This is a genomic window from Burkholderia sp. Ac-20392 (assembly GCF_017104585.1).
GTDB classification, from domain to species: domain Bacteria; phylum Pseudomonadota; class Gammaproteobacteria; order Burkholderiales; family Burkholderiaceae; genus Burkholderia; species Burkholderia lata.
On the sequence record NZ_JAAGPB010000007.1, the window covers coordinates 1 to 56593 of the forward strand.

The 56593-nt window shown below is 64.0% G+C and carries 53 protein-coding genes and 1 pseudogene (1 of these 54 cut by a window edge); 22 read left to right on the forward strand and 32 right to left on the reverse strand.

What is annotated here, in order from left to right:
• The coding region (locus G3N99_RS01775; protein ID WP_206121478.1) for an FAD-binding oxidoreductase at positions 1 to 860 on the forward strand (860 nt) is incomplete at its 5' end.
• Positions 861 to 892: 32 nt separating this feature from the next.
• Complete coding sequence (locus tag G3N99_RS01780) at positions 893 to 1135, forward strand: hypothetical protein (protein ID WP_206121479.1); 243 nt, start codon at positions 893 to 895, stop codon at positions 1133 to 1135.
• Positions 1136 to 1233: 98 nt separating this feature from the next.
• Here the strand turns inward: G3N99_RS01780 and G3N99_RS01785 are convergent, their stop codons facing one another.
• From G3N99_RS01785 to G3N99_RS01795, 3 genes are read right to left on the reverse strand one after another with little or no spacing between them, the layout of a single operon-like run.
• A complete protein-coding gene (locus G3N99_RS01785) occupies positions 1234 to 2586 on the reverse strand; it encodes a TRAP transporter large permease (protein ID WP_206121480.1) in 1353 nt (450 codons plus the stop codon).
• 4 nt (positions 2587 to 2590) lie between these two features.
• Complete coding sequence (locus G3N99_RS01790) at positions 2591 to 3163, reverse strand: TRAP transporter small permease (RefSeq protein WP_174939286.1); 573 nt, start codon at positions 3161 to 3163, stop codon at positions 2591 to 2593.
• Positions 3160 to 4146 carry a TRAP transporter substrate-binding protein gene (locus G3N99_RS01795; RefSeq protein WP_011350123.1) on the reverse strand — a complete coding sequence of 329 codons (987 nt, stop codon included), beginning with the start codon at positions 4144 to 4146 and terminating at the stop codon, positions 3160 to 3162. The genes G3N99_RS01790 and G3N99_RS01795 overlap by 4 nt, the downstream gene beginning before the upstream one ends.
• Positions 4147 to 5211: 1065 nt before the next feature.
• On the opposite strand from G3N99_RS01795, the gene G3N99_RS01800 reads away from it, so the two are divergent.
• Together G3N99_RS01800 and G3N99_RS01805 are read left to right on the forward strand one after the other, a co-directional pair.
• The gene (locus tag G3N99_RS01800; protein ID WP_346778455.1) at positions 5212 to 5799 is read left to right on the forward strand and encodes an ATP phosphoribosyltransferase regulatory subunit; all 588 of its coding nucleotides are present in this window, start codon (positions 5212 to 5214) and stop codon (positions 5797 to 5799) included.
• A 229-nt stretch (positions 5800 to 6028) separates the two neighbouring features.
• Positions 6029 to 6415, forward strand: a complete 387-nt coding sequence (locus tag G3N99_RS01805; RefSeq protein ID WP_174933478.1) for a hypothetical protein — start codon at positions 6029 to 6031, stop codon at positions 6413 to 6415.
• A gap of 207 nt (positions 6416 to 6622) precedes the next feature.
• Here G3N99_RS01805 and G3N99_RS01810 read toward each other — a convergent pair whose 3' ends face one another.
• Both G3N99_RS01810 and G3N99_RS01815 read right to left on the reverse strand, forming a co-directional pair.
• Entirely contained in the window at positions 6623 to 6970 is a 348-nt protein-coding gene (locus G3N99_RS01810; protein ID WP_206121482.1) for a hypothetical protein, read from the reverse strand.
• Between the two features lie 256 nt (positions 6971 to 7226).
• Complete coding sequence (locus G3N99_RS01815) at positions 7227 to 8312, reverse strand: helix-turn-helix transcriptional regulator (RefSeq protein WP_241011412.1); 1086 nt, start codon at positions 8310 to 8312, stop codon at positions 7227 to 7229.
• A gap of 410 nt (positions 8313 to 8722) precedes the next feature.
• Between G3N99_RS01815 and G3N99_RS01820 the strand changes: the two genes are divergently transcribed.
• Entirely contained in the window at positions 8723 to 9835 is a 1113-nt protein-coding gene (locus tag G3N99_RS01820; RefSeq protein ID WP_206121484.1) for a histidinol-phosphate transaminase, read from the forward strand.
• Positions 9836 to 9898: 63 nt separating this feature from the next.
• Here the strand turns inward: G3N99_RS01820 and G3N99_RS01825 are convergent, their stop codons facing one another.
• The 3 genes from G3N99_RS01825 to G3N99_RS01835 form a co-directional block, all read right to left on the reverse strand.
• Positions 9899 to 10150 carry a hypothetical protein gene (locus G3N99_RS01825; RefSeq protein ID WP_174933486.1) on the reverse strand — a complete coding sequence of 84 codons (252 nt, stop codon included), beginning with the start codon at positions 10148 to 10150 and terminating at the stop codon, positions 9899 to 9901.
• A 350-nt stretch (positions 10151 to 10500) separates the two neighbouring features.
• Entirely contained in the window at positions 10501 to 10842 is a 342-nt protein-coding gene (locus tag G3N99_RS01830) for a hypothetical protein (RefSeq protein WP_206121485.1), read from the reverse strand.
• Between the two features lie 93 nt (positions 10843 to 10935).
• Positions 10936 to 11424 carry a RidA family protein gene (locus tag G3N99_RS01835; RefSeq protein WP_206121486.1) on the reverse strand — a complete coding sequence of 163 codons (489 nt, stop codon included), beginning with the start codon at positions 11422 to 11424 and terminating at the stop codon, positions 10936 to 10938.
• A 282-nt stretch (positions 11425 to 11706) separates the two neighbouring features.
• On the opposite strand from G3N99_RS01835, the gene G3N99_RS01840 reads away from it, so the two are divergent.
• Positions 11707 to 12006 (forward strand): H-NS histone family protein, encoded by a 300-nt coding sequence (locus G3N99_RS01840; RefSeq protein WP_011350136.1) that lies wholly within the window; start codon positions 11707 to 11709, stop codon positions 12004 to 12006.
• Positions 12007 to 12169: 163 nt separating this feature from the next.
• On the opposite strand, the gene G3N99_RS01845 is transcribed toward G3N99_RS01840, so the two are convergent.
• Positions 12170 to 12502, reverse strand: a complete 333-nt coding sequence (locus G3N99_RS01845) for a cupin domain-containing protein (RefSeq protein WP_206121487.1) — start codon at positions 12500 to 12502, stop codon at positions 12170 to 12172.
• Between the two features lie 215 nt (positions 12503 to 12717).
• Positions 12718 to 13620 carry a LysR family transcriptional regulator gene (locus G3N99_RS01850; protein WP_206121488.1) on the reverse strand — a complete coding sequence of 301 codons (903 nt, stop codon included), beginning with the start codon at positions 13618 to 13620 and terminating at the stop codon, positions 12718 to 12720.
• Between the two features lie 104 nt (positions 13621 to 13724).
• Here G3N99_RS01850 and G3N99_RS01855 point away from each other — a divergent pair, with 104 nt between their 5' ends.
• The 3 genes from G3N99_RS01855 (at position 13725) to G3N99_RS01865 (ending at position 16920) form a co-directional block, all read left to right on the forward strand.
• Complete coding sequence (locus G3N99_RS01855; protein WP_346778458.1) at positions 13725 to 14882, forward strand: M20 aminoacylase family protein; 1158 nt, start codon at positions 13725 to 13727, stop codon at positions 14880 to 14882.
• Between the two features lie 33 nt (positions 14883 to 14915).
• Positions 14916 to 15704, forward strand: a complete 789-nt coding sequence (locus G3N99_RS01860) for an ABC transporter substrate-binding protein (protein ID WP_206121490.1) — start codon at positions 14916 to 14918, stop codon at positions 15702 to 15704.
• 64 nt (positions 15705 to 15768) lie between these two features.
• Complete coding sequence (locus tag G3N99_RS01865) at positions 15769 to 16920, forward strand: porin (RefSeq protein WP_206121491.1); 1152 nt, start codon at positions 15769 to 15771, stop codon at positions 16918 to 16920.
• A 255-nt stretch (positions 16921 to 17175) separates the two neighbouring features.
• On the opposite strand, the gene G3N99_RS01870 is transcribed toward G3N99_RS01865, so the two are convergent.
• From G3N99_RS01870 to G3N99_RS01880, 3 genes are all read right to left on the reverse strand, one after another.
• Positions 17176 to 18342 carry a porin gene (locus G3N99_RS01870; RefSeq protein ID WP_174933498.1) on the reverse strand — a complete coding sequence of 389 codons (1167 nt, stop codon included), beginning with the start codon at positions 18340 to 18342 and terminating at the stop codon, positions 17176 to 17178.
• Between the two features lie 1353 nt (positions 18343 to 19695).
• Positions 19696 to 20235 (reverse strand): cytochrome b/b6 domain-containing protein, encoded by a 540-nt coding sequence (locus G3N99_RS01875; protein WP_174982642.1) that lies wholly within the window; start codon positions 20233 to 20235, stop codon positions 19696 to 19698.
• A gap of 237 nt (positions 20236 to 20472) precedes the next feature.
• Positions 20473 to 21174, reverse strand: coding sequence for a TetR/AcrR family transcriptional regulator (locus G3N99_RS01880; RefSeq protein ID WP_174939260.1), 702 nt, complete (start codon positions 21172 to 21174; stop codon positions 20473 to 20475).
• A 167-nt stretch (positions 21175 to 21341) separates the two neighbouring features.
• Here G3N99_RS01880 and G3N99_RS01885 point away from each other — a divergent pair, with 167 nt between their 5' ends.
• Positions 21342 to 22169: a cyclase family protein gene (locus G3N99_RS01885; RefSeq protein ID WP_206121492.1), complete on the forward strand. Its 828-nt coding sequence runs from the start codon at positions 21342 to 21344 to the stop codon at positions 22167 to 22169.
• Between the two features lie 13 nt (positions 22170 to 22182).
• Complete coding sequence (fahA, locus tag G3N99_RS01890) at positions 22183 to 23505, forward strand: fumarylacetoacetase (RefSeq protein ID WP_206121493.1); 1323 nt, start codon at positions 22183 to 22185, stop codon at positions 23503 to 23505.
• 204 nt (positions 23506 to 23709) lie between these two features.
• On the opposite strand, the gene G3N99_RS01895 is transcribed toward fahA, so the two are convergent.
• Together G3N99_RS01895 and G3N99_RS01900 are read right to left on the reverse strand one after the other, a co-directional pair.
• Positions 23710 to 24792, reverse strand: coding sequence for a porin (locus tag G3N99_RS01895; protein WP_174939315.1), 1083 nt, complete (start codon positions 24790 to 24792; stop codon positions 23710 to 23712).
• Between the two features lie 377 nt (positions 24793 to 25169).
• Positions 25170 to 25883, reverse strand: coding sequence for a hypothetical protein (locus G3N99_RS01900; protein WP_346778456.1), 714 nt, complete (start codon positions 25881 to 25883; stop codon positions 25170 to 25172).
• Between the two features lie 255 nt (positions 25884 to 26138).
• On the opposite strand from G3N99_RS01900, the gene G3N99_RS01905 reads away from it, so the two are divergent.
• Positions 26139 to 26663, forward strand: coding sequence for a TetR/AcrR family transcriptional regulator (locus G3N99_RS01905; RefSeq protein WP_346778457.1), 525 nt, complete (start codon positions 26139 to 26141; stop codon positions 26661 to 26663).
• A gap of 169 nt (positions 26664 to 26832) precedes the next feature.
• On the opposite strand, the gene G3N99_RS01910 is transcribed toward G3N99_RS01905, so the two are convergent.
• On the reverse strand, positions 26833 to 28257 hold the full coding sequence (locus G3N99_RS01910; RefSeq protein WP_206121496.1) for an MFS transporter: 1425 nt from the start codon (positions 28255 to 28257) through the stop codon (positions 26833 to 26835).
• A gap of 96 nt (positions 28258 to 28353) precedes the next feature.
• On the opposite strand from G3N99_RS01910, the gene G3N99_RS01915 reads away from it, so the two are divergent.
• Positions 28354 to 29226, forward strand: a complete 873-nt coding sequence (locus tag G3N99_RS01915) for a LysR family transcriptional regulator (RefSeq protein WP_206121497.1) — start codon at positions 28354 to 28356, stop codon at positions 29224 to 29226.
• 129 nt (positions 29227 to 29355) lie between these two features.
• On the opposite strand, the gene G3N99_RS01920 is transcribed toward G3N99_RS01915, so the two are convergent.
• Positions 29356 to 30276: a LysR family transcriptional regulator gene (locus tag G3N99_RS01920; protein WP_206121498.1), complete on the reverse strand. Its 921-nt coding sequence runs from the start codon at positions 30274 to 30276 to the stop codon at positions 29356 to 29358.
• Between the two features lie 67 nt (positions 30277 to 30343).
• Between G3N99_RS01920 and G3N99_RS01925 the strand changes: the two genes are divergently transcribed.
• Positions 30344 to 30961, forward strand: coding sequence for a LysE family transporter (locus G3N99_RS01925; RefSeq protein ID WP_174933514.1), 618 nt, complete (start codon positions 30344 to 30346; stop codon positions 30959 to 30961).
• Positions 30962 to 31047: 86 nt separating this feature from the next.
• Here the strand turns inward: G3N99_RS01925 and G3N99_RS01930 are convergent, their stop codons facing one another.
• Positions 31048 to 31680 carry an NAD(P)H-dependent oxidoreductase gene (locus tag G3N99_RS01930; RefSeq protein ID WP_206121499.1) on the reverse strand — a complete coding sequence of 211 codons (633 nt, stop codon included), beginning with the start codon at positions 31678 to 31680 and terminating at the stop codon, positions 31048 to 31050.
• 132 nt (positions 31681 to 31812) lie between these two features.
• Here G3N99_RS01930 and G3N99_RS01935 point away from each other — a divergent pair, with 132 nt between their 5' ends.
• Entirely contained in the window at positions 31813 to 32691 is an 879-nt protein-coding gene (locus G3N99_RS01935; RefSeq protein ID WP_206121500.1) for a LysR substrate-binding domain-containing protein, read from the forward strand.
• A 116-nt stretch (positions 32692 to 32807) separates the two neighbouring features.
• On the opposite strand, the gene G3N99_RS01940 is transcribed toward G3N99_RS01935, so the two are convergent.
• Positions 32808 to 34283 carry a coniferyl aldehyde dehydrogenase gene (locus G3N99_RS01940; RefSeq protein ID WP_174982622.1) on the reverse strand — a complete coding sequence of 492 codons (1476 nt, stop codon included), beginning with the start codon at positions 34281 to 34283 and terminating at the stop codon, positions 32808 to 32810.
• Between the two features lie 99 nt (positions 34284 to 34382).
• Between G3N99_RS01940 and G3N99_RS01945 the strand changes: the two genes are divergently transcribed.
• Both G3N99_RS01945 and G3N99_RS01950 read left to right on the forward strand, forming a co-directional pair.
• On the forward strand, positions 34383 to 35036 hold the full coding sequence (locus G3N99_RS01945; RefSeq protein ID WP_174933806.1) for a TetR/AcrR family transcriptional regulator: 654 nt from the start codon (positions 34383 to 34385) through the stop codon (positions 35034 to 35036).
• Positions 35037 to 35168: 132 nt separating this feature from the next.
• Complete coding sequence (locus G3N99_RS01950; RefSeq protein ID WP_206121501.1) at positions 35169 to 35852, forward strand: type 1 glutamine amidotransferase domain-containing protein; 684 nt, start codon at positions 35169 to 35171, stop codon at positions 35850 to 35852.
• 21 nt (positions 35853 to 35873) lie between these two features.
• On the opposite strand, the gene G3N99_RS01955 is transcribed toward G3N99_RS01950, so the two are convergent.
• From G3N99_RS01955 to G3N99_RS01965, 3 genes are all read right to left on the reverse strand, one after another.
• The gene (locus G3N99_RS01955; RefSeq protein WP_206121517.1) at positions 35874 to 36365 is read right to left on the reverse strand and encodes a MerR family transcriptional regulator; all 492 of its coding nucleotides are present in this window, start codon (positions 36363 to 36365) and stop codon (positions 35874 to 35876) included.
• A gap of 128 nt (positions 36366 to 36493) precedes the next feature.
• Positions 36494 to 37738 carry a saccharopine dehydrogenase NADP-binding domain-containing protein gene (locus G3N99_RS01960; RefSeq protein ID WP_206121502.1) on the reverse strand — a complete coding sequence of 415 codons (1245 nt, stop codon included), beginning with the start codon at positions 37736 to 37738 and terminating at the stop codon, positions 36494 to 36496.
• 42 nt (positions 37739 to 37780) lie between these two features.
• On the reverse strand, positions 37781 to 38698 hold the full coding sequence (locus G3N99_RS01965; protein WP_206121503.1) for an acetoacetate decarboxylase family protein: 918 nt from the start codon (positions 38696 to 38698) through the stop codon (positions 37781 to 37783).
• A gap of 235 nt (positions 38699 to 38933) precedes the next feature.
• On the opposite strand from G3N99_RS01965, the pseudogene G3N99_RS01970 reads away from it, so the two are divergent.
• Positions 38934 to 39062, forward strand: a pseudogene (locus G3N99_RS01970) (alpha/beta hydrolase); the annotation flags it as partial.
• Positions 39063 to 39136: 74 nt separating this feature from the next.
• Here the strand turns inward: G3N99_RS01970 and G3N99_RS01975 are convergent.
• A complete protein-coding gene (locus G3N99_RS01975) occupies positions 39137 to 39799 on the reverse strand; it encodes a glutathione S-transferase family protein (protein ID WP_174939235.1) in 663 nt (220 codons plus the stop codon).
• 123 nt (positions 39800 to 39922) lie between these two features.
• On the opposite strand from G3N99_RS01975, the gene G3N99_RS01980 reads away from it, so the two are divergent.
• Complete coding sequence (locus G3N99_RS01980; RefSeq protein ID WP_174939233.1) at positions 39923 to 40903, forward strand: YafY family protein; 981 nt, start codon at positions 39923 to 39925, stop codon at positions 40901 to 40903.
• Between the two features lie 154 nt (positions 40904 to 41057).
• Here the strand turns inward: G3N99_RS01980 and G3N99_RS01985 are convergent, their stop codons facing one another.
• Entirely contained in the window at positions 41058 to 43001 is a 1944-nt protein-coding gene (locus tag G3N99_RS01985) for a putative Ig domain-containing protein (protein ID WP_174982608.1), read from the reverse strand.
• 904 nt (positions 43002 to 43905) lie between these two features.
• Here G3N99_RS01985 and G3N99_RS01990 point away from each other — a divergent pair.
• Genes G3N99_RS01990 through G3N99_RS02000 form a run of 3 tightly spaced genes read left to right on the forward strand, consistent with a single transcriptional unit; the run spans position 43906 to position 48335 of the window.
• Entirely contained in the window at positions 43906 to 45192 is a 1287-nt protein-coding gene (locus G3N99_RS01990) for an aromatic acid/H+ symport family MFS transporter (RefSeq protein WP_206121504.1), read from the forward strand.
• Positions 45193 to 45204: 12 nt separating this feature from the next.
• The gene (locus tag G3N99_RS01995) at positions 45205 to 46827 is read left to right on the forward strand and encodes a GMC family oxidoreductase N-terminal domain-containing protein (RefSeq protein WP_206121505.1); all 1623 of its coding nucleotides are present in this window, start codon (positions 45205 to 45207) and stop codon (positions 46825 to 46827) included.
• Between the two features lie 29 nt (positions 46828 to 46856).
• Positions 46857 to 48335, forward strand: a complete 1479-nt coding sequence (locus G3N99_RS02000; RefSeq protein ID WP_206121506.1) for an aldehyde dehydrogenase — start codon at positions 46857 to 46859, stop codon at positions 48333 to 48335.
• Positions 48336 to 48479: 144 nt separating this feature from the next.
• Here G3N99_RS02000 and G3N99_RS02005 read toward each other — a convergent pair whose 3' ends face one another.
• The 8 genes from G3N99_RS02005 to G3N99_RS02040 all read right to left on the reverse strand — a co-directional run.
• The gene (locus G3N99_RS02005; RefSeq protein WP_206121507.1) at positions 48480 to 49409 is read right to left on the reverse strand and encodes a LysR family transcriptional regulator; all 930 of its coding nucleotides are present in this window, start codon (positions 49407 to 49409) and stop codon (positions 48480 to 48482) included.
• A gap of 325 nt (positions 49410 to 49734) precedes the next feature.
• Positions 49735 to 50889 (reverse strand): CoA transferase, encoded by a 1155-nt coding sequence (locus G3N99_RS02010; protein ID WP_174939223.1) that lies wholly within the window; start codon positions 50887 to 50889, stop codon positions 49735 to 49737.
• Between the two features lie 22 nt (positions 50890 to 50911).
• Positions 50912 to 52132 carry a CoA transferase gene (locus G3N99_RS02015; protein WP_206121508.1) on the reverse strand — a complete coding sequence of 407 codons (1221 nt, stop codon included), beginning with the start codon at positions 52130 to 52132 and terminating at the stop codon, positions 50912 to 50914.
• 101 nt (positions 52133 to 52233) lie between these two features.
• The gene (locus G3N99_RS02020) at positions 52234 to 52653 is read right to left on the reverse strand and encodes an OB-fold domain-containing protein (protein ID WP_174933543.1); all 420 of its coding nucleotides are present in this window, start codon (positions 52651 to 52653) and stop codon (positions 52234 to 52236) included.
• Positions 52654 to 52672: 19 nt separating this feature from the next.
• Positions 52673 to 53890: a thiolase family protein gene (locus G3N99_RS02025; RefSeq protein WP_206121509.1), complete on the reverse strand. Its 1218-nt coding sequence runs from the start codon at positions 53888 to 53890 to the stop codon at positions 52673 to 52675.
• Between the two features lie 5 nt (positions 53891 to 53895).
• Entirely contained in the window at positions 53896 to 54393 is a 498-nt protein-coding gene (locus tag G3N99_RS02030; RefSeq protein WP_011350178.1) for a MaoC/PaaZ C-terminal domain-containing protein, read from the reverse strand.
• A gap of 78 nt (positions 54394 to 54471) precedes the next feature.
• Positions 54472 to 55614: an acyl-CoA dehydrogenase family protein gene (locus G3N99_RS02035; protein WP_011350179.1), complete on the reverse strand. Its 1143-nt coding sequence runs from the start codon at positions 55612 to 55614 to the stop codon at positions 54472 to 54474.
• 301 nt (positions 55615 to 55915) lie between these two features.
• On the reverse strand, positions 55916 to 56593 hold the 3' portion of the coding sequence (locus tag G3N99_RS02040; RefSeq protein ID WP_206121510.1) for a CaiB/BaiF CoA-transferase family protein. The gene runs 477 nt beyond the window's last position; the window shows 678 of its 1155 coding nt (coding positions 478-1155); its start codon lies beyond the right edge, outside the window; it ends in the stop codon at positions 55916 to 55918.

Below are 56593 nucleotides of genomic sequence, written 5' to 3' on the forward strand. Positions count from 1 at the left end.
CGCCGCTGCGCAAGCGCAACGCGGGCTTCGACGTCACGCAATGCTTCATCGGCGCGAACGGCGCCAACGGGCTCGTGACGGCCGTGTCGTTCGCGCTCGCGCCGCTCGAACGGTCGTCGTGCGCGGCGTTCGTCGCGTTTGCGTCGTACGACGCGGCGCTCGCCGGCCTGCTCGCGTTCGAGCGCGCGTTCGGCGAGATGCTGTCGGCGTTCGAATTCATGTCGGCCGCGGCCGTCGGCTGCGTCGCGGCCGCGTTTCCGGCGGCGCGCATTCCGTTCGAAGCCGATACTGCCGCGTGCTATGCGCTCGTCGAGATCGCGACCGGCATGCCGGGGCTCGACGCGCTGCTCGAGGAACGCACGATCGCGACGCTCGACGCGCTGGCGAGCGAGCGCGTAGTGCTCGACGCCGCCTGCGCGCCGGCCGAACGGTTCTGGCGGATCCGCGACGCACTGCCGGCCGCCGTTGCGCAGGACGGCATTCCGCTGTCGTTCGACGTGTCGTTTCCGCGCGGCGCGCTGGCCGCGTTCGTCGCCGATGCCGAGCAGTGGATCGCGGCCGCGCATCCGTTACTGCGCTGTCACACGTTCGGCCATTTCGGCGACGGCGGCTGCCATCTCGTCGTGTCGATCCCGCACGCCAGTGCGGAACGCTACGGGCCGCTGCAGCAGGTGGCGCTGCGCGGCGCGCTGTACGACCGCGTCGTGCGGGCCGGTGGCTGCTTCAGCGCCGAGCACGGCGTCGGGCCGGTCAACGTCGCGTACTACCGCAAGCACGTGCCGGCCGCACAACGGCAGGTTGCCGCCGCTATCCAGCACGCCGTCGACCCGCTGGGTCTGATCGGGCGTGTCCGCTATTGATGCGCCGTTGCGCGGCGCCACGGAGAATTCGCATGATCCTTCGACACTCGCCCGGCCCCGGTACGGTTTCCGAACCGGATGCCGACCCGCCGTACTCCGGCATCCCGGCCACGCTGCCCGACTCGGGGGTCGTGGTCAACGTGCGAGGGGTGGCGTACGTGATCAAGCTGCCGCCGCGCGATCACGCGCGCCCGGCGCTGTGGCGCGAGTTGGCGGATTGGCGTGACGACCGGTCGGCTGGCGGCAACGGCGAGCCGGAGGCGCGGCAGGATTGAGCGCTCCGGTGCGTTGAGAGGCCTCCACGGAAACGACCGCGGCGCCGGACAACCTCGGTCGTCCGGCGCCGCGTCGGGCGCAGCACGCGATCGGAGAATCAGAACACCGCGTGCCCGCTGATCAGGCTCGGCAGCCAGGTCGAGAAGAACGGCAGGTACGTGACGATGTTGATCGCACTGAAGATCGCGAGGTAGTACGGCCACGCCATCTTCGTAGTCTCGCCGATCGACACGTTGCCGATCGCGCAGCCGACGAACTGCACCGACCCGATCGGCGGATGCACGAGGCCGAGCGAGCAGTTCAGCAGCAGCATGATCCCGAACTGCACTGGCCCGACGCCGCACGCCATCGCGATCGGCAGGAACAGCGGCGTCGTGATCAGGATGTGCGCGGCCATGTCGACGAACGTGCCGAGGAACACCTGGATGATGTTGATGTACAGCAGCATCAGCCACGGCGCGGCGGTCGACTGCTTCAGCAGCCCTTCGATCGCATCCGGGATCTCCAGGTACGACATCTGGAAGCGCAGCATGTTGGACACCGCGATCAGCAGCAGCACGACGCCCGTCGTGCGCGCCGCATGCGACAGCGCGCGGCGCAGCTTCGCGGCTGTCAGCGTCCGGTAGACGAAGGCGGTCAGCACGAGCGAGTACACGACGGCGATCGCGGCCGCTTCGGTCGCGGTGGCAATCCCCTTCGCGACGCACACGAGGATGATCGCGATCACCATCAGGCCCGGCACCGCGCCGACGAAGCTGCGCAGCACCGCATACCAGCCGGGGAACGCGGGCAGCGCGGACGAACCGTCTTCACGGCGCGGATAGCGGTGACGCACGGCCTGCCAGTACGCGGCGGCGAGCACGAAGCCCATCACCCACAACACCGGCAGCAGCCCCGAGAACAGCAGGTCGCCGATCGACACGCCGCTCACCGGCTGGCCGTGCAGCATCCCGGTGATGCCCTGCGCGGCGAACGCGTAGATGATCATGTTGGTCGACGTCGGCATCAGCGCGCCGGCGAGCGACGCATGCGTCGTCACGTTGACCGCGTACGCGGCGCTGTAGCCTTCGCGCTTCATCAGCGGAATCACCACGCCGCCCATCGCCGACGTATCGGCGGTCGGCGAGCCCGACACGCCGCCGAACAGCGTACAGGCGACGACGTTCGCCATCCCGAGGCCGCCGCGGAAGTGGCCGACGGTCGCCTGCGCGAAGCGCAGGATCCGGTCCGCGATGCCGCCATGCAGCATCAGTTCGCCGGAGAAGATGAAGAACGGCACCGCGAGGAACGAGAACGCATTCATCCCCGAGATCATGGCCTGCATCGCGGTCGCGATCGGCAAGCCTTCGACCATATAGGTCAGCACGCAGGCTATCCCGAGCGCGAACGACACGGGCACGCCCAGCACGAGGAAAATCAGAAAACTGACGGACAGGATCGCGAGTTCCATGGCGTTATTGTCCCGGCGAAGAACGACGAAGCGCGAGCAGGTGCTCGAGCGAGAAGAGGATGATGGCGATCGCCGCGGGCATCGCGATCAGGTAGCGCACGCCTTCGGGCAGCCCGATGATCGGAATGCGGTCGCCCATCGTCTCGGCGGCCATGCTGCCGCAGCCGACCATGATCATGATCGCGAACGCGATCAGGCTCAGGTGCTGGATCGCGATCACCACCGTGCGCGATTTCGGCGGCAGCCGGCGCACGAGCGAATCGAGGCCGATATGGCCGCCGTCGCGCACCTTCATCGCCGCACCGAACATCGCGATCACGATCACGAGCAGCAGCGCGATCGGCTCCACGAAATCCGGCGCGTTCTCGAACACGTAGCGCATCACGACCGCGTAGAACACCAGCACCGTCAGCACCGCGAGGCACGCCGACGCGATCACCGCCAGCACGCGGAACAGCACGTCGTTCACGCAGCGCAACAGCGGCGCGGCATGCGGCCGCGCCGGCGTCGCGCCGTCCGGGGCGGCGGCCGCCCCGCCCGAGGCCGTCGCGCCGTTCAGGGAAGTGCGACGCGTCACTTGGTGGCCTCGATCTCGTCGACGATCTGCTTCATCTGCGGCGTCTTCTCGTACTTCGTCCACAGCGGCTGCATCGCCTTCACGAACGCCGCGCGGTCGATCTGCGCGGCCGGCAGGACCTTCGCGCCGCCCTTCGTCACCGTCTGCTGCGCGGATGCTTCACGCGCGGTCCACAGCTTCTGGTAGTACGGCACCGAATCGGCCGCCGCCTTCTTGATCGCCGCCTGCTCCTGCGGCGACAGCGTGTCCCAGACCTTCTTCGAGAACACCAGCACTTCCGGCGTCATCGCGTGCTGCGTCTCCGAGTAATCGGGCGCCACTTCGTAGTGCTTGGTTTCCTCGTACGACGGCATGTTGTTTTCAGCCGCGTCGACGAGGCCCGTCTTCAGGCCCGTGTACACCTCGGCGAACGGCATCGGCGTCGGCGTGCCGCCCATCGCCTTGATCTCGTCGACCATCAGGTCCGACGGTTGCACGCGCACCTTCAGCCCCTTCATGTCGGCCGGCGAGCGCACCGGGCGCTTCGCGTAGATCGAGCGCGCGCCGCTCTCGTAGAACGTCAGCGCGATCATCCCCTTCGCGGTGAACGCGTCGAGGATCTTCTGGCCGGCCGGGCCGTACATCGCCTTGCGGAAATGATCGACGTCGCGGAACAGGAACGGGAACGACGGGATCAGCGATTCCGGCACGATCTCGTTGAACGACGCGCCGTTCACGCGCGCCATGTCGATCGCGCCGATCCGCACCTGGTCGACCGTGTCCTTCTCCGAGCCGAGCGCGCTGTTGCCGAACACCTTGATCGAATCCTTGCCGCCCGTCTGCTTCGACAGCTCGTCGCCCATGAACTTCACGGCCATGTTGGTCGGGAAGTTGTCGCCATGCACGTCCGCCGAGCGGAACACGCGCGCCTGGGCGGACATCGCGAAGCCGGCCATCAGCGCGACGGCCAGGGCAATACGGGAGCGGTTGAATCGGTGCTTCATCGTCAGTCTCCTTGATAGTTGTGCTCGTTGTTGCGCGGCGATCCGCCCGCATGCGCATTCTTCGGCGCCGTGCCCGCTGACCGCTGAGTCATACGTCGTATGACGTGTTGACGCGAATGTACGTCGGTTAATCGTTTAACTCACTTGGTGCATACCCGTAGAGCCGGTGTCATGACGGGTTTGGGGTATATTTCAGGGAATCGTTTTCTCTGTTTAGACGAATTTGCGCGAAACGTTTTCTGGGAAGGGGTTCGTGTTCAAGCGGGATGGACAGCCAGTCGCGTCCGACGGCATCGGAATGCAATCTTTCGCTTCGCTTGCATTTGTCATAGGATGACTGACTTCAATGTCAGTGTGCTGGCGCGATGCCGTACGCACGCACCACCACGCACCATCGCGTGAGGCATGACAAGGAAGGAACAACAGGGAATCCGGGCAACGGCAGGCGGCAAGCCTGCCCCGCCGCAGGGCGCCAGAGTACGTGCGACTGGCGCCACGGTTTTGTGACTCTATACGCCTAAGTTACTGCGACTGCCCTACGCATTGTCGACAACACTTCGTGATGTCGCCGTCCGGAGTCGTACCACATAGGTCGCATGGTTGCGTAGGACGCGCGGCTGGCAACATGCTTTTCAGACTTTCGACCAAATCGACGTAACCGACTTGGTTCGCAACTCCGACGGCGGCGGCCGGCCACAAGTGGTCAGTCGGCGACAGAGGATAGACCGTCGATGATCTTTAGCCGTGTGACTCGTTTTGGTCGTTCAGATCGCGTCACGGCCCCCGTGACATGTGGGTCGGTTCACAGATCAAAATTACTGTGCCAATATATCTGACATGGAACGCCACATCGTCTCGAACCAATCTCGTCATCATCACGGTCGCCACTCGACGCGCCGTGGTTCGTTACGTCCATAGCAGGACATCCGGGATTGCAGCTCTCCCTTCCTGTACAAACGACCAAGGCGCCAACGGCGCCTTTTTTATTTTTTACCCCAAGGAGGACTCTCATGACCATGATCCGCGGAACACGCTTCATCGTTGGCAAGGAAGCCGCGCAAATTCGTGCACTGGAAACCCGATTCCGGAGCTATCTTCACTAACGTTGGAGCAGAGGAGGCGATTGTCCCTGCGTTGTGGTCGCAAGATACATTCATTCAAAAAGCCGGGGGCAGCGAGATCATCGGCCAGATGTGGGCCTTTCCCGATAAGAAGGGACGCGCTTGCTGCCTGATTCCTGAGGCAACGGCACTGTTCCAGGAGCGATGCAGCGAGTTGCTGGGGCGACAAAGGGAGCGGATGTTGTTTTATATCGCTCGGTGCTACCGCTATGAACGACCTCAAGCCGGTCGCTATCGTGAATTCTCCCAACTAGGATTTGAATATCTATGTCCCAGCCCAGAAGTCGCAGTTAGACGCAGCCAGGAGGTAGCGGTCGGCTTTTTCGATTCGCTCGGCCTTCGCTATGAAATCGACGATTCGGCCCGCAGGGGCCTCAGTTATTATCTGAACGGTCGGGGCTTCGAAATGCGCTGTACTGAACTAGGAGCGCAACAGCAAGTGGTTGGTGGCGGTGCATATCAGGAGGGAGCCGGCTTCGGCATCGGCGCTGAAAGACTACTATTAGCGATGACCGCTCAGGGGCTTGTGTAGCGAACTCCAATGCCGATGGGGCTTGCTGCTCGGGACAGTCGCAAGCTCTATATCGCCCGCTACACGTAGTAAAGCGAAGGCAGGAACGTCCGCTTTCCGCGATTTCGATTGTCCCTTACGGGTCGAACTGAGCCGGAAGTGTCGGACCGGGTCCGGCCAGGAGCAGTCGCTCGACGCTGCAGCCCAGATCGCCGACAATTGGACGTCGATAGTCCATTCGAACGTCTCTATGAACGCTAGGAGTTCCCGCTTCTTTATCGCTGGGTGTATTGATGAGCCTGTTTTTGTCCTGGATGGGATCGCTTCGGAATGGTTGTTCGTTTCAAAATTCTGGCAACGGGCAAACACCTTACTCGGGACAATGTTCGATCAGTTCGAAGAGGAAGTGGCTGAGCCCGCGATACTTAGCCAAATCGCATGTGAACTGGCACATCAAATTTGCGAACTTGAGGAGCGGGAAGACGAGACTATTAGCTTCGTCTACAGATGGACCCCACAAGGGGAGGTCTATGTTCTGGAGACGCGTCGAGCGACCCTTATCTCGCAGTTGGAAGCAGTCCGTGACTTCCTTTTCCTGGCGGCCAAAAATGATGAAGCACTCGAGTTGAGTCTTTAGGCAGATCAACCGTCAAATGGCTTGCCTCTCCGGATGCAGCAAAGTTTCTTGATGTCGGAGTGACCGAAGTTGGGCGGTGGAATTGTCCGCTGCGGGTCGATCTGCGCCGGTCGCGCGTTGCGGGGCGGCGGCCGACCGCGTTCGGCCAGTAAGAGTCGCTCGACAGTGATTCAATGCTTGCGCTGTGATGAGGTGCCGTTGCCCCGCTCAGCTGGCACAAGAGTAGACTTCGCCTTCGTCGCCCCGGACGACGGCAGATAGCGCGGCCGCCAGATGAAAAGCAACCGCCATCGTCGGATCGGCTGAGGACGTATTCGGAGGCGCATTGAAACTGGCATGGTCCCTATACCAGCTAAACGTCTTGATCCATTTGCTGCCAACGAGGACAGAGACATTGCCAGGTCTTCCCGGAATCGAAATTCTTTCGCCAGTGACTGGGTTCACAGACGTGACGGCACTCTCGTCCTCTTTCAAAGAGGCTTGCCCTTGAATCACGTCCAGCCACTCATCCAGAGAGATCGGCGGATCACGTTCGATGTGCAGTCGATAAGCCATGGCCGAAACCGGAACGGTGGGGAGGCGATCACGCTAACACGAATGACCGGTTCGGAGAAAACTGACTGACCGCTCCGGGTCGGCAGCAGTCAGTCGGGTGCAACGCAATGCCACTACGTTAGCGCCGCAGTAGACCAATCGCACGAACTCCGACGCACCGCCCCGACGCCGGTGGAGCAACTGAACGTAAATCGCCGACTTTCTGCACACACCGTTGCCGATACTCTGGCGCCCTACGCCCCCCCACCCCGCCCCCTCACGTCTGCATAACCAGCGACGTCAGTTGCGCCGCCCGCGCCACGGCCGTCTTCGCATAAATCGATTTGATCTGCGTGCGGATCGTGCCGATCGACACGCCGCGCAACGCCGCACATTCCTGCGGCGACAGCCCGTCGCAGCACAGCAGCACCGCGAGATCGGCCTCGGCCGACGACAGCCCGTAGAACACCCGCAGCCGCTGCGCGCGGGCCGACGGCGAACGCAGGTCGGCGGCCGTCATCAGTGTCGCGACGCCCGGCCGCTCGCGCCTCAGGCGCGACTGCTCGGGCACCGGCATCAGCGCCAGCGGCAACGGTTCGCCCGTGGCGCGCCGCAACAACAGCCCGCCGCGCGCGTACGCGTGCCGCCATTGCACATCGTCGACACAGCCTTCCGGCGCGAATCGCCCGTTCACGACCCGCAGCGCCGGTTCCGCGGCGATGAGTTGATCGGCCGCGCGATTCGTGTAGCGCAGCTCACGCTGCGCGCCGAGCAGGAAGACCGGCACCGGAATCGCATCGAGCGCCGATTCGGCGGCGGCCACGCGCGCCTCGAGCTCGCCGATCCGTGCCTGGATCTGCAGCGCGCGGCTGATGTGCATGCCCATGTTTTCGATCGCGTGGCGCTGATCGTCGGAAAGGCCTTGCGATTCGGGGCCGCCCTGGACGCTGAGGAATGCGCCGGAGCCCTCGCTGCGATGGATGTACAGGCCCGAGATGCTGCCGAGCCCGTAAGGGTGAAGGAATTCCTGGTAGAACGCGCTGTGCGCGCGCTGGTGCGCGGACAGGTGCTTGACGTCCTCGAACCAGCGGCCCGCCGGCCAGTTGGCGGCGACCGGCACGACCGGGTCGTACAGATAGAACTCGGTGTTGTAGGTGTGGTAACACGCGGCGACCCATGACGCGTCGTCACCCGCCGCCTGCTCGATCGCCGGCACCCGCGCCGCGTCGTCGAAAGACAGCAGCGTGACCATGCGCACGCCGACCCACGATCGCAGCCCGTCCAGCACCGTTTCCCATCTTTGATCGCCCAGTGCCGCAGCGTAGACGTCATCGATCCATGCCGATGGAATCAACCCGTTCATTTGCATCTGGCCACCCCGCGCCGTGCGTTTTTGTCGAACGTCTTCTGCGCATCTTAGTCAATCGGCGCCAACGTTTAAATCACTCGTTCGTGTTTGATCGAAATACCACGTTTGTTACCGTCTATCGTCAGACGTAATAGCCGCTATTCCGTCACACGCGGTGCTGCCGGCTTTTCATCCGGATCACGGTATGCCATGATGCGGCGCATGACGATTCGAAACACCACGATCTCGCTGCACCATCACCACGGACGCCCCCTGTTGCGCCGTGGCTCGTTTCGCATCTAGCAATTGCATCGGGTGAATGCCCGATCCAGACGACAACCAAGGCGCCTCCGGCGCCTTTTTTGTTTTTTGCCGCCTTAAAAACCGGCTGCGCCGATCAATCGAACCCGTATGGAGTGTTTTCAATGCAACAGCCCTGGAAAGCAGTCGCCTTGTCGGATTTACCGCTCCGCGAGGACCTCAAGTCGCAGCACGCGTACGGGGCGCCGCAGCTCGATGTGCCGGTCTGCCTGAACGTCAACGAGAACCCCTATCCGCCGTCGCCCGCGCTCGTCGAGCGCATCGCGACCGCGGTGGCCGACGCCGCGCGCGCGGCGAACCGCTATCCCGATCGCGACTTTGCCGAGCTGCGCTCGCATCTGGCGGCGTATCTGACGCACGACACCGGCGTGACGGTCGACGTATCGAGCGTGTGGGCAGCGAACGGCTCGAATGAAGTGATCCAGCAGATCCTGCAGGCATTCGGCGGCCCGGGGCGCTCGGCGCTGGCCTTCACGCCCGCGTATCCCATGTATGACGAATACTGCCGCACGACTTTTACGCGCCTGCATACGTTGCCGCGCACCGAGGATTTCGCGCTGGATCGGGATCAGGCACTCGACAGCATTCGCAAGCACCAGCCGAGCGTGGTGCTGCTGACGTCACCGAACAACCCGACCGGCACCGCGCTGCCGGCCGACGATATCCGCGCGATACTCGACGTCGCACCGGGCGTGGTCGTCGTCGACGAAGCCTATGCGGAGTTCCGGCGTCACGGCGTCCCCAGCGCGGCGACGCTGCTGCCCGCGTATCCGCGTCTCATCGTCACCCGCACGCTGAGCAAGGCGTTCAAGTTCGCCGGCGGCCGCGTCGGGTATTGCGCGTGTGCGCCTGCGATCGTCGAAGCATTGAAGCTAGTTCGATTGCCCTACCACCTGTCCGCCTTTACCCAGGCGGCGGCCTGCGCGGCGCTGGTCGCGCGTGACGAGATGCTGTCGCAAGTGGAGGCGATCAAGGCCGAGCGCGATTCGACCGTCGACTGGCTGCGTGACCTGGGCCTCACGGTGGCCGATTCCGATGCCAACTTCGTGATGTTCGGCAAGTTTGCGGATCGGCACCGGATCTGGAGCGGCCTCCTGCGCCACGGTGTCCTGATTCGCGAGTCGGGCCCGCCGCCGTATCTTCGCGTGTCCATCGGCACCGGCGCGGAGATGGCCGCGTTTCGTGCGGCCCTGCTTGACGTGATGGCGCTCGAATAAGCGACCGGCCATCCGGTCGACGACGCGATGGAGCGCATGCCCGCGCCGGATCCGACGATGCACTTACTTCATCGTCGCGAACCGCATTTCCATCGCGTTGATCTTCGCGAGCACCGCTTCGCTGAGCATTCTGACGTGGCGCGGCACATCGGGCGCCGACAGCAGCTCCTCGATTCGCCCTCGCCAGTAGCTCGGATGCCGCACACGCGCCGCACCCGACATCGACACATCGTCAGCGTTCGTCTCGCTGTCCAGGAGAGCGACCATTCTCTGAATGTGAGAGAGCTCTCGTTCCGCATAGTCTCGTGCCAGCATATTGATTGAAATCCCCGAAATACGACAGCAGGCCTTCCGTCATCAACGCGCCATCGTGTTGCGATGGAAAGCATTCACCGCACACGTTTGTCGCCATCGTACGCAGAAGCTGTGTCAGTAAACCGCGTGGGCATTCGCTGATTTCGATACGGAATGGGGAGCCTGTCCGATTGTTCTGATGACTTCCGGCCCCGATGCCCTGTGGTCAATCGTAGGCTTACTGTCGGGCGATGACATCTCCCAAAGTGGGGATGCGGAGCGATATTGGCGAGGCAGTTTTTACGGAATTTTCTGATCGTCGGGCGTCGCGCGGCAGGCATGCGGTTGTCGACAACGCGCAATCGCGCCGACTACTTGAACGGCATGCCGTCGGCGCGCTGCTGCCGGGCAGGCAGGCGGCGAGGATGTGAACCGTGCACGGGCGAAGTGCACCGTTCGTATGCACGACGACTGCAGATGCGAACGTGCAGCGCCGTGTTGCCGTATGCGTCGGCTGCGCCCGCGCTCTCCTCGATGAACCAGTGTGCGGGATTGCCCGGATACTGTTCGAACGACAGCGCAGCCCACTTACCCAACCCGCCGCGCCCCTTCATATTGCAGGCATCGAACACCGCCCGAAGCTTCGCGAGATCGTCATCGGCGAGCAACCTATCGAAGTCCTTTGAGGTAGCTTCTCTTTTTTCTTTCCGCATTGCTGGCGCCTGCTGTCACTGGCAGGCGCGCCATGCGTCGGATATCGGAATGCTTCGCGGAACTACACACTTGCGAGACAGGGGCCGCCGGAGTCAGATACGGGCATCGCCGTGCTTCAGCCCGAAAATAAAATCGACTTCCACCGAAGCGCCTTTCGGCAATTGCAGCACGCCGACCGACGTGCGCGTATGAACACCTGCGTCGCCCAGCACCGCATACAGAATGTCGGATGCGCCGTCGGCAACTTCACTTTGCATCGTGAAGCCGGGTGCGCTGCGCACATACACGGTGATACGCGGCACCGTCGCTATCACGTCGAGCGTGCCGCAATGCTTCCTGATCAGCGACAACGCACGCAGCGCCGCTACGCCGGCAGCCCGGCGACCGTCGTCGAGCGAAATGGATTCCCCGACTACGCCCACGAAATGCACCACGTCGCCGATACGCGGAATCTGGCCGGCAATATAGGCCGTGTTGCCGTCGACCAGAACGGGCGTGTACTTTCCGCCGATCCTGATTTCGTCGTCCGGATTGAAGCCGAATGCGGCCGCGATCCGAGTCAGCTCATCATCTCTGTTCATTAGTGAATCCCCCGATACTTCAGAAAAATGTAAAGAATAATTAAGTCTCGGTTGCTTGTCTCCGGGAAGAAAACCCGCTGCGAACGATCAAAGTGATCGTGCCGCCGCCGTTAAAAGGTTCCGGGTAATCCTCTACGTTTTCTCAAACATGACACACTTCTCAGGTGTTCGAAGCAGTCCTGCATCGCTTTATCGATGACAAATCTCGTAGTCGAAGAGAATTTCCTAAAAATTTGCCGCTGAAACCGCTATCATGTGTGTACTCAACCTGAAGAGTGATACATGGCAACTTACAAGGAACTGAAAGCCCAAATGGAAGCTTTGGCCGAGAAAGCCGAAGCTGCCCGTGCCGCGGAATTCCAGGCGATCGTCGACGACATCCGCACCAAAGTTGCGGAATTCGGCATTACCGAGAAAGACATTTTCGGTACGCGCCGTGGTCGACCGGCCAAGCAAGCGGCCGCCCCCGTGCAGGCAAAGTATCGCGACCCGAAGACCGGGGCAACCTGGTCAGGCCGCGGTCGCGCGCCCGCATGGATCAAGGACGCGAAGAATCGCAATCGATTCCTGATCCAGGAATAAGATTCTCGACACGTACCGGCGCGCGGCTCCGCGCGCCGTCCTGCTATATGGGCATCGATACCGGCGGTATTTAAAAGCTGCTCCGGTGTGGTGAAGATTTGTGTCATCCGGCGCGTGGTTGCACGCTACGCGCCGGATTGCATGCTGCCCAATATTTCCTGATTCAACGTTCGTAATAAATCGCAAGCCAGACGGATTGCGTTTCTTCGTGCGTCCATGCAACGCGATGGCGGCAATGCGGCTCGATCAGCACGTAGTCGCCGGGATGCATTTCATGGCGCGTCGGGCCTTCTTCGAATTCGAGTACGGCTGCGCCCGACAACAACACGACCCATTCGGCGCGCGAGTCGTCATACCAAAAGCCGTCGGGGCTCGTGTGGCCCATCGATACGATCCGCTCGACGTTCAGACGCTGCCCGGTGACGAGGAGGTCGATTTGTTCATCGGCGTCATGCTGGCTATCGGTGGTGAACAGGTTGCCGGTTTGAAGGTGCATGGGGTGGCCTCGTCGGTGGCATTCGGGGGAAAGAATCAGGCGTTGAGATGGCGGGGAATGTTCACTGTAGTCCAACGGCTGCTATTGAGGCTGGCTCGTTTCGTCGGGAAGCGCCGCGGCAATCCTGAAACCCCTTGCACGTTCAAGCGCTTCCATCGCATCGACGATGCATGTTTTTTATAGGCTTGATCAAGGGTGTCGTGCGCAAAGATGAATCAGGTTTGCGTACGCTGAATGCACTCGACGAAATACTCGAGCGCCGCCGTCAACACCAGATCGCGCCGATGCATGAGCCCGAGCGTCAAACGCGGCTGGCATGCATCCGTCTCCAGCCGCTGCAAAAAGCCTGAGCGAACCGGTTCTTCCAGCAGAAATTCCGGCCATACGCTGACGGTGCCAGGCTCCTGCGCAAGCAGCCCGTAAAGCCGTTGCGACGTGCATACATTCACATGCGACGGCAACGGCAACGCACGCTCGCCGCACAGTTCGCGCCAATACGCGGGCAGACTTTCGCGAGTATGGCCATAGAGCCAGCGTGCGCGCGCGAGATTGTCGAGCCGCGTCTCGTCCGCCAACGCATCGCCCTGACGCACCGCCAACACCTGCGCGGCTTCGCTGAGTGGCACCACGCGATATTCAGCCGTCACGTCGCTACTGGCGATAAAGGCCACACACAGATCGAACGACCCATCGCGCAGCCCGTCGATGATCTGCGTGGGCAGGCATTCGTACACGTTGAGCCGCACGTCGGGCAAGCGCGCACGAAAAGCACACAACGCCTGCGGCATCGCAAATGACGACGCCAGCAGCGACACGCCAATCGACAGCGTGCGCTCCGCGCCCGTGCGCATCTCCTCCAGCTCACGTTCCGCGCTGGCGATTTCCGCCACGACGGCGCGCGCGCGACGCAGCAGCATTTCGCCATAGCGCGTGAGACGCACGCCTGCGCCGCTGCGCTCCAGCAATTGCACGCCGAGGCGCGCTTCCAGTTCCTTGATGCTCTTGGTGACCGCGGGCTGGGAGACGTTGAGCGCGTCGGCGGCGGCCATGAGCGTGCCGTGCTCCGCGATGGCCACGAGCGTTTGCAATTGCGCTGTCTTGAGCGTGCCTCGTTCCATAAGCATTCGCTATGAGCATGAGAAATTGGAAATTGGCGGCGAGCGCCCCGCCCCTAGTATGCGAGCTCCGGCACAACCGAAGGCCGGAAGTATACAAGGAGGCAATATTGGCACCGAACACGGTCGATTTCGACATCGACGAACTCGTCGCCTTGCGGCGCGACATCCATGCCCATCCGGAAGTGGCGTTCGCCGAGCATCGCACGAGCGAACTCGTCGCCGCCAAACTGCGCGCGTGGGACATCGAGACCCATACCGATATCGGCCGCACGGGGGTCGTCGGTGTCGTGCACGGTCAGCGCGGCCCCGGGCGCGTGATCGCCTTGCGCGCCGACATGGACGCCCTGCCGATGGAGGAAGAAGGCCGCCCACTCCACCGTTCGCTGCGGCAAGGCGTGTTTCACGGTTGCGGACACGATGGCCATACCGCCATGCTGCTTGGCGCCGCCCGTCATTTCAGTCGCCATCGTGACTTTGCCGGCACGCTCGTGCTGGTTTTCCAGCCCGCCGAGGAAACCGGCGGCGGCGCGAATGCGATGCTCGCGGACGGCCTGGAAACACGCTTTGGGTATGACGAAATCTACGCGCTGCACAATGCGCCTCATTTCGCGCCCGGCACTTTCGGCGTGCTTGACGGCGCGATGCTGGCCTCGTGCGACGAAGTCGTGATTCGCATCGATGGTGTGGGCGGACATGGATCGGCGCCCGAAAAGACTCGCGATCCGGTAATGGCCGCGGGGCAACTGATCTGCGCGCTGCAGACCGTCGTCAGCCGTTCGATCGAACCGAGCGCCACGGCCGTGCTGAGCATCGGCAGCGTGCATGCGGGCAGCGCGCCCAACGTGATCCCGTCGCACGCTGAATTGACGGGCACATTGCGTGCCTTCGACGAAACCGTGCGCGCGCTCGCCAAGTCGCGCATCGGCACAATCTGTGCGGGCATCGCGACGCTCAGCGAATGCGACATTGCCGTCGAGTTTCGCAACAGCTCGCCCGCGACCGTGAATCATCGCGAACAGGCCGAAGCGGCAGCGCGCGTCGCCACCGGCATTTTCGGCACGGAAAACGTGCTGCGCGATTTCCCGCCGCTCAACGGCTCCGAGGACTTCTCCGAATTCCTGCTGCGCCGCCCCGGTGCGTATGCGCTGCTGGGACAAGGCGGCGTCTATTGCCATCACCCCGAATTCGATTTCAACGACGACGTGCTGCCGCTCGGCGTGCGCTTCTTCGTTGAACTCGCCCACGCGCGCTTCGCGGCTTGACCGCCCGACTTCAACACGATCAAGGACAATTCGATGGAACACCTCAATTCGCCTGCGCTGCGCACCGCGATCATCTGCGCGGCCGCGGCCTTCATGTGCGGTAGCGCTTCGGCCGCCACCTTGCGCTTCGGGACCGATCCGAGCTATCCGCCCTACGAATACAAGCAGCCCGACGGCAAACTGGCCGGTCTCGACATCGATATCGGCAATGCAATCTGCGCGGCGGCCAACGTGAAGTGCGTGTGGGTCGAAATCAGTTTCGACGGCCTGATAGCGGGGCTGCAATCACGCAAGTTCGACGCCATCAACGCCTCGCTCGCACCGACCGCGGCCCGTCGCGCGGTGATGGATTTCACGCAGCCTGTCTACCCCGCGGATATTCGCCTTGTCGCGGCGCGCGGCAGTCATCTCATGCCGGACGTGACGTCACTGGCCGGCAAACGCGTGGGCGTGCTGCAAGGCTCCACGCAGGCCGCATTCGCGAAAGCCAACTGGGCGCCGCATCACGTACTCGTCCAGGAGTACCCGGATCAGGAGAGCATTTACGCCGATCTCGTCAACGGCAGACTCGACGCGACGGTCGTGCTCGGATCGGCGGCGAAGCTCGGTTTTCTTGGCAAGCCGCAAGGCGCGCGCTTCGAATTGGCAGGACCGCGTATCGACGATCCCGCGATTCAGGGCGCAAGCAGCGTGATTGGCGTGCGCAAGGGCGACGGCGGCACGCTGCAGGCGCTCGACGCGGCGCTCACGCGCCTCAAGCGGGACGGCACGATCAACCGACTCGAAAAGCAGTATCTCGGCGACGTTCCCGACGCGAAATGACTGCGCCGCGGACGACCGACGTCCTCCGCGGAGAAACACCCTAAAACAACATACCGGAGATCCAATGAAAAAATCCCACCTGCTCGTGGGCATGCTTGCAGGCATGACGCTCACGCCTGCGTGGGCGCAGAGCACCGTCACGCTGTTTGGATTGGTCGATCAGGGCATCGACTACACCAGCAACGTGCGCGGTCATGGCGTCACGGAAATGCTGAGCGGTGCGGCGCAAGGTAGCCGCTGGGGCTTGCGGGGATCGGAAGCGCTGGGCGGCAAACTGTCGGCGGTCTTCCAGCTCGAAAACGGCTTCGACGCCAGTTCGGGGCGACTCATGGAAGGCGGCCGCATGTTCGGGCGGCAAGCGTGGGCGGGTATCGCGCACGACGATATCGGCAGGCTCACGTTCGGCCGCCAGTACGACTCGCTTGTCGAATATCTCGCCCCGCTCACGGCGAACGGCAACTGGGGCGGTTTCCTGTTCCAGCATCCGTACGACAACGACAACACGGACAACTCATTCCGTCTCGACAACGCCGTGCAGTTCAACAGCAGCAATATTGGCGGATTGCAGTTTGGCGCGACCTATGCGTTTTCGAACACGCCGGGCCAGGTATCGACCAATAACGCGCAGAGTCTTGGTGTGAGTTATTCGGTCAACGGGCTGTCGCTCGGCGCGGCATGGTTGAACGTGACGAATCCGGGCGCCACCGCGCTGGGCGCAGTGACCACCGACGATGCGGGTTTCGTGGCCTCGCGCCACCGCGTCTACGGCGCGGGCGTCAACTATCAGCTCAAGCGCGTGACACTGGGCTTCGTGTACACGCATACGAGCCTGAACGATCCGACCGCGTACTCGTACATCAGCGGCGCGATCGCGCCAGCCGGGCAGCACGCGTCGTCGCTGAAATTCGACAACTTCGAGGTCAACGCGAACTGGGCGATCACGACCGCGCTCATGCTCGGTGCGATGTACAACTACACCGAGGCGACGCTCGACACATCAGCGGGCACCTATCGGCCGAAATATCACACCTTCGGCGCGATGCTCGACTATGCGTTCACGAAGCGTACCGACGTTTATGCGATGGCGAGCTATCAGCGCACCATCAGCGCAAACAGCGGCACCGCTCTGGATATGGCGTACGCAGGCGGCGCGGACGACATTGCGTCCACGCAACGCCAATTCGTCGGCCGGGTCGGTCTGCGACACAAGTTCTGAGCGTTGGAGAAAGGGACCTTGGGGCGCTCGTGAATATCTATCGAGCACTCCAGGAGCCCCATGGCGCCGGCGAGCGCCGCGGCATTGTCGTAACGACCGTGGGGTCAAGCCGCACGTCGTCAACGCCGGCAGAAAAGCCGATCAATCGAAGGAATTTTCAACCCACGACACTTGCTTGAGGTGCGGCTCTGCTAGCAGAAGAAGTCTTCTTTGCCGGAGTAATGCACCCACTACTCCGGCCTTCCATCCCGGCGATCAGAACCCGTGGTACATGCCGATGTTGACTTGAACCTGGTTGCCGCCCGATGCGGTGTTGCCGAAGTCAGCCGCCGACGCCTGAGCGCCCTGGGCATGAACGTACGCACCCATCGCATACAGCGCGGTGCTCTTCGACAGCGAGTACGTCGCACCCAGCGACACCTGGTTGATCGACGCCATCGTGCGGCCCTCGGCAGCCAGCTTGGGCGTGGCTGCGGAACCGTAGACGTACGTGTACCCGGTCGCCAGCGACAGCGCCGGATTGACCTGGTACTGCAGGAGCGCACCCAGCACGTTGAAGTGGATCGACGGCTGGCCGGCGTTGCCCTGATACTGAGCGTTCGAGTAGCGCAAGCCGGCCGTGTACGGCCCAATCTGGTATTGCGTCGCGACTTGCGCGATGCCCGCGCTCTTGAACGCATTGCCGCCGTTGTAACCCGAACTCGGATAGCCCAGCGCGCCACCGAAACTCGGTTGCGCCGTGGCGTTCGTCCACCCGTTCGCACCCTGGTTGACAGCACGGAAGTAGCCGCCGGCAACCGTCAGGCCACCCTGAGCGTAGTTCGCGGCCACCGACCACGACTGACCCGAACCCGTCGAACCGGCAACGCCGCCGAACGAGTACGCGCCTTCAGCCTGGAAGCCGTGGTAGAGCGGCGAAATGTACTTCACGGCGCTGTTCTGGTTCGTCGTGTTGTCGTTGTTGTCGACGTCGCCCGGGGTCGAGAAGGTCGACGCAGAAATGGCGTCGCCCGTCAGGACCTGAACCATTTCCGTCACGGCGTCGAGCTGGCGCCCCAAACGCACGGTACCGTACTGATCGGAAGAGAGGCCCACGTAGGCCTGGCGGTTGAACAGCGAACGCGTGGTGCCGATCGGCCCCTGGCCGCCGATGCCGCCTGTGCCGATGTTGAAACCGTTTTCGATCTTGAAGATGGCCTTGAGACCGCCGCCGAGATCTTCCGTCCCCCTGAGGCCCCACTTGTTCGAACCTGCGGCACCGCCATCGAGGCCGTACCGACTGTGGCCGTTGATGTTCGACGTGTAGCCGATACCTGCATCGAGCATGCCATACAAGGTGATCGACGACTGTGCCATTGCTGCCGACGATGCTGCGAAGGCGGCAACAGCGATAACGCTGACCTTGATGTTCTTGTTTTTCATCTGTATTTCACTGTCAGGAGTGGTTTCGGGATTGTTTGAAACGCGTCTTGTCGTATTCGAATGCAGATGACGGCGCACGGCCTGCGCGTCGTCTCAAGCTGAAACGGCCGATGTCATATTCGCCAGATCGGCATATTTGACTCGATCATTTCGTCATCCTCAAAATTACATGCAGGGAGGCACCTCGCATCTCGACCTATCCTGCATTCCCTCGATTAGAACCATCGCGGCGTCCCAACCTGGACGAAAGCCGCTGCCTTGCTTTCGTTACCGCTCCAGCTATACGGCACCGCCGGTCGCGCAAACGAACTCGCCCCCTGCGCAATGACTCCCGAACGCGTGTTGCACACACGCAGGCACACGAGGATCCGGACGAACAGATGTGCCGAATCCGCGAAGCCGAAACACTCGAGCGGATCACCGCGCGGAACCGAACGTTTCTTCGATGGCATTTCAAAGAAGCACTGCATCGTCACGTTCCACGCTCGCGCCAGACCCACGAGCGAGGTCGGCGATGACGAAGCCGGACCACGCTCGACCTGCGACAACAAGCGGCCTGCAAATACCGACCGCCATTGCAGGCCGATCGAGCGTCCGGTTCAGCCGCTAGCGAAGTACGCCAACTTTTCGCCTTGCGCCAACGCAACCGGGTCGTGCTTTGCAAGTGCGAAAAACCATATCAGGAACATAAATCGTCGTCAAAATTTGTTTGATATAAGTTAATCGCGTTTGATAACCTTGCGACTTACCGGGATTTCCCTAATAGGAACTAGCCGCAAGAGTCAGGGGGATCCGCGTCGCCACGCTGATGCACGATCAGGCAAGGATCGGGGGTCGAATGGAAGTGCCTATGCGGTGACTGCAGACGATCTCCGCCCCGACTTTGCGTCGCGCCTGAAATCGCTGCGAGAAGCCAGCATTCTGGTCGGCATCGCGGATTACGCTTCTTCTACGCCATTGAATGGCAGCATTTAGAGAGGAGGATCGGGTATTCGGATCCGCGACGCGGTTTCGGCTGATTGCGACTGCTTTTTTGTTGCCTGGCTTTTGGGGAAAGCGCTACACGACTCAAACGATTCGCGGGCTGCTTTTCTTCGCCGCATTTCATTGAGCGATCGATGAAGTCTGGCAGGCGGAAGCTCAGTATGCGTTATCGGTAACGACGATCCTTGGCGGACTGGCGAATCGATTTCCGGGGCATCGCGGATCACCGGGCAGCCCGCATAGCGCGCTGCCCCTGGAAAAACAACAAGCGAACCCGCAAGGAATGAAGAGATTGACGCACCCAACCAGCGCTTCTGATGTTTGAGGGGGTAAGTCGGTTTCGAGTGAACGTCAACCACCGCGTCGCGCTCAGATCCCCATCCGCTCCGCGACACCGTCCCGATCGACGAACTTGTGTTTCAGTCCGGCCGCGATGTGCATGGCCAGCAATAGTCCTAGCGTCAGCACCAGCGCGCGATGCAACGCATCAGTCAGGAGTCGCAATGGTTCGTCGCGGCCGACGAGCACGGGCAATTGTGCGATTCCGAAGAAACTGACCGGATGGGCGCCGGCGAGGCGGTGCACGTAGCCGGTCAGCGGCACGAGAAACAGCAGCAGGTACAGCACGCCGTGCAGTACGCCCGCGATCCGCGCCTGCCAGGCCGGAACGCTGGTCGGCAGCGGCGGCGGCGTATGCGTCGCACGCCACACGAGGCGTGGCACGGTCAGCATGAAGATCAGGCTGCCGATCGATGCGTGATAGAACAGGATGCCGTTGAACTGCGACGAGTTGTGCGGAAACGTATCCATGTAGATTCCGATCGACAGGTTCAACAGGATCAAGATTGCGATCGACCAGTGCATGGCAATCGCGAAGCGCGCATAGGCGACATGGTTGGGGTGTGACATGGCGGTCTCTCTGTGTCGGTTGGGTGGTGTGCACCTGTACGTTCGATGTGTCGAACGACGTGACGCCCCCGATATACCGGAACCGACCAGCATTTATTCCCGCAGCACGCATCAGTCGCCACTATTTTTCATGGAAGGCAACTGATACATCTTGAAAGGTATGGGTTGTCATGGGCGGCATGGCACCGAAAGCAACGCCATCGGGCGCCCCACCCACCTCCGACGACACTGTGCCGCTCAAGCGGCCGACGTCCGTTCATCAGCGGTCGCGCCAGCGCGAATCCCGGCGGTAATGAAGGTCACCAGATGCTCGGCCTTGCGCTTCAGGGCGCCGGCCTTGACCTTGCCGCCCGAGATCCGCTCGATGCGGCTGTCGAACACGCTCATCACCAACGCGCCCACCGCGAACAAGTAGGCCCAGTGAGCATAGTTGGCGCTATGGCCCGGCAGCGTCTTCCTGATTGCGCTGATGAACTCCGCCGCAAACGGATCGAAATAGGCAGCAACGATGCCGCGCTCGGCCTCGCGCGGATCGGACGCTTCGCGCGCAACGAGTTTGGCATACGCGAGTCCGGACTCGGTATTCTGGATTTGCATCACCGGGAGCACGAAGGCGCGCACGATATGCTCGAGCGGGTCCTCCCCTGCTGCCATGGGTTCACGAAGCAAACCCAACCGGGTGTCGAGCACGGTCTTGCGGCGCTCGAACAGCGCGCGGTACAGACCCATCTTGGTCTCGAAGTGATACACGATCAACGGTAAGCCGACCTCGGCCGCCGCCGCAATATCCCGCATCGAAACGCCATCGAAACCGCCTTCGGCAAACAATCGCTCTGCCACGTCGAGCACCCGTTCACGCTTGCTCGTCTCGACCGTCCGTTGCGCGCCCTTCCCGCTCCGTACACCGGTCGCCTTTCCCGTGACTTCCTTCGCTTGCATGGTTTCTCCGCTGTCCTGTGGCCCGATTGCCGCGCATGCCCTTCCGTTCATTACGCGGCGCCAGTTTACACCAACACGATACTGACTGTACGATCGTACAGTCTGCATAACGTGAACGCCGCTCTGCGGCGTCGGTGGTAAGTCCCCCAAACCAGGAGCAACCGCACATGACACGACGCTTCGTCGATCTTTCGATCTATCTGGAAAACGACGTCATTTCCGATCCACCGGGTTACGGCCCCAGGATTCAGTATCTGACGCACCGGAATACGGCCAAAGCCGTGACAGCCTTCTTTCCCGGACTGCAGGAAACCGACCTGCCGGACAGCGAAGGCTGGGCCATCGAACACATCCAGTTGAGCACACACAACGGGACTCATCTGGATGCGCCCTATCACTTCCACAGCACGATGAACGATTCGAAGGGCGAGCGGGAGCGTTCGACAACGATCGACGAAGTCCCGCTCGACTGGTGTTTCCAGCCCGGCGTGAAGCTTGATTTCACCGGCTTCGACGATGGCTACGTCGTGACCGCTGCCGACGTCGAAGCCGAGCTTGCGCGCATCGGCCACGAACTCAAGCCGCTTGAAATCGTCGTCGTCAACACGCGTGCAGGCCAGCGCTATGGACAACCCGACTATGTTTCCTCGGGTTGCGGCATGGGCTTCGACGCGACCATGTACCTGCTCGAACGAGGTGTGCGCCTGACTGGCACCGACGCGTGGAGCTGGGACGCGCCCTTCACCCATACCGCGAAAAAGTATGCCGAAACGCGTGATGCGTCGCTGATCTGGGAAGGGCACAAGGCCGGCCGCAAGATCGGTTATTGCCACCTGGAAAAACTCCACAATCTCGAGGTTCTGCCACCTCACGGCTTCTTCATCTCGTGCTTCCCGCACAAAATCCGGGGCGCCTCCGCTGGCTGGACTCGCGCAGTCGCGATTTTCGACGACGCCCTCAATGCAACAGCTTGCGACCCGCATCGAACCGTATAGGCGAGGAGCCTCAATGGAACTGAATCACACACATGACGCCACGCAACGCAGTTGGCTGGAAGCGGCCAACGTGGCGGGGACCGACTTTCCGTTGCAGAATTTGCCGCTCGGCGTGTTTCGCCGCCGGGGTCGCGATGAAACCTGGCGCGGCGGGATCGCGATCGGCGACCAGATCGTCGACCTCGCTGCGTTACGGCAGGCGGGCTGCATGGACGGCCTGGCACTCGACGCCGTGCGAGCGGCCGAGGCAACCACACTGAATGCGCTGCTCGAGATGGGGCCGACTGCCTGGCAGGCACTGCGCCATGCACTCTTCGACCTGCTGCGGGCCGGCAGTCCACATGAGCCGGCCGTACGGAAGACGCTGGTATCGCAAGCGGAAGCCGAGTACACCGTGCCCGTGCGTATCGGCGACTACACCGACTTCTACACCTCGCTCGATCATGCGGTGAACTGCAGCCGCCCGCTCGGCATGGCGATCAGCCCGAATTTCGACTGGTTGCCCATCGCCTATCATGGCCGCGTGTCGTCGATCGGGGTCAGCGGTCAACAGGTCCACCGGCCAATGGGACAATACCGCCCGGATCCGTCCGCCCCGCCCGTTCACGACGCCTGTCGCCGGCTCGACTACGAGCTGGAACTGGGCGCGGTGATGGGGGTCGGCAATCCGCGCGGTCATTCCATCCCGCTGCGTGATGCTCAACGGCATATTTTCGGGCTCTGCCTGCTGAACGACTGGTCCGCGCGCGACATCCAGTCGTGGGAAATGCAGCCGCTCGGGCCATTCCTCGCGAAGAATTTCGCGACGACGATATCGCCCTGGCTGGTCACCCTCGAAGCATTGCTGCCGTACCGCACCACCTGGTCACGCGTCGCCGAACGCCCGCAGCCGCTCGATTACCTGTCCTCCGACAACAACAGCGCGGCCGGTGCGTTCGACATCCAGCTCGAGGCGTCGATCCTCAGCGCGCGCCAGCACGCGCAAGGACGCCAGCCGCGCACGTTGACGCACACCAGTTTCCGGCATCAATACTGGACGTTGGGGCAGATGATCGCGCACCACACGATGGGCGGCTGCAACCTCCAGCCTGGCGACCTGCTGGGAAGCGGCACCATCTCGGGCCCGTCGTCGGGCGAAGCCGGTGCGTTGATCGAACTCACGGCCGGCGGCACGCAACCCGTCGATATCGGCAATGGCGAAAGCCGCACTTTCCTCGACGACGGCGATACCGTCATTTTCCGGGGCTGGTGCGAACGCGATGGTTTTGCACGAATCGGTTTCGGCACCAACCATGGAACCGTATTGCCGGTATCGTCCGCGGAAAGCGCGCAATGACCGCAAGTCATTTCGCAATCGCCCCCTGAGACAACGCGAGGATCATGAGTGTGGTCCTCGCGCGTTGAAGCGCCCCGTCGATCGACTCGCGGCGTCCGCACACCGTGCTTGAACGCCGCCCCCCAATAGCCAGGACGCATTCGTGAAATCGCCGCCAGCGCTTTTTGCTGGCGGCGATTTCACGGCATGTGTTTTTCGGATGCGCTAGAAGAGGTGACGAACACCAGCGACGACGCCCACACTGCTGCCGGTTGGCTCGTACAGCGCGCCATTCACCGTGAATCCGGTGTGCATCAACCCGTGGTTGTTCACGCATGCGGCGGAGCCATACAAGGTCGTACGCTTCGACAGAAAGTAGTGCAGCCCGGCAGACGCCAGCAACGAATGGTTCGCCGAGTCGTTGCTGTCCCGCATGTACCAAACGCCCAGGTCAGTGGACAGTGACGGCGTGATCAGATATTCGCCACCCGCAGCGTAGACTTTCTCGTTGAAGGAGCCGGCGATCTTGTAGCTTGTGTACGATCCCTTCAGTGTCGCGCCGCCCCACGTATAGCTCGCGCCGATCGTTCGTCCGCTGAATTCGATCGTTGATGGAAAGGGAGTGGAAACGCTGGCTGACCCACCGGGATTTCCACTGAAGAGAGCCGCGTTCACGACCAGGTCTTTCCATTCGTACCTGACGCGAGCCGCATACTGGCGCCCCGCCTGAAATCCGTTCGGATCGCCACCCAGCGCAAGCAATGCACTCGCCTGTATGCCGGCGATCGTCGGGCTCGTATAGGACACGGCATTCGCGACGAAAATGCCGGTCGCGAAAAAATTGCCCATGTAAATGCCGGCCTGACTTCCGAAGAACGCCGCATGCCGTGCGTCCGTGTCGACGATCGCGAGCCCGAACGGCGAGTATTGCAGACCGGCCTTGACGGTACCGTAGCGCCCGGACAGTCCAACGAAGGCTTGCCGTCCGAAGAAATTCCCGTTCGAGTTGCCCAGCGCCCCATTGTTCGTCGTAAAGCCGCTTTCCAGTGTAAAGATCGCCTTCGTACCGGCGCCCAACTCCTCGACACCGGTGATACCAAAGAGCGACCCCGACATCGCGCCGTCCGTTGCCGATACCTGATGCGGGCCACTGGCACCCGTTCCAGCGTCGAAGGACCGGCTCGTGTACATCACACCGGAATCCACGACACCGTACAGCGTGACGTGACTTTGCGCATGCGCTTGTGACGGCAGACCCAATGCGGCGACCGAGACAGGGATCAGCAGCATCGGACGGATTGTTTGCATCTTGCTCACGTTTTTATGTCTCCTCCATTCATGCAGGACTACAAAATAATTAATGAAGATCGGACTGCATGCGGCGCTCGGCTTATGGCGATCAAATGAAGTCGGGCCGATAGCCGCTTCGGCTTCTTTCCTCAGTGCTGCCAGGCATGCACGCCGGACGGACGGCTTTGCTTGAGCTGCGCCGGGCCCGGAATCGATGCCGCTTGCGACGCCGCCAACGAATCGGATCGCAAATTGCGCACGTGCATCAGCCGCAATCGGTTCACGACATCGGTGACGTGGCGAAGCGTCAGCGTGCTTCCGTTGCTGCTTGATACCCCGCACCAGCAGCCCGGCGCCGCACTTGCCCGCTCGAAGTACGCGAACCGATGGGGTGGTTACGTATTCACGGAAAGCGCCAGCGGCATCAAGTCGTTGGCTTGCGTCCGCGAGAGGGCATACAGCTCGAACCAGTTGCACCACTCGACCATCAGGTGGTCCGAGTGTCCGTGAACGAGTTCTTCCGGCGCGGTCGACGGCCAGAAGATCTCCAGCCGCGCATCGAACCCCGGCAGCGTGTCCCTGAATTGGTGCAGCAAGTAACCGACGGTCACACCGTCGGGTGTCTCGACGCGCCCCATCATGCGATGCGGCATATCGGGCGCCAGTTCGATCGGGATACCACTCCAGTCATCCAGATGGCGGAACCTCAGGAGGGCCGGCGACTTGCTATGGCCCGGTACTTCCAGAATGCCGACACGCCCGTCCGGGAGCGGCAGTGCACCGAGATGCTCGGGGTGAGCACGGAGCATTGCCGGGCTGTTCGACCCGCCATACCCCTCCCAGAACCAGCTCACGAATTCGGCGCTGGTCCCCACCGCGACGTGTGCTTCGGCAACGGACGAACTGAAGCGACCATTCGCGCGCAGCGACCAATCCTTCTCGTTCGATTCGTGCTCCGCGATCTCCTTCGCGAACAGGCTGACCATGCCGTCCGCCCCCAGTTTCTCCATGAGCAAGGCCATCATGTAACGCGCCCTTTTAACCTCCATTCTGAGGATGTCCTCGCTGGCCACCTCTGCACCCGACTTGAAAAACGACACTGCTTTCACTTGAACCTCCGTTGCGCTGGTGAACGAGTTGCCATGTTTCCCGACTCGCGCCACTAACGCAAGTAAACTTGCGTTAGTGTTTACCGCATGCCCGTCGGCCATCGCTCAGGGTCGTGCTCGTGGTCGGACTGCCGTGGCGACGCGGGCAGTCGATGCAACGATGTGTAAAATCCGCTCATGCCAAAGTCAGCCGAACCAGAATCGCCGTCGCCCCGTCGCCGCCTCGGCGGCCGCAGCGCACGCGTCCGTGAAGCCGTGATCTCCGCCACGATTGCCCAATTGCAGACAGCGGGCTTCGAGGGGCTCAACATCGGCGCCATCGCTGCGCTCGCGGGCGTGCATGAGAGTTCGATCTATCGCCGCTGGAAGAGCAAGGAAGGGCTGATGATGGAGGCCGCCTTCGAGCTTTTTGCCGAGCACATCGCGATACCGGATCGGGGCTCGCTTCACGGGGATCTCGTAGCGCTGCTGTCGGCAACCGCGCGCTACTTGCGAACGGGCGTGGGCCGGTCTGCCATTCAGTTCGTGCTGGCCACGTACAACGATGCGGCCGTGGCGGGCGAACTGCGCAGGTTGTGGACGAACCGCTTTTCGGCGGTTCAGCCGATTTTCGACCGCGCCACAAAAATGGGCGAATGGCCGCAGGGGGCGGATCCAATGCCCCTGCTTCATTGCCTGATCGGCGCCGTTTATCTACGCACGCTGATCCTGCACGAGCGCGTCACGATCGATCAGATTCGAGAACTGACGCGCTGGATGCTGCGCGAGCGAGACGCCTGAGCATCGGGAATCGCAAAGGCCAGGCGAGCGCTTGACGACACGCCATCCAGATCGAGCGAGCGGGAATCGGCTGCCGAAGGTTCACCCAACGCCCACGGCACGCCGAAGCCAGCCGAAGCGGATCTCAACCGCCCCAAACCTGCCCCGGCGCCGAACCCCGTCACGGTCCTCAACGCTCCGCGTCGGAAAAGCGCGTGGCCGTACTCGCCGCTCGCCCCTGAAAAATCGTCTCGGCTGCCTGTCCCAGATTCCGCCACGCCATCACCGCACCCACTGCCAGCAACAGAACCGAAACGATCAACGCCCGCTCCATCCCGCAAGCAAACGCCCCGCCCCCTGCGTCGTGAACGAAGAAGCCAAACAACGCGACGCCCATCACGCCGCCCACCTGTCGCGCCGTATTCAACAACCCCGACGCCACACCGGACTGCGCACCGCTCACCGCCGCGAGCGCGGCATTCGTGATGGTCGGTATCGTCAGCGCGATGCCGCTGCCGGCGAGCAGCATCGGGATCGCGAGCAACCCGTTGGATTGCGCCGCGATTGCCGGCCACATCGCCAGATAACCGACCGCGGAAATCGACAACCCGGCCGTCGCGAGCGTACGTGCCCCCAGCCTGCCGGTCAGTCGCCCGGCAACGATGCTCACAACCATCAGCACACCCATCATCGGCAGAAACGCGACACCCGTGCGCACGGGCGTCATATGCCAGACCGACTGAAACAGCAGGCTCAACGTAAAGACGATGCCGTAGAAAACCAGATTCGCGATCGCGCCGATCACGATCGAACTGCGGACGATCCGGTCCTGCCACAACGCGGCCGGCAGCATCGCGTCCGGATTGCGTGCTTCCAGCCGGACGAACGCGATGCCCAACGCAACGCACGACACGAACGCACTCACGATGACCGGACTGCGCCACCCCAGCGCACTGATCTCGGTCGACGCGAACGTGAGCGCCGCCAGCGCAAACGCACCGGTCAGTTGCGCGGGAAGATCGAGGCTCCGGCCGCCCTGCACTTTGGTGTCAGGCGCAAACCGCCACGTCATCCAGATACCGGCGATGCCGACCGGCACGTTGACCAGGAAAATGCTGCGCCAGCCGACTGCAGCGATGAGCAGCCCGCCGGCCAACGGCCCCGCTGCCAGCGCAATGCCGCCGCCGGCGCCCCACCAGCCGATCGCGCGGCTACGCGCTGCCGCGTCGTCGAACGCGAGACGCAGCACGGCCAGCGAGTTCGGCACCAGCAGCGCCGCGCCGATCCCCTGAACGAGACGCCAGGCGATCAACGCGCCCATGGCGTGCGCCATGCCGCAGCCGATCGACGACAGCGTGAAGATCGCGTAACCGGCAATGAACACGCGCTTTGCACCCAGCCGGTCGCCGAGGGCACCCGCCATCAGCAGGGTCGCCGCGAACACGAGCGCATACGCGTTGACGACCCATTGCAGGTCGGTGAGCGCTGCGCCAAAGGCCGTTCGTAACGCATCGAGCGCAACGTTGACGACGCTGACGTCGATCAGGACGACCGCATAACCGAGGCACGCCGCCGTTTGAACCAGCCGCGGGTGATGTGTGGATGATGTCTGCATCGGCAATCCTTCGCATTCGGAGGATTGAAGCGTAGAGGATCGCCTTCTGTGCGAATATTCCGCAAAACGGCACAGCTACCTGGAGAAAATGCACCGATGTTCGACTGGGAAAACCTGCGTTACTTCGTTGCCATCGCTCAGGCGGGGAGTCTGTCCGCGGCCGCCAGGCGATTGAATGTCGACCATGCGACCGTCAGCCGTCGCCTGGCCGCACTCGAATCCGAATTGAAGATGCGTGTGATCGACAGGTTGCCGCGCGCGTGCCGGCCGACCGCCGCCGGCCGGCAGATTCTCGAGTTCGCCGGGAAAATGGAGGAGCACGCGTTTGCGATCGAGCGGCTCGCGCTCACGGAACACCTGCCGATGCACGGTACCGTGACGATCAGCGTGCCGCCCGTGCTCGCCAACAATTTCTACGCAAATCACCTGTATGCATTCGCGCAACTGCATCCGGGCATTCGGCTGTCGATGGCCAGTCAGGCGCAAAGCGTATCGCTCGCCCGTCGTGAAGCGGATATCGCCGTGCGCCTGTTCCGCCCCGAGGAGCCGCAAAACGTGACGCGCAAGCTGGGCGAGATGGCTTTCGGGCTCTATGCGAGTCGCGACTATGCGCACGCGTCGACGCCCGACGATTGGGCTTTCATCTGCTACGACGCGCAATTCGCGGAAATGCCGCATCAGAAGTGGCTCGAGTCGATCGCGCGAGGTCGCCGCATCGCGTGCGAAGTCAGCGACATCACGACACAGCTGGTAGCGGCCCGTACAGGAATCGGCGTGGCGGGCCTGCCCGTGTTCATGGGCGACGGCGATCCCGGGTTGCAGCGCTTGCCGTTCGACGCAGAACCGTACTCCCGCGAAATCTGGCTGGTCGTGCACGCCGATCTCAGGCATTCGCCGTCGATTCGCGCGGCCATCGATTTCATCGCGGACGTGACGGGCAAGACCTTCGCGCCGGATTCGAGGCCGTAGCGACGGCCATCACCAGGGCCTGCGATACCGGGCGCAGCGGCCGATCGCGATACCTGCGCCCGTCTTCACCACGCCCCTTCGATGGGGGCGCGCGACGTCAACCACCCCTCTGCGCACTGACGCGAACCGTCAAACCACCGCCCTCAACCACCCCAGCACATCCGCCTGCGCGCTCCCGGCCACCACCGGCTCCGGTGTCAACAAGGCGTAATGCGAGCCATCCTCGACGAACCCCATCGGCGCGACCAGCACACCGCTTTCAATATCATCGCGAACGAGATGCCACGGCCCGATGGCGACACCGAGCCCCGCGACCGCCGCCTGCAGACTGAAATAGAAATGGTCGAACCTCTGCCCGCGTCCGCCCGCGGCCGGCTGATTCGCCGCCGCCCATTCCTTCCACGCGTCCGGCCGTGTCCGCGTGTGCAATTGCGGCACGCCCGCCTTCAACGAACGATCACCACGGCGCGCGGAAAACCACGCATCGACCTTATCCGGCCGGCAGACCGGCCCCACCTTCTCTGCGAACAGCCGCTCCGCGTGATAGCCCGCTGGCCACGCAAAGTCGTTGCGCCGAATCGCCATGTCGATGCCGCTGTCGAATGAAAACGGGCCGCCCGCCGCAGCCAGGTGAATGTCGACGCCCGCATGCCGCGCCTGAAAATCCGGCCAGCGCGGAATCAGCCAGCGCATCAGCAGCGTCGGTTCGCAAGACAGAACCCAGCGCCGCGCCCGGGCAGCCTCGGTGCGCAATTCCTGCGCGGCGTGACGCATCAGCCCCAACCCGTCATGGACGGCCTGCGCCAGCTTGCGGCCCGCGTCGGTCAGGAACACCCGACGGCTGCGCCGCTCGAACAGCGCCACGCCCAGGTCATCCTCGAGCAATCGCACCGCGCGGCTGACCGCGCCATGGGTCAGGCACAGCTCGTCGGCGGCACGGCTGAAATTCTCGTGACGCGCCGCCGCCTCGAAGCAGCGCAACGCCATCAGCGAGGGCAGGTTGGCGCGAACGGATTGTGAGTCAAACTCACCATCCTGGTCAGAAATCATCGCTTTTCCCGATCGAACATGACCCATAATATTGCGCCATCAAGCCATCAATCGCAAGGACAACACGATGACCGAACTGATAGTTGTAGTCACCATCACGCTGCTGGCCGTGATCAGCCCGGGGCCGGACTTCGCGATGGTCACGCGCAACAGCCTGATGCTGTCGCGCCGCTCCGGCGTGCTCACCGCGCTCGGTATCGGGCTCGGCGTGACCGTGCACGTGAGCTACACGCTGCTGGGCGTCGGCCTGCTGATCCGCCAGTCGCTGTGGCTGTTCAATGCCGTCAAGCTGGTCGGTGCGATCTACCTGATCTACCTGGGCGTGAAGATGCTCATGACGAAGGCCGGCAACGGGCAGCCCGACACGCGGGTCGCACCGTTGTCCGACCTGGCCGCGCTGCGCACCGGCTTCCTGACCAATGCGCTGAACCCCAAGACCACGGTGTTCATCGTCAGCCTGTTCATGCAGGCCGTGCGGCCCGACACGCCGTTGATCGTGCAGATCGGCTACGGCGCGTTCATCGCGGTCGCCCATGCCGGCTGGTTCAGCCTGGTGGCCCTGTGCTTCTCCGCGACGGCCGTCCGTGACCGCCTGCTGGCGCTGCGGCACTGGATCGACCGCACCTTCGGCTGCCTGCTCGTGGGCTTCGGCGTCGCGCTTGCCATCGCGCGCGGCGGGCGCTGAGTCCGGCCACCGCGCCGCGTGCCGATGCAACCGGCGGGCGCGCTTCGCTGGCGCGCCGGATGCGCCGGATGCTCCGGTCGGCAGCGTCAGAACGTTCGCGCGATCGTGCGGGCTTCGTCGATCGCGCGACTGCGATCGACCGTTCCATCGGGGCCGAACAACGTGCGCTCGACGACGATGCCCGTGACGTCCTTCACGCCCACGAACCTGAGCCAGGTCTCCATGTACGGGCGCTGAAGATCGAACTCGGCCGCCGGCGTAAACGAGCCCGGCGACTGATAACCGAGCCCGCGCGCGTAGACCACCGCCGCCTTTTTCCCGGCCAGCTTGCCGGCGAAACCTGCTCCGTCGAACGTGAACAGCACGTCCTTCTGCGAGATCACATCGATCAGGTGCTTGAGTTTGTACGGAATACTGAAATTCCACAGCGGCACGCCGAACAGCAACTTGTCCGCTTCGTGGAACGGCGCCGCGAGCTGCTCGATCCGTTGCCATGCCGTCGCCTGAGACGGCGTCAACGCCTTGCCGCTCAATCCCGCATATTTCGCGGCCAGCGCGGCTTCGTCGAATTCGGGTATCGCCAGGTTCCAGATGTCGAGCTTCTGTATCTCGTGATCGGGATGAGCGTGCTTATACGCGTCGAGAAAGGCATTGCACACGTCGATGGATGCCGAATAGTCCTTGTTGGGTGAGCCTTCGATATAGAGCACGCGTGTCATGAAAACGGTCCTTGCCGAAAGTGACGGCGACGCGCGGGATGCGCGGTCGCCCACTGCACTTCCCAGCCTATCGGATCGACCTATAATCCGGAAACGATATGAATTGATTGAATTAACCCGGATTGGTGATCAATGACCCCGCCCCTCGACACGTCGCTGCTTCATACGTTTGTCGCCGTCGCCGACGTGCGGAGCTTTACCGGCGCAGGTCGCAGGCTGAACCTCAGCCAATCCGCGGTCAGCGCCCAGATCGTTCGTCTCGAGGAGCAGGTCGGCCGGGCGCTGCTCGTGCGCAATACGCGCAGCGTATCGCTCACCGAGCATGGCCAGATGCTGCTCGGCTACGCGCGCGCGATGCTCAATCTGAGCGAGGAAGCGAGGACGAGGCTGGGCGCCGGCAACGCAGTCGATGTCACGCTGCGCATCGGCGCCTCGGAGGAGGTTGCGGGAGGCTGGCTTCCCGACGTGATGCGCCGCCATGGCGTCGCGCGGCGCGGCTTGCGGCTGAACCTGACGGTCGACGTCGGCGACAGCCTGTTTCGACGGCACGCTGACGGCGAATTCGATCTCGTGATCGGCAGCCGGTGCGCGCACATGGGCCAGGGCGCGACGTTGTGGCGAGAACCGCTCGTCTGGGCGTTCGCGCGCCATGAGCCGCTGCCGGAAGGCGACGTGCCGCTCGCGTGCTTCCCCGATCCGTGCCCGTACCGGGGCGCTGCCATCAAGGCGCTCGCACTCGCTGGCATGCGCTATCGCATCGCCTGCGAAAGCCCGAGCGTCACGGGCATCCGGACGATTGCACGCGCCGGCATCGCGATCGCGCCGGTGCCGCGCAGCGCGATCGACGATACGCTCCGCGAGCTGGGCGTGTCCGAAGGCTTGCCGGTGCTGCCGGAAATGGAATTCGTGATGATGCACGACGCGGAGATGCCGGCCGCCGTCGAATTCGCCGCGACGATTCTCGATGAAACCGCCATTCGCAACGGAGCCGGCACGCGCAGCAGGCCTTAACGGGCGTCCTTCACGGTCGAGGGTCGATCCAGGCGCTCACCACCGCATTCCCCTTCGACCACAACGGCGCGCTGCTGGCGGAACAGCCGCGCGCCGGTCGCGTTGCGTCGTCGGCCTCAGCGCTTGGCGCTCAAACCCGCGCGTACACCCTCCGGTTCCCGGCTGCGCCCGAGCAATGCCGCCAGCGACAGATCCGCGAGCTTGCCGAACGGTGCGCGCAGCAGGCTCGGCAGGTTCCAGCGCCCCAGCACGAACACGCCCTTGGCATGGCTCATCGCGCGGAATCCCTCGATGCCGTGATACGCGCCCATCCCGCTCGGACCGACGCCGCCGAACGGCAAGTCTTCCTGCGCGACATGCAGGAGCGTGTTGTTGATGCCGACGTTGCCCGACGTGGTGCGCTTCAGCAACGATTCGCAGTCGCTGTCCTGCGCGCCGAAGTAATACAGCGCGAGCGGCCGCGGACGCGCATTCACGTAGTCGACGACTTCGTCGATCGTGCGATACGTGCGCACGGGCAGGATCGGCCCGAAGATTTCTTCCTGCATCACGGTGGTATCTTCGCCGGCCCCGACGATCAGCGTGGGCGCGAGCGTCCGCTTGCGGGTGGCCGCCTGCCGAGGGTTCACGCCCGCCTCGATCACGCGTGCGCCCTTGCTGCGCGCTTCGTCGACGAGACCTTTCAGGCGATCGAAATGCCGGTCGCTGACGATCGACGTGTAATCCGGGCTGGTCGGCCCGTCCGGGTAGAAGCGCGCGACGGCCGCATCGTATTGCGCAACGAACGCGTCGAGGTCGTCTTCATGCACGAGCGCATAGTCGGGCGCGACGCAGGTCTGCCCGGCGTTCGACAGCTTGCCGAACACGATGCTGGACATCGTCCGGCCATCGACGTGCCCTCTCGCGACGATCGCCGGGCTCTTGCCGCCGAGTTCGAGTGTCACCGGCACCAGATTGTCGCTGGCCGCCTTCATGACCTTGCGGCCCACCTGCGTGCTGCCGGTAAACAGCAGATGGTCGAACGGCAAGCCGCTGAAGGCGGCGCCGACTTCCGGGCCGCCAAGCACGACCGCGACTTCTTCGCTCGGGAAGGTTTCCGCGAGCATCCGGCGCATCACTTCGCTGGTGCGCGGCGTCAGTTCCGACGGCTTGAGCATCGCGCGGTTGCCCGCGGCCAGCGCGGTGGCCAGCGGAATGAGCGTGAGCGCGAACGGGTAATTCCACGGCGCCATCACGCCGATCACACCCAGCGGCTGGTATTCGATGTGCGCCTGCCCGGCCCGATAAAGGAGCCCGACGTGCCGGCGCTGCGGCTTCGTGAAGCGGCGCAGGTTGCGCGTCAGGTAGTCGATCGCCTGGACCACGCCGACCAGTTCCATGATCGCGGTCTCGTGTCGCGAACGATGCCCGAAATCGGCGCTGATCGCCTCCTCCACTTCGCGGCGATACGCGAGCACCACGGCGCGCAGCCGCGCGAGCCGGGCCTTGCGCTGCTGCACGCTCGGCGGCCCCTCGCTGACGAACGCGTTGCGCTGGCGGGACAGCAACACCGCCGGGTCGAAGCTCGAGCTGGATTCTGCGGAAACGGCCATGGTGCACCTCACGAGGTTGTGTCGATGTAGACACTGTCAACTTGCATGCGGCGGATCATAGGACCACAATGTGTTCCCTGTCAACATAGGAGCAACGCGATGTCGTCGGATGTGGATGCGGACGCCGGGCAAAAGGCTTATCACCACGGGGATCTGCGTCGCGCGATCATCGAAACGGCGCTCGACACGCTGCAGGAGCAACAGGGCTGGCAGTTCACGCTGCGCGAAATCGCGCGGCGCGCGAACGTCAGCCACTCGGCGCCCTACCGGCATTTCCCGGACAAGGCCGCGTTGCTGCACGAGCTCGCGCTGATCGGCTTCGATCGGCTGCACGAAGACCTCGCCGCGTCCGTCGATCCCGCGGCGGACGCACCGGACGTGCTGCTCGCGCTCGCTTACGCCCATCTCGCGTTCGGCCAGCGCAACCCGGATCTCTATCGACTGATGTTTGCCGCGGATGCCGGGGAGCCCACGGACATCCATCTCGATCCGCGCGTGCAGGCGCCGTTCCTGCTGGTCGTCGACATCCTGGAACACGGCCAGCGCGCCGGCACGATCCGTCCGCGCCCGGCGCTTGGCCAGGCGACCGCCTGCTGGGCGCATCTGCATGGCCTGACGATGCTGGCGATCGACGGGCGGCTGGTGCGCGAGAAGGTCGGCGATCACGCGATCGAAGATGCACTGACCACCTTGCTGGACGGCCTCGTGCTGCCTGCGGCCCCTGCGCGGGCAGCGAAAACGAAAAGGCCTTGACCTTCAACTTTGCTTAAAGGTTATGGTTTGCCTCGGCAGCGTATCGAGGTCATGGGTATGGGGACTGCCATCCGACAATCCGGCGGTGCGTCGCGGACGCCCGCCCGTGGCCGATGAAAGGGAAACCGCATCATGAGCAAGCGCATCCTTCACGTGGTCAGCAACGTCGCGCATTACGCCGATCCGTCGCAACCGACCGGCCTGTGGCTGTCCGAGCTGACCCACGCCCATCACATCTTCGCGACGAAAGGCTATGAGCAGCGGCTCGTGAGCCCCAAGGGCGGCGAGTCGCCGCTGGAACCGCGCTCGCTCAAATGGCCGCATGCCGACGCCGCCGCGAAAGCGTGGCGCGCCGACCAGGCCAACGCGGCGCTGCTGGCCCACACCGCGCGCCCCGACGAGATCGATCCGGCCGATTTCGATGCGATCTACTTCACCGGCGGCCATGCAGTGATGTGGGACTACCCGGACGATGCGGGGCTGCAGCGGCTCACGCGCGAGATCTACGAGCGGGGCGGCATCGTGTCGTCGGTCTGTCACGGCTACTGCGGGCTGCTGAACACGACGCTGTCGGACGGCTCGCTGCTGGTTGCCGGACGCCGGATCACCGGCTACTCGTGGGTGGAGGAAATCCTGGCCGGCGTCGCGAAGAAGGTGCCCTACAACGTCGAGCAGCAGATGCAGGAGCGTGGCGCGCGCTACGAGAAGGCGCTGCTGCCGTTCACGTCGAACGTCGTCGTCGACGGCCGACTCGTGACCGGCCAGAATCCGCAATCGGCGAAGGCGACCGCGGAACAGGTCGTCGCGTTGCTGTAATGTGATGCGCCGGCGCGCCGCCTAAGCGCGGGTCGACCGGCGCACAACCGCGTCATCACGATCGACGGCGGCGGCGGTCGTCACCTCACCGCCACCACCCTCCACTGCATTCCCCGGCGGAATCCGCGACAGCAATCGCTTCGCATGGGTTGCACAATCGACCGACTCCGGCTTCGCGGCGATCTCGGCGATCAGCGACATGACCTGCGCCTTGCTTCGCGCGAGCCGCGCCTCCAGCGCCTCGATGTCCTGCACCTTGCGGCAGAGTGCATCCAGCAACGCATCGCAGGGCCACTGCGCGAGGTCGGCCGGCATCATCGTGCGAATCTCGTCGAGACTGAAATCCGCCTTCTGCGCGGCCGTGATCAGATCGAGCACCGTCACCGCTTCCTGCGGATACGTGCGATAGCCGTTCGCTGCGCGTTCGACGAGCGTCAACAGACCGATGCGTTCGTAAAAGCGGATGCGCGAAGGAGTCAGGCCGGTGCGTTCCGCCAGTTCCCCGATCTTCATGTTCCGATACTCCCTGGCCGGATCGGTCCGGCCATCAGCCCCGTCGTGATTGTCAGCTGTCTCCCGATGTTGATTCGCAATCCGATCTTTATCGGCTTCCTGTCGAATGGCGAGCGGAGGGCGCGCGCTCAAATCACCTCGAAACGCAGCCCCGCATGGCGCACCAGCCGCTCGATGTAGCGCGCGTCGAACATCGTCGCGGGCGTCCAGAAGCCGCCGCCGCGGCCTGTCTTGACGCCGTCGCCCGCGCAATCCAGAGCGAGACTGATCGCGGCCTGGCCGAGCATCTTGCCGGTGGAGCCGTAGCCCGGATCGCGGTCCCCGGTGACTTTCACGCGCAAGGTCTTTCCGTCGTCGGTACGGCCGAAGAAGCGCAGATCGTAGCGGCCGGCCAGCTGCGCCGCGGGGCTCGGCCCCTCGCCGGGCTTCGGCAGCAGGAAGCGCTCCATCAGGCTGCGCACCGGCTTGACGAGGACACCCACCATGAACGCGCCAAGGCCGGCCACCATCGTCACCGCGGTCAGGCGGCCCTTGAGGCCCGTGCCCGTCATCACTGCTTCGTCATACGTGAAGCGGCTGCCGTACGCGTTGCCGGCAAGCGCATTGGAGCGATGCACGACCCGCTCGTTCACCGCCGCCATCACGAAGGGGGCGATCCACGCATCGAAATCGCGATCGAATGCGGCGGATCGCACCGCATGCTGGCGCATCGTGAAGCCATGCCCCTTCGGGCACAGCGAATAAGGATCGAGCAGTTCCCGGCGCAACGCGGGATCGGCTGCCGCTTCCCGGACGACGTTGATCACGCTCGCCACCGTGCCGCCCGACGCGCCGCCCTTCAGCGTTTTCACCCGCATCTTCACCTGCGCGGCCGGCACGCCCCACTGCTGCCGCGCCTGCTGCTGCAGGAAGAACACGCCCATGTCCGACGGCACCGAATCGAAGCCGCAGCAATGGACGATGCGCGCGCCGGATTGCCTAGCCGCGGGCTCGTACTTGTCGATCATCCGCTTGATCCACTGTGTCTCGCCCGTGAGGTCGCAGTAGTCGGTGCCGGTTTCCGCGCAGACCCTGACCAGCGGTTCCCCGTAAAGCGCGTAGGGGCCGACGGTGGACACGACCACCCGCGTCTGCGCGCAGAGCGCGCGAAGCTGCGCTTCGTCGGCCGCGTCGGCAACGATGATCGGCACCGACTGCCCGGCCGCGCCCAGCGAATCCCGTACCTGCCTGAGCTTGGCTTCGGAGCGGCCGGCGATGGCCCAGCGCAGCGTCTCTCCGGAGCCCGACAGGTACTCGGACAGGTAGCGGGCAAGAATCTGCCCGACGAAACTGGTGGCGCCAAATACGACGAGATCGTGGGTCGGCCGGGTCATGGGCGATTCCTTCGCGCGGGCGTGCCGCGGCGTTGCGTGGCGTCAGTGTTGCTTTCCGGGTTCATCGAAGGCCTTCAACGGGGTCGGCAGGTTCAGCACCAGTTGCGCGTCCTTCACCACGTCGAGACGCAGGATGGTGGACGCGCCCAGCCCGTCGAGCAGCTGGCTCAACGGACCGCCGTGCCGCACGAGCTCGACGTTGCGCGGCAGCAGGCGCTGGGCGAACGATAGCGCATTCGTCTGCACTAATGTCTGGTGCCATTCGCCGTCGATGCGATTGATCATCGTCGACGTGCCCATGTGCGACTGCGACGCGACGTCGGTCAGCTCGGGCATCGGCACGCTCAGGCTCAGGTCCGGCCGGCCGCCCGGGCCTGAAATGCCGGCGCTGGCGGTGGCGCCGAGGTTCACGTCGATGTCGGCGAGCCACTTGGGCAGCTGATAGCCGTGCACGCCCCGCACCCGCGCGATTTCCGTGGTGACCGGCAGCGCCAGCACGTGCGCGAAGAAGCTCCGGCGCCGCATCGAGTCGATCAGTTCGAGCGCGTGCGACCCCGTCGCGCCGGGCCGCCGGATCACCACCGCGACCGACACTTCGTCATACGGATCGTTGTCGCACACCGAATACGAGAAGAAGGTCAGCGCGACCAGCCCGTACCCGGGGAGCGCGCGCAGCGGCTCGAGCGGCACCGGCAGCGTAGTCCGCAGGCGTTCGAGCGGCGCAAGGAACAGCAGCTGAATGCTGCTGGAACGGTAGTAGAAATTCGGCGCCCAGGTCGGGCCGACCCTCGACGCAACCTGACGCTTCGGAATCCGACGGAAAAAATCGATGTTCCCCGCCGCGGGATCGCGCGCCACCTCGTCGAGGTCAGGGTTCATCCGAAACCGGTCGTAGTACCCGCCTTCCGGCACGTCAATCTTGTGTGGACCGAATTCGACCTGTGTAAACCGCCTGTCCATGTTCGTCGCCTCTCGTCGATGATCGACCGTGGCAGGCAACACCCGATGCCCGCTGACTCACCGCCGTCAGCAAGCACTCTAAGATTTAAGTCAACTTTAAGGTCAAGGCCCCGAGTAGAGGGGCACGTCGGATTGCGTCCGGGCGAGCGGCAGGCGCTCGCCAAGCCGGCGTCGGATCATTTGACGGTCGTGCGGCGGCCCTTGCCGGGTGGCGACACCTCGCCCGGATTGCGCAACCGGTCTCCTGTCGGCAAAGCTGGCGAGGAACAGCACGTTGAAGACGTATGCGGGCTTCCCGCATGGCATGCCCACGTCCAATGCCGAGACGATCAACGCCGATCTGCTCGCGTTCATCCGCGGCTGAACGCCGACAATGCCACTGCGGCCTTCCGTTGCCCCTGCGGCTGAAGGCCGTCTCCTGCCCGCTCTCGAACGCAGCTAGTCGATCTCGCGAAGGAAATCGGGAACCGCTTCCCCGATCGATGCAAGATAGCCGGCCATCGCACCGGCGACTTTGCGCACCGCCGGACGTGCGGTCATCCGTTCACGCCACGCGAGCAGGCAGGGGGTTTCGTCCGTCATCGGTGCGCCCTTGCGCGCGCCGAACAACTGCGCCATGTAGAACGCGATGTCGGCGTAGGAATACGTTCCGGCCAGAAACGCGCGATCCGCAAGCACGCGCTCCATGCGCCGATAGTAGTGGGCCGCTTCGGCGCGCGCAGCCTGTGCCGCCGGATCGTCCGGTGTCCCCTCCAGCCCCATCAGCCGGACGACGTGAGGAAAATAGATCTCGTCGCTACAGTGTTCGAGCTGACGCGCGATCGCGCGCGCCGCCGGATGCGCCGGCCATAGCGCGGGATCAGGCTTCAGATCCTCGAGATACTCGAAGATCTGCGTGGAATCGAACAGCTCCAGATCGCCGTCGATCAGCACCGGCACCTGCCGCTTCGGGTTGATGCGCAACACATCCGGATGTCTGGGATCGTAGCCGCGCTGCTGGCTGAACGGCACCATCACCAGCTCGAAGTCGATGCCCTTCTCGTGCGCCGCAATCTCGACCTTCGCCCCGAACATGCTCAGCGGCCCGGAAATGATCTTCATCGTTTGATCCCCTGTGGTGTCATGCTGCGCAACCTGCGTCGATGAAACAGACCAGGAATGCGGCACAGCATAAGGCCGAAAACATGACACCTCATGTCAGGTATTTGCGGTAACGTGTCGCTCATGAAAGCGAGCCGCCTGTTGTCGATCATGATGATGCTGCAAGCGCGCGGCCGGATGACCGCCCCGGCGCTCGCCGAAGCATTGGAAGTATCCGAGCGCACGATCCTGCGCGACATCGACCAGCTTTCCACGGCCGGCGTGCCGATCTGGGGCGATCGCGGCCGCAACGGCGGCTTTCAGTTGAGCGACGGCTGGCGTACCGATCTCACCGGGCTCACCGAGCAAGAAGCGCATGCGCTGATTCTGGCGGGCTTGCCGGGGCCGGCGAGAGAACTCGGCCTCGACGGTATGGCGACTTCCGCGCGGCTGAAGATGATCGCCAGCCTGCCGCCCGGCTCACGCGAGCACGCCGATCGCGTCGCCAGCCGGCTGCACGTCGACACCGTGGATTGGTACCGGGCGCAGGAAACGCCGGCATTCCTGCGTGAAGTCGCCGATGCGGTGTGGGGTTCGTATCGTATCGACGTGAAGTATCAGAGCTGGAGCAGCGTGTCCCGCCGCGAACTCGAACCGCTCGGCCTGGTGCTCAAGGGCGGCGCCTGGTACCTGATTGCCAAAGTGGTCGGCAAGCCAGGCGCACTCACGTTCCGGCTCGCGAATATCCTCGAACTCGACGCAACGCGCCGCCGCTTCAAGCGTCCCGCGCGATTCGACCTCGCGACGCACTGGCGCGACGCGATGAGCCGGTACGAAACCGACCTCAATCGGCTAACTGCCCATATCGCCGTGTCGCCGCGCGGCGAGACCTGGCTGGCCAACGCGCGGGTCAAGGCCGAGCCGGCGTCGCAGGATACCGGCAGCGCGGAGGTACCGCCGGGATGGAAGGTGTTCCTGATGCCGATCGAATCCATCGAGCACGGCGCACGGAAACTGCTGGGGTACGGCGCACACGTGAAAATCCTCGGGCCGCAAGCGCTCAAGGATCAATTCTTCGAAGCGTTGTCGCAGATGCAGGCGCTTTATCGAGCAAGCGACGATTGAAGCGCGGGCTTTCGCTGCAACGCAGTCGTCGCACGGTGCGTTCCCACGAGCGACCGGGCAGTTATCGGCGATGCGTCGGAACCAGCCGAGCACATACGCCGACAACCCGGCAAGAACGGTAGCTGCTTGATTGACTCGCAGCTTGCATCCGGCATCAACGGAATCGTTCGGATGACGCGTAGAGTCTCGTGTGATGGTAACTGCCGGTGACCAGCACCGATCCATCGGTCAACAACGTGGCCGCATGCATCGATCGTGGATCGCTCATATTCGCAATCGCAGCCCAGTTCCCGGTGGCCGGATCAAAAATCTCCGCCGACGTACCATTCCCGCTGTAACTGGCGTCGTAGTTGCCCGTCACGACGACACGCCCATCCGGCAGCCCGGTGGCTTGAGCTTCAACACGCGGCATGACCATCGGCCCCGTCAGTGTCCAGGCCCCGGTCACCGGATCATACTGCTCAGCAGTAAGCGAAGCACTCGTTCCGCCTGCCACCAGTACCTTGCCATTCGGCAGCATCGCCGCGGTCGGGCTGGATCGCTTGACATTCATATCGCGAGCAAGGGTCCACGTGCCACTGCGTACATCGTATAGCTCGGCCGTCGCCGTGATGCCGGCCGGACTGCCCCCGCCCGCCACCAGCACTTTTCCGCCGGGCAGCAACGTTGCGATGTGATGCGCCCGCGCGACATTCAGACTGCCGGTGGTCGTCCACGTCCCGCTGACTGGATCGAACAACTCGGCCTCGGCAACGTAGGTGCCGAAATCGCCTATCTCGATGCCGCCAACCACCAGGACCCTGCCGTCCGGCAACAGTGTCGATGTCGCCTTACTTCGCCCACGCTTCATGTGGCCGACAGGGGTCCACGTACCGGTTGACGGATCGTACAATTCCGCCGTCCTTGTCGTGGTCCCACCGGCCACCAGCACCTTGCCATTCGCCAGCCTGGTTGCCGTGTGTTCGGTGCGTGAGGTCTGCATTTTTCCTGCAAGCGCCCATGCGCCGTTTACCGGGTTGTATCGCTCGGCCATGTCAACCAGCCCGCCCGTACCCACTCCACCCGCCACCAGAACTTCACCGCTGGATAGCAACGTTGCCGTATGCCAGGCCCGCGCCTCGAACATGCTGCCGCCAGGCACCCATTCACCACTCGTCGCCAAGATCACCGAAATATTCAGTTGTGCCTGTATCGTGCCCGCGCCGTTGCTTCCCGAAATCAGGAATGTCATCGGGCCTTGAGCACGGGTCGGTGTCCCGCCGATCGCGCCCGTCTGCGCGTTCAGACTCAACCCTTCAGGCAATGCCGGGGATACCGCGTACTGCGTAATGCTGCCGCCCGCCGACTTCGGCACATTCGGCGCAATCACCTGGCCAACTTTATAAGTCACGGTCTGGTTTGCATACTCGAGATGCAATGGCGGGACCACTGCCTCTCGCACTTCGAGCGTGAACTGTGTCGTTGCGTTGCCTGCGCTGTTGCTGCCGGTCACCCGGTAAGAAGCCGGGCCGGTGGCTGCCGTTGGCGTTCCCACGATTGCGCCGGTCGCCGGATCAAGTGCGAGCCCGCTCGGCAATGGCGGCGATATCGTGAATTGCGCCGCCCCGCCGCCAGATGTGACGGGGACGATGCCCGTGACGGCTTTACCGGCGGTGAGGATGATCGCTTCGTTCCCGTAGGCAATGGCTGCGGGAGCAACGGTAAGCGGCTTCACCTCTATCTGCATCCGCGCCGTGACACTTCCCTGAGCGTTGTTTCCCGTCACCGTGTAAATTTCGCTCGACGCAACCGTGGACGGTACACCGCTGATGACGCCAGTGCGCGGATCTTGTACAAGTCCGGCTGGTAGCGCCGGCGATATGCTGTATATGGTAATCGCGCTACCACTACTGGACGGGGTATTCGGCGTGATGCTTTCACCGACTCGATATACGGCGACCGGCATGAGGTAGGAAAGACCGGCCGGGGAAACGACTGCACTGTCCGTTGTACGCGACACGTTCTGGTCGCCGGACCCGTCGCCACCACCACACCCCGTCAGCGATACGGCAAGCACCAGCCCGCATGCCGGCCAAAGTTTTCGTCCGATTCGAATCATGACCCTGCTCCCCCGCGAATGAACGCACGCTCTCATTTATTTAGTTTTACAGATGAATTGAAACTGTTTTTCGCACCGGAAGCAACCGATGCAGCCTCTCTTCAGGACACGCAATTTTGACGAAATGCCGACGAAGATTACCAGATATTTTCAAGAAGATTTCTTCAATAAATGTCAAACGGCGGGATGCCCGCTCACCAAGAATCGTCCCCTCGTCGACGAACATAAACGCGGCATCCCGCGGCCGGCATCCCGAACGGGATCGACCGCCGCCAGGCCCGGCGATCGTTCACGCAAGCCGCCTGGTTGGTGCAAAGACCTGGATGCAGAATCCACCTGCTGCTCAGTCGATCGGTCAATTCCGTACAACGAAAGCTCACACCGCAGTCAGGCCACTTCCGCCGCAGGGAAATCCCTGCACCCACCCGCCGGATTCGCCGCGCTCGAATCGACACTTCGGAAACGCTCAATTGGCTTGCCGTTGACATGCTCTTACCCTGTCCGTCACGAATCGGATTCACTCGAATCCCGCGGACAGGCAGCAGCAAGCGACATCGGTTTCCCCTGATCAAGCGGCACACGTTTCCTGCTCCCGCAGGTCGTCTTCACGGGCAAGGTGCGATACCGCCAGTCAACCCGGATGCCGATTCCGCGACGTCTTCTTCCTGATCGCCGTTCCGGTTCGTCCGCGCGTGGTCGCAAGCGGGCATGCGGCTCGGCCTCTCCCGATCGCCTGCCCGACGCGCACCCGCACGAAACATGTCAAGCGAGCGTGACCGTCATCGGCACGTGCCTGCAAAAAACGGGCTGCACCCGCGGTGTCGCGAGCAAGACCGTCGCGCCCGTGAGAACCCGGAAGGTCCGCCTGGCAATAAAACCGATACAACAAAGGTAAGGAGACAACGTGAGTCAAGCAACGCCGCAGGCCCGAAGCCGTCTATTCGTCATCTTTCTATGTTTCCTGACGCTCGTAGCCGATGGCTACGATCTCATCGTCTACGGTGCAACCGTTCCGCATCTGCTGAGTGAACCCGGCTGGCGCCTGAGCCCGGCCGGCGCGGGCATGATCGGAAGCTGGACCCTGGTCGGCCTGATGGTCGGGCTGGCGGTGGCCGGCCCACTGACCGACCGCATCGGCCGGCGTCGCCTGCTGATGACGGGCGTCCTGTGGTTTTCCGTCGGCTCGATCGTCTGTGCGCTCGCCACGTCGCCGACCTTCCTGGGCGCCGCCCGCTTCGTCACGGGCATCGGCATGGGCGGCGTCGTGCCGTCCGCCGTCGCGATGTCGGTCGAGTACGCCCCCAAGGGCCGACGCCAGTTGTACAACGCGCTCACGCTGACCGGCTATTCGGTGGGCGGCATCGTGAGTGCCCTGGTCGCCATCGCATTGCTGCACGACCATGGATGGCGCACGTTGTACGCGATCGGCGCGTTCTATGCGGTGATCCTGCCGATGATGGCCTTCTTCCTTCCCGAATCGGTGGACTTCCTGGTCGATCGCGGCCGCGTCGACGAAGCACGCACGCTCGCGGCCCGGTATTCACTCGACTTCGACCAGATCCTGCAGGACAAGCAGGCACAGCAAGCGTCGCAAGACGGCGCGCAGGCAATACGCGGCTACCGGCTGGTGCTGTCCCGCGAATTCCGCACCACCGCGTTGCTGCTGGTATTCATGACGTTCTGCGTCCAGGTGATCACCTACGGGCTCAACGCGTGGCTGCCGCAGCTGATGCGCTCGGCCGGCTATCCGCTCGGGTCGTCGCTGCAGTTCCTGCTCGTGATGCAGTTCGGCGCGGTCGTCGGCATGCTCGGCGGCGCGTGGCTGGCCGACCGGTTCGGCTCGAAACGCGTGATGTTTCCGTTCCTCGTCATCGGCGCACTGTCGCTGGTCGCACTGAGCCAGAAGCTCGATTTCGCGTGGCTGATGCTCGCCGTGTTCGGCGCCGGGCTGGGTTCGATCGGCACCAGCAGCCTGATCTACGGCTATATCGCCGCGCACTTCCCGACGGCGTGCCGCGGCTCGGCACTGGGCGGCGCGCAGGCCATCGGGCGCTTCGGCTCGATCCTGGGCCCGATGATCGGCGGCTGGATCGTCGGCGCGAACCTCGGACTGCACTGGAATTTCTATGCGTTCGCGATTCCCGCCATCATCGCGGCGACCGTCGTGCCGCTGATTCCGTCATCGCAATAAGACCCCCCCCTCATGGAAATCTACGACTACATCGTGGTGGGCGCCGGCTCGTCGGGCTGCGTGGTCGCCAGCCGGCTGTCCGAGGACCCTGCCGTGCGCGTGCTGCTCGTCGAAGCCGGCCCGGACATGAACAACTTCTGGGTACGCACGCCCGCCGGTGCAGGCAAGCTGTTCATGAACAAGCGGTTCAACTGGGCGTTCGATACCGAGCCGGTGCCGACGCTGGGCGGCCGCACGGTGTACTGGCCGCGCGGCAAGGGGCTCGGCGGCAGTAGCGCGATCAACGGCATGATCTACATGCGCGGTCAGCCGAGCGACTTCGACCATTGGGCCGCACTCGGCAACGACGGCTGGGGCTGGAACGACGTGTTGCCGTATTTCATCCGGTCGGAAACGAACCAGCGCGGCGCGAATGCCTATCACGGTGGTCAGGGCCCGTTGCACGTGAGCGATGCGGCGATCACCCATCCGACCGCCGACGATTTCATCGCCGCCGCGCAACAGGTGGGCATTCGACGCAGCGACGATCTCAACGGGCCACCGCACGAAGGAGTCGCCTATCGGCAATACACGATCCGCAACGGGCGCCGCCATACGTCGTACAACGCGTTCATCGAGCCCGTTCGCCATCGCCGCAACCTGACCGTCCGCACCGGCGTGCGCGTGACGCGCGTGCTGCTGGAATCGGGCCAGGCCACCGGCATCGAGGTGCTCGACAACCACGAGCGGCGCCGGATCGTCGCCACGCGGGAAGTGATCCTGTCGGGCGGCGCGCTCGCGTCGCCGCATCTGCTGATGCTGTCGGGCATCGGCGATGCCGACGCGTTGCACTGGCACGGGATCGCCGCGACGGTCGAATCGCCCGACGTGGGCCGCCACCTGCAGGATCACTGGTTCGGCTCGTTCGCGTGGCGCGTCACGCCGGAAAGCTCGTACAACCACCAGCTGCGCGGGCTGCGGAAGTATCTGGAAGGCGCGCGCTACCTGCTTACCGGCGGCGGCTATCTCGCGATCGGCGCGGCGCCCGTGACCGCCTATGCGCGCAGCGAGGCCGGGCGTCCGGAGGCGGACCTGCAACTGACGGTGAGCCCGATGACGTTCAAGTTCGATGCGTCGGGCGACCCGGTCGTCGACGACTATCCGGCCATCGGCGGGTCGATGGTGCTGCTGACACCCGATTCGCGCGGCCATATGGCGCTGAAGTCGCCCGATCCGCTGCAGGCGCCCGCGTTTCATCCGAACTACCTGAGCGACGCCGGCGACATTCGCCGTTCGCTCGCGGGCTTGCGGATGCTGCGACGCATTGCCGACGCCGCACCGCTCGCGTCGCGGATCGTCCACGAGCTCGCGCCCGGCGCCGCCGTCACGACCGACGAACAACTGCTCGCGCACCTCAAGGCGAACGGCAACAGCGGCTGGCATCAGGTCGGCACCTGCCGGATGGGCGTCGATGCGCAGGCTGTCGTCGACCCGCGGCTGCGCGTACGCGGCGTGGCCCGGCTGCGCGTCATCGACGCGTCCGTCATGCCGCGGATCGTGGCCGGCAACACCAACGCGGCCTGCATCATGATCGGCGAGAAGGGCGCCGACATGATTCGCGCGGATGCCACCGCGCCCCGGGCCGTTTCCGTCTGACTCCACACACCAGGACGACCTCACCTCTCATGCAAGCAAACGACCGAACCATTCCGCTGGACCATCCCGACTGCTTCTACATCGACGGCCAGTGGACGCCCTCGCCTTCCGCCGAAACCTTCGAAGTGCTCGACTGCAGCACGGAGCGCGTGGCGGCGCGGGTGGCACGCGCCGACGCGGCCGTCGCCGCGCGTGCGATCGATGCGGCACGCCGCGCGTTCGACCAGGGGCCGTGGCCGCGCATGACGCCGGCCGAGCGGGCCGCCTATCTGGAACGGATCGCGCAACGCCTCGAAGCGGCGAACGACGAGTTCGCGCGCGGCTGGAGCATCGAGTCGGGCATCCTCCAGCGGATCGCGAAGCCGCGCATCGGCCAGTTTCTCGGCGCGGCGTTTCGGCAGTACGCGGCCATGGCCGACACCTATCCGTTCGTCGAGCCGCACCGCTCGGTGACCGGGCACCAGGCGTATGCCGTCAAGGAAGCGGTGGGCGTCGTCCTCGCGATCGTGCCGTGGAACGGTCCGGCCGCGCTGATCGCGTACAAGGTCGCACCCGCGCTGCTCGCGGGCTGCACGGTCATCATCAAGCCGTCGCCGGAAGCGCCGACTTCCGCGTACCTGTTCGCGCAGATCTGCGACGAGATCGGCTTGCCGCCCGGCGTCGTCAACGTCGTGACCGCCGATCGCGAGGTGTCCGAGGCGATGGTGCGAAATCCGTCCGTCGACAAGATCACCTTCACGGGTTCCACCGCAGCCGGCCGCAGCATCAGCGAGGTCGCGGCCGGGCGGATCGCGCGCGTCACGCTCGAACTGGGCGGCAAATCGGCGGCGCTCGTGCTGGACGACTACGACATCGACGCGGCCGCGCAGGTGCTCGGCAAGTCGTACTTCAGCTACCTGACCGGGCAGGTCTGCCACAGCCTGACGCGCATCATCGTGCCGCGTGCGAAGCACGACACGATGGTCGACGCATTGAGCGAGGCCGCGCGCGCGATGGTGCTCGGCGACCCGTTCAGCGACACCACGACGGTCGGCCCGCTGGCCACCGCGCGGCAGCGCGACACGGTCGAGCACCACGTGGCCAAGGGCATCGCCGAAGGCGCGACGCTCGCCGCCGGCGGCGCACGCCCGCGCCATCTGTCGCGCGGCTTCTTTTTCGAGCCCACGGTGTTCGCCAACGTCGACAACCGGTCGACTCTCGCACAGCAGGAAATCTTCGGGCCGGTGCTGTCCGTGATCGCGGCGGACAGCGAAGCGCATGCGATCGAACTCGCCAACGATTCCATCTTCGGCCTGAATGCGGTGGTGTTCACGTCCGACACCCAGCATGCGTTGCAGGTTGCGCGGCAACTGCGTACCGGCACCGTGGGACACAATGCGTCGCGCACGGACTTCTCGATCGGCTTCGGAGGCTTCAAGCAATCCGGTATCGGGCGCGAAGGCGGCGTCGAAGGGCTGAATGCGTTCGTCGAATCGAAGACGATCGTGCTCGATCAGCCGCTTGCGTAGTCCGCGCCGAAAGCTCGAACCGCCTGGTCGACGCGGTCGAACAGGCGGTTCAGGTTCAGGTCTGGATTGACGCACGCAGGATGCCTGTCCTTCCCGAGGCCCCGTGCTGCGCTAACCCGCGCGGCCGGGGCCTTCCGCATTTCGTCATGCCACGGGCGTGTCTTCAGGCAGGTCGAGCAATTGCTCGATCAACGCACGCGCGATCGGGTTCAATTCGCGACCGCGTGCCGTGGCGACCTGGACGCGGCGCACGGCCCACGGCTCCGCCAGCTCCAGCACCGCGACCCGGCTGAACAGCTCATGGCTCACCATGCATTCCGGCTGGACCGTCACACCGAGCCCGGCCTGCACCAGGCTCACGGCCACGCCGGTGCTGCGGACGTCGTATCGCGGCTGGAAATCCACGCCGAGCCGACGCGCCGCCGCCCGGATCGCGCCGACCATCGCCCCGACGACGATCAGGTTCTCCGACAGCAGATCCTCGGTCGTGACGCTCGTGCGCGTGGCGAGCGGATGCCCCTGCGGCACGACCGCGATGAGACGATCCTCGCGATACGGCGTGACGTCGACGCCGCCGAGATCGAGCGCGTGAGCGGCCGCGAATACACCGACGTCGACTTCGCCGCGTGCGACCGCCTGCACGATGCCGGCATTGTCGAGCTCACGCACCACGATATTGACGAGCGGATACGCACGCTGGAATTCGCCGATCTCGCGCGCAAGAAACGGCACGATGATCGAGCGCGCCGACGCGATCGTCAGCTCGCCCCGCATGCCGTCGGTAAACGCCGCGATCTCCGAGCGCATGTCGTCGAGGTTCGCGAAGATCCGCCGCAGATAACGGACGAGCACCTCGCCCGCCGGGCTCGGCAGCACCCCTTTCGGGCTGCGTTCGAGCAGCTTGATGCCCGCGATGTCCTCGAGATCCTGGATCCGCTTGGTGGCCGTCGAGGCGGCCACGTTCTCGCGAATCGCCGCCAGGCCGATCTGTTGCTCCTCGACCGCCGACAGGAACAGCTTCAACGTCAACAGATCGACCTGCCGAATCAGGTGCAGGCGATTGAAAGTACTCATGTCTCCCCTCATGCACGTCTTCAGGACGTCGGCGGACGGTGCGGCTGTCGCCACGCGTCGCGCGAGCGCCCTGTCAGGGTCATCCGATGCAATCCAGGACCGCGGCGCCACTCCAGGCCTCCGGGACACTGGCATTCGATACCGATCGCGCACTGCCGGCCACGCAGTGCGTCGCGTCAACGTGCGACTCGCCGGCACCTCGACGGTGCCGGCGATGCACGCCCGGTGGATCGACTATCAGGTTCTCGTCCGGCCCCGGATCGCGCGAACACGGTCGCACCGGCGACGATTTTGTGGCTGTCGACCGCCGCCGACCGCTACCGCGCTATGCGTGCCGGCTCGCGTTGAGCAGCGCTTCGAGCGACGGATTGTCGGCGCCGATCTCCCTCGCCGCATGCAAGGGCGGGGTACGCTTGCCGTCGAACGACAACGGCAGCCCGACCAATCCGATCTCGTCGTCCGACGGCTTTTCGATGATGCCGAGCGCATGCGTCTGCGCATGGTCGACCACCTCCGCCGTCGTCTGGATCGGCGCAACGGGAATGCCGGCAGCCTGCAATCGCGCCTGCCACACCGCGCGGGTGTCCGTCGACAAACGTTCGCCGATCAGGCGATCGATCTCCGTCCGGTTCTTCAGCCGCGCCGCATTGGTCGCGAACCGGTCGTCGAGCGCCCACTCGGGGCGATCCAGCGCCGCGCACAGCTTCGCGAACAGCGTGTCGTTCGCCGAGCTGACGATCAGGTGACCGTCCGTGGTCGAATACGCGCGGTGCGGCACGATGAACGCGACGCCGGAACCGTGGCGGCCGCCGGTGTCGCCGTCCGCGTTGTAGTTCGCGATGCTGACGGTCATCCACGCCAGCGCGGTTTCCAGCAGCGAACCGTTGACGGTTGCGCCGCAATGCTTGACCTGACGGCGATACAACGCGGACAGGATGCCGATGACGGCCCACAGCCCCGAACCGAAATCGACGATCGACACCCCGGCGCGAACCGGCGACTGCCCTTCTTCGCCGGTAATGCTCATGATCCCCGAGAACGCCTGCATCAGCGGATCGTAGCCGGGCAGCGTGTTCATCGGGCCGAGATGGCCGAACGCACCGATCTCGCAGTAGACCAGTTCCGGCTTGGTCACGCGCAGGCTGTCGGAATCGAGACCGTATTCGGCGCTGGAGCCGGGTCGCAGGTTGTGCAGGAAGACGTCCGCCCGCTCCGCGATCAGCTGGTGCAGCGTCTCGAGTTGCTCGCGGTCCTTGATATCGATGCAGATCGCGCGCTTGCCCCGATTGAGCCCGTGATAGGCAGCGCCGCTGCCCTTCCATTCGCTCGGCCCCCAACCGCGGGCCGAGTCGCCCGTCGGGCGCTCGACCTTCCAGACTTCGGCACCCAGCGCCGCCAGGACCCTTCCGGCGAACGGCGCCGACGCGCTATCGCTCAGTTCGACTACCACGACACCCGACAGCGGCAGATCGCGTAACATGTCGCTTCTCCTGATTTCGTATTTATTGCGGTTGCGGCACGCCGTCCGTTTCGGGCGCAACCACGCCGCCCGAACGCAGCATCCCGTCGATTTCGTTGCGCTCGAAGCCGTACTCCTCAAGCAGCGCCACCGAGTGCTCGCCCAGACGCGGCGCCGGATAACGCAGCGCCGGTGCGCTCTCGCTCCATTGCTGCGGAATGCCGAGCGTACGAATCAGCCCTTCCGACGGGTGCTCCTGCTCCGCGAAGAACCCGACCGCCGTCATGTGCGGATCGTCGATCAGCGTTTCGGGCGTATTCATCTCGATCACCGGAATGTCGGCCTCGGTCAGCGTGTTCACCCATTCGGCCGTGGTCCGCGTCTCGAACACGCGCGCGAGAAATGCATACAGGTGCGCGATGTGCTCGGTCCGACCGCCGATGTTGTTGAAGCGCGGGTCCTCGGCCATCTCGGGATGCCCGGACAGCAGGAAAAAGCGCTTCCAGTGATGGTCCGCATAGACGTTCACGCCGATGTAGCCATCGCGCGTGCGATACGGGCGCCGGTCCGGATTCATCATCCGCGCATAGCCCCAGTCGCCGAGCGGCGGGACGAACGTGTGTCCGTACAGGTGATCGCCCATCACGAAATGCGCGAAGGTCTCGAGCATCGGCACGAACACCTGCTGGCCGACGCCCGTCTTCTCGCGCCGGTACAGCGCCATCGCCACCGCGTTGCTGGTCGCCATCCCGACTACCCGATCGGCGATCGCGCTCGCGACATAGGTCGGCGGGCCATTCTTGCGGCTTTGCAGTACCGGCATGCCGACCGCGGCCTGGATCAGGTCGTCGTAGGCCGGGCGCGACGCATACGGGCCGTTCTGCCCGAAGCCGAAGGCGCCGCAGTAGATGATGCGCGGGTTGAGCTTGCGCACGTCCTCGTACGCGATGCCGAGCTTCGCCATCGTGTGCGGCCGCATGCTGTACAGCAGCACGTCGGCGGTTTCCGCCATCCGCTTCAGCGAAGCGATGCCGTCCGGGTGCTTCAGGTCCAGCACGAGGCTGCGCTTGTTTCGATTCAGATGCAGGAAGATCGGGCCCATGCCGGGATGCCGGCTCGGCCCGATGTTGCGCGTCGTGTCGCCGTCGCGCGATTCGATCTTGCACACGTCGGCGCCCATGTCCGCCAGCAGCAGCGAAGCGTAGGGGCCCATGAAGTTCGACGTCAGGTCGAGCACGCGTACACCGTCGAGTGGTCCGGCCATGTCAGCCTCCGTCGACGGATTGGGAATGCAGGTTCACGATGTCTCCTCCGTGAATGAACGGCCGTGCGGGCGCCGGTTGTTCCGGCGCTCCGCGTGGGCCGTCAGGATGCCGACAGGACGAACACCGGCAGTTTCTGTTCACCTCGCTGGATGATCCGCGCTTCGACGCGCTGGCCGATCCGGATCGCGTCGGGCGCTTCGTCGATCTGCGCGAACAGGTAGTAGCCTTCGTCCATCCGGATGAAGCCGACCGTGTACGGGACGATGTCGGCCCAGACCGGCGTCGGCCCGCGCATGATCGTGCTGTGCGAGTAGATCTCGCCACGGCCCGACGCTTCGGTCCAGTTCAGCGACTTCCCGCCGCAGTGCGTGCAGAACGAATGGGCCGGCCACACGGCCTCGCTGCAGTCGGCACAACGCTGGTAGGTCAGCCTGTCTTCGGCCAGTGCGTCCCAGTAGGGTTGGGCGTCGAGCAGCCGGTACGGCTGCGGCCAGGCATTCGGCAAATGGGTTTCGGTCATGGATGCTCCCGATCAGGGTTCACGTTGCGGACGACAGCAGCAGCACGGCGCCGGCGGCCAGCATCCCGCCCGCGCCCTGCACCAGCACGGTTTCAGGACGACGCGACGGCGCCAGCCCCAACGGTTGCCCGCGCAACTGCCTGACCGCTTCGACGATGCTGTCCATGTTGCAGGAAATGCCGGGCTGCCCGAACGACAGCCAGCCGCCGTTCGTGTCGGTCGGCAGGTCGCCGTCGACGCCCGTACGGCCTTCGCGATAGACATCGATACCGCGCCCCTTCTTCGCGAAGCCGAGATCCTCCATCACGATCGGCCCCATGTGCGCGAAGTTCACCGAGAGCTGCGCCATGTCGACGTCGGCAGGCGTCAGCCCCGACATCGCATAAGCCTGGCGCGCCGCCTCGGCGGTGGCCGTGGTCGTCAGGTTCGGCAACGCACCGATGCTGTCGAACCGGCACGCGCGCAGGTTCATCCGGTCGGTCAGGTATTCGTGCGTCGTCGCCGATCCGTAGCCCATCAGGTACACCGGATTGCGCGCGTGGCGTGCATTCTCCGGCGACGTCACGACCAGCGCGCCGCCCGTGCCGCCGCCCCAGGTCGAACACATCCAGCGGCGCAGCGGCGTCGCGACGTACGGCGACGACAGCACCGCCGCACGATCGATCTCGCCGAACTTCGCCTTCGCCGCATGCGGGTGATGGCGGCCCCAGCGCTGGTTCGCGATCGCGACATCGGCGAGGTCGCTTTCGGTGATGCCGAACTCGTGGAAGTAGCGCTGCGCGGCCTGCGCATAGAGCGCCGGAATCGTCGGGCCGTACGGGACCTCGAACTGCGGATCCGCATCGGCCTCGGCGCCCATCGCGACCGCGTCGACGAACAGCTCGGTCGCATCGCTCTGCAGGCACAGCACGTATTCCGCGCGCCCTGCCGCGATCATCTGCGACGCGATCGCGAGCGTCGACGTCAGGCCCGCGCCATGCATCGTCAGCTCGCTGGTGATCGTCACCGGCATCTGCATGTGCGAGATGAAGATGTTGCTCCACTGGGAGCGCTTGTCGGCCCACGGCGAACGGCCCGTGAACACCGCGTCGACCTGGTCCTTGCCGATGCCCGCGTCGGCGAGCGCATTGAGCGTCGCCTCGGCGGCCAACTGCAGCGGGTCCTTGCGATTCGCGCGCGACGCATAGGCATCGCCCATGCCGACGATCGCCGCAACCGGACGGGGAGTCATGGCCATGCTCCTCAGACCTTGAAGTCGGGTTGCGCTTCGGCGATCAGTGCGTCGAGATCGGCACGCTTGCGCAGCATCAGCAGGCTCCATTCGCTGCGCTGCAGGACTTCGCCGCGCTGGTTGTACGCCTGGATCAGCATCGTGCCGACGCCGAACTTGTCGTCCTTCTCCTTCTTCGCGATCACCTCGGCGCTGGCGTAGACCGTGTCGCCGATCTTCACCGGGTTCAGGAAGCGCATCTTGTCGACGCCGTAGTTCGCCTGGATCGCCGGGCCGAACTGCAGCAGCCCCGAGATCAGCGAGAACGTCAGCTGGCCCTGCACGATGCGCTCGCCCCAGCGGGTCTTCGACGCGTATTCCTTGTTCGAGTGGATTTCGATCCAGTTGCCCGTGAACATGCAGAACATCACGACATCGCTCTCGGTCACGGTGCGACCATTCGAACGGAACTTCGTGCCGATTTCCAGCTCGTCGAGCGGAATGTTGACGCTGTTGTTGATGACGCTCATTACTGTGTCTCCGGTTGAATTGGGATGGTGGCGGGCACCGCGTGCCCGCGCGCTTCGTTCGAGGGAAAAGCGTGACCGTTACTGACGCATCGACTTCGCGATGATCGTGCGCTGGATCTGCGACGTGCCGCCGCCGATGGTCGACTGGATGCTCTCGCGCAGGTAGCGTTCCATGTCGGCTTCCGGCAGGTTCGCGTAGCCGCCGAGGATCTGCATGCCGGCCAGCGCGCATTCCTTCAGCGTTTCCGAGCCGTACAGCTTCGCCATCGACACTTCACGGCTGCACGGCACGTGGTCGGCCGCGAGCTGAGCCGCGCGATAGCAGAGCAGGCGCGCCGCATCGACCTTCGTCTGGCAGTCGGCGAGCAGGTGGCGAATCACCTGGAAGTCGTAGAGCTGATGGTCGAACTGGATGCGGTCGTGCGCGTAGCGCGTGGCGGTCGTCACGGCCTGCTGTGCGTTACCCGTGTATGCCGCCGCCACCGCGCAGCGTTCGAGTTCGAGGTGTTCCGTGATGATCTTCCAGCCCTGGCCTTCCTCGCCCAGCAGCGCATCGCCCGGCACGCGCACTTCGTCGAGGAAGATCTCGGTCGTGCCCGTTGCGTGACGCGACAGCGTCGGCAGCTTGTTGATCACCATCCCCGGCGTGTTGTTCGGGATCAGCAGCACCGACAGGCCCTTGTGCTTGTCGTCGGTGCTCGTGCGCACCAGCATCGCGATCACGGTGTCCTTCGCTGCCGCGCCGCTGCACCACAGCTTCTGGCCGCTGACGATCCAGTCGCCGTTGGTGTCGCGGCGGGCGCGCGTCTTCGTGTTCGCGGCATCCGAGCCTGCGTCCGGTTCCGAGATCGACACCGAGAAGCGGATCTTGCCGTCGATGAACGGCTGCACGTATTGCTTCTTCTGTTCGGGCGTGCCGAACTTGATGATGTTCATCGCGGTGAACGTCGGCACCAGCACCGAACACGCGAAGTCGAAACCGAACTTGCCGAGGCCTTCGGCCATCAACGAGTAATCGAAGATGTCGCCGCCCGAGCCCCCTTCGGATTCCGGAATGAGGATGCCGAGCCAACCTTGCTTCGCAATCTTGTCGTACGCCTCGTACGGGTAGTCACGATTCATGTCGCACTTGCGCACGTATTCGACCGTGATCTCGTTGTCCATGAACTTGTTCACGGTGTCGAGCCACATCGTTTGCGATTCGTCGAGAAAGTTAGCCATGTGTCTTCGCTCCAGTTGTTGGCGTCTGCTCAAGCAGCCGCGTTGTTCGTCGTGGAATGAGCTTAGGGCTTCGAGCCTGGCAAACCAACTGACCATTTCTGAAGTGCCGATTCGGAAATCCCGAAACCCGCAATGGCCTGCAAAAGCAATGGCGGCCGCTATTTCGGCCACGAACCGGCGCGCAAAATAAAACGCCGCGCAGGGCGAAACATCGCCCTGCGCGGCGGTCGTTGAAGCCGGTGTGAAAAGTCAGCGAGACGCTCGCGTGCCACGCAAGCGTCGATGACAGGCAGCGCTCACGTCATGCGATCGCGCCGGCCTCCCGTAGCGCGGCCAGTTCGGCGGCGGTGAATCCCCAGTCGCCGAGGACTTCGTCGGTGTGCTCGCCGGGCAGCGCCGGCGACGATTGAATTTCGCCAGGTGTCCTGCTGAAGCGCGGCGCAGGGGCCGGCTGGACCACGCCATCGCGCTCGATGAATGTCTGCCGCGCACGCAAGTGGGGATGATCGGGCGCTTCCGCCATCGACAGCACCGGTGCGATGCAGACGTCGCGCCCTTCGGCGAGCGCGCACCATTCGTCGCGCGTGCGCGTGCGGAACAATTCCGCAAACTTCGCATGGACTTCGGGCCATCGCGAACGGTCGTGTTGATCCGGCATCTCTTCTTCGCGCAGGCCCAGCATCTCCAGCGTATTGCGCCAGAAACGCGACTCGTTCGACCCGATGCTGATCCAGCGCCCGTCGCGGGTTTCATACACGTTGTACCAGGGTGCACCGGAGTCCAGACGATTGCTGCCGCGCTCGTCCTTCCAGTAGCCGCTCGCCAGCATGCCGTAGAAGAGCGTCATCAGCGACGCCGAACCATCGACCATCGCCGCGTCGACAACCTGCCCCTTGCCCGACCGCTTGCTTTCGAGGATCGCCGACACGACGCCAAGTGCGAGATACAGCGAGCCGCCGCCGAAATCCCCGGCCAGATT

Coding starts and splice junctions, on each gene's coding strand:
- G3N99_RS01780 (WP_206121479.1), top strand. CDS start 893: ATGATCCTTCGACACTCGCCCGGCCCCGGTACGGTTTCCGAACCGGAT.
- G3N99_RS01785 (WP_206121480.1), bottom strand. CDS start 2,586: ATGGAACTCGCGATCCTGTCCGTCAGTTTTCTGATTTTCCTCGTGCTG.
- G3N99_RS01795 (WP_011350123.1), bottom strand. CDS start 4,146: ATGAAGCACCGATTCAACCGCTCCCGTATTGCCCTGGCCGTCGCGCTG.
- G3N99_RS01805 (WP_174933478.1), top strand. CDS start 6,029: ATGAACGCTAGGAGTTCCCGCTTCTTTATCGCTGGGTGTATTGATGAG.
- G3N99_RS01810 (WP_206121482.1), bottom strand. CDS start 6,970: ATGGCTTATCGACTGCACATCGAACGTGATCCGCCGATCTCTCTGGAT.
- G3N99_RS01815 (WP_241011412.1), bottom strand. CDS start 8,312: ATGAACGGGTTGATTCCATCGGCATGGATCGATGACGTCTACGCTGCG.
- G3N99_RS01820 (WP_206121484.1), top strand. CDS start 8,723: ATGCAACAGCCCTGGAAAGCAGTCGCCTTGTCGGATTTACCGCTCCGC.
- G3N99_RS01825 (WP_174933486.1), bottom strand. CDS start 10,150: ATGCTGGCACGAGACTATGCGGAACGAGAGCTCTCTCACATTCAGAGA.
- G3N99_RS01830 (WP_206121485.1), bottom strand. CDS start 10,842: ATGCGGAAAGAAAAAAGAGAAGCTACCTCAAAGGACTTCGATAGGTTG.
- G3N99_RS01835 (WP_206121486.1), bottom strand. CDS start 11,424: ATGAACAGAGATGATGAGCTGACTCGGATCGCGGCCGCATTCGGCTTC.
- G3N99_RS01840 (WP_011350136.1), top strand. CDS start 11,707: ATGGCAACTTACAAGGAACTGAAAGCCCAAATGGAAGCTTTGGCCGAG.
- G3N99_RS01845 (WP_206121487.1), bottom strand. CDS start 12,502: ATGCACCTTCAAACCGGCAACCTGTTCACCACCGATAGCCAGCATGAC.
- G3N99_RS01850 (WP_206121488.1), bottom strand. CDS start 13,620: ATGGAACGAGGCACGCTCAAGACAGCGCAATTGCAAACGCTCGTGGCC.
- G3N99_RS01860 (WP_206121490.1), top strand. CDS start 14,916: ATGGAACACCTCAATTCGCCTGCGCTGCGCACCGCGATCATCTGCGCG.
- G3N99_RS01865 (WP_206121491.1), top strand. CDS start 15,769: ATGAAAAAATCCCACCTGCTCGTGGGCATGCTTGCAGGCATGACGCTC.
- G3N99_RS01870 (WP_174933498.1), bottom strand. CDS start 18,342: ATGAAAAACAAGAACATCAAGGTCAGCGTTATCGCTGTTGCCGCCTTC.
- G3N99_RS01875 (WP_174982642.1), bottom strand. CDS start 20,235: ATGTCACACCCCAACCATGTCGCCTATGCGCGCTTCGCGATTGCCATG.
- G3N99_RS01880 (WP_174939260.1), bottom strand. CDS start 21,174: ATGCAAGCGAAGGAAGTCACGGGAAAGGCGACCGGTGTACGGAGCGGG.
- G3N99_RS01885 (WP_206121492.1), top strand. CDS start 21,342: ATGACACGACGCTTCGTCGATCTTTCGATCTATCTGGAAAACGACGTC.
- fahA (WP_206121493.1), top strand. CDS start 22,183: ATGGAACTGAATCACACACATGACGCCACGCAACGCAGTTGGCTGGAA.
- G3N99_RS01895 (WP_174939315.1), bottom strand. CDS start 24,792: ATGCAAACAATCCGTCCGATGCTGCTGATCCCTGTCTCGGTCGCCGCA.
- G3N99_RS01910 (WP_206121496.1), bottom strand. CDS start 28,257: ATGCAGACATCATCCACACATCACCCGCGGCTGGTTCAAACGGCGGCG.
- G3N99_RS01915 (WP_206121497.1), top strand. CDS start 28,354: ATGTTCGACTGGGAAAACCTGCGTTACTTCGTTGCCATCGCTCAGGCG.
- G3N99_RS01920 (WP_206121498.1), bottom strand. CDS start 30,276: ATGATTTCTGACCAGGATGGTGAGTTTGACTCACAATCCGTTCGCGCC.
- G3N99_RS01925 (WP_174933514.1), top strand. CDS start 30,344: ATGACCGAACTGATAGTTGTAGTCACCATCACGCTGCTGGCCGTGATC.
- G3N99_RS01930 (WP_206121499.1), bottom strand. CDS start 31,680: ATGACACGCGTGCTCTATATCGAAGGCTCACCCAACAAGGACTATTCG.
- G3N99_RS01935 (WP_206121500.1), top strand. CDS start 31,813: ATGACCCCGCCCCTCGACACGTCGCTGCTTCATACGTTTGTCGCCGTC.
- G3N99_RS01940 (WP_174982622.1), bottom strand. CDS start 34,283: ATGGCCGTTTCCGCAGAATCCAGCTCGAGCTTCGACCCGGCGGTGTTG.
- G3N99_RS01945 (WP_174933806.1), top strand. CDS start 34,383: ATGTCGTCGGATGTGGATGCGGACGCCGGGCAAAAGGCTTATCACCAC.
- G3N99_RS01950 (WP_206121501.1), top strand. CDS start 35,169: ATGAGCAAGCGCATCCTTCACGTGGTCAGCAACGTCGCGCATTACGCC.
- G3N99_RS01955 (WP_206121517.1), bottom strand. CDS start 36,365: ATGAAGATCGGGGAACTGGCGGAACGCACCGGCCTGACTCCTTCGCGC.
- G3N99_RS01960 (WP_206121502.1), bottom strand. CDS start 37,738: ATGACCCGGCCGACCCACGATCTCGTCGTATTTGGCGCCACCAGTTTC.
- G3N99_RS01965 (WP_206121503.1), bottom strand. CDS start 38,698: ATGGACAGGCGGTTTACACAGGTCGAATTCGGTCCACACAAGATTGAC.
- G3N99_RS01975 (WP_174939235.1), bottom strand. CDS start 39,799: ATGAAGATCATTTCCGGGCCGCTGAGCATGTTCGGGGCGAAGGTCGAG.
- G3N99_RS01980 (WP_174939233.1), top strand. CDS start 39,923: ATGAAAGCGAGCCGCCTGTTGTCGATCATGATGATGCTGCAAGCGCGC.
- G3N99_RS01985 (WP_174982608.1), bottom strand. CDS start 43,001: ATGATTCGAATCGGACGAAAACTTTGGCCGGCATGCGGGCTGGTGCTT.
- G3N99_RS01995 (WP_206121505.1), top strand. CDS start 45,205: ATGGAAATCTACGACTACATCGTGGTGGGCGCCGGCTCGTCGGGCTGC.
- G3N99_RS02000 (WP_206121506.1), top strand. CDS start 46,857: ATGCAAGCAAACGACCGAACCATTCCGCTGGACCATCCCGACTGCTTC.
- G3N99_RS02005 (WP_206121507.1), bottom strand. CDS start 49,409: ATGAGTACTTTCAATCGCCTGCACCTGATTCGGCAGGTCGATCTGTTG.
- G3N99_RS02010 (WP_174939223.1), bottom strand. CDS start 50,889: ATGTTACGCGATCTGCCGCTGTCGGGTGTCGTGGTAGTCGAACTGAGC.
- G3N99_RS02015 (WP_206121508.1), bottom strand. CDS start 52,132: ATGGCCGGACCACTCGACGGTGTACGCGTGCTCGACCTGACGTCGAAC.
- G3N99_RS02020 (WP_174933543.1), bottom strand. CDS start 52,653: ATGACCGAAACCCATTTGCCGAATGCCTGGCCGCAGCCGTACCGGCTG.
- G3N99_RS02025 (WP_206121509.1), bottom strand. CDS start 53,890: ATGGCCATGACTCCCCGTCCGGTTGCGGCGATCGTCGGCATGGGCGAT.
- G3N99_RS02030 (WP_011350178.1), bottom strand. CDS start 54,393: ATGAGCGTCATCAACAACAGCGTCAACATTCCGCTCGACGAGCTGGAA.
- G3N99_RS02035 (WP_011350179.1), bottom strand. CDS start 55,614: ATGGCTAACTTTCTCGACGAATCGCAAACGATGTGGCTCGACACCGTG.